The following is a 57,537-nucleotide window of genomic DNA, read 5'->3' on the forward strand; positions in this document are numbered from 1 at the left end:
AGTGGATCGTAACCATTCATATAATAAGTAGAAAAATAATTGAAGGTAATCCCTGTTTGTAAAAATAAGGCCTTCTTGAAAAAATGATTGGAGTAGTATAGTGTGTTTCTTGTTACAAACTCTGGTACATTAAACACTTCATTGTCGTCTTTTACAGTTTGATAAACTATGGTGTTATCTAGAGCAAACTTTTTATACCTAAACTCTTTTTCTAACTTGATGTTTAAATAGCTAATAGATTTATCACTTTGAAAAGGCTTGACAAAACCTGTATCTGTTTCCTTTTTAAAGTAGGCATAATCGTTTATTGTAGTCATGCCTACAGATAGATTGGCAATTTTATTAGATTTTAGTGCAAATTCTATATTTTGGGTCTTTACATTATTAAAGTCTGTTTGCCAATTGTAATTTTGATAAACACTTTGGTATAAAAGGAAGTTATAATTAGGAGTTTGGGAGTTATGCTTTATTCTTGCACTAAAGGCAATATCCTTAGTAAATTGATATGAGGCTGCTCCTTCTATAAAGTTACCAGCAAAATCTCCAGATAGATTTAAACCAAAGTCTGCTTCAATATGAAATCCCTTAATGTCTTTAGAATAAGCCCCACCAATAGCCACTACATCTCCTAAAAGTCTATTTGTTATTAATGTGTTGTTAATATAGGTTACTTTATCGTATCCGTAATTATAGTTATTATAATCAATATGAAATTCGAGATTACCCAAGATATTATTACTATAATTGGCATAAGCTTGTGCATAAAAATTCTCGAGTGTTACCCGATCTCTCAAGCCTGATGATTGAAATGCTTTTCCAAAATAATCGTTTTGCTTACTTTGATTATATTCATAATACTTATCTTCAAAAGAAAGGATATTTCCAATACTCAATTTATTTTTAGTTAAGGAATCTGTATCTTTTAAAATTTTGAAACTATGATCAAGATGAAACCTCTTCCCTTTTAACATGCTTTCTGCATCTTCAAAATTAACGGCTAAAACAGATCTATCTTTAAACTCTTCGTTTCCTGATTCAAAATATGGCACATTACTATCTTGGAGTCCTCCATTTTCTTCATTTAACAAATCTTGCATCACAACATGTGCGTTTGCTATATATCTATTATTTTTAGTTTTGTAACTAGTCGTAAACCTAAAATTTCCTGTGCTGGTTAAGGCGTGTTGATATTTTCCTAAAGAGCGCAAACCTTTATATGCAATTGAGAAGTTAAATTGCTTGGAGGTATTAACAGTAAAAAAGGCATCGACTTGCTGCCCTTGTGTAAATGCTGTTTTATAATAAAGATCTGTAAAAGGTGTAGGCACATGGTAATAGTTGACATCTTCTATTTCCATATAATTAAAATGTCTAGCTCGCGCGCCAAATAAAGGCATAAGCTTGTTATCGTCAAAATTATAAATTAATGTATTATAAGACTGACCTACGTTAGAAAAGGCCATTAAATTAAAATTGTCTTTTCGAAGATAATTAAACTTATATTCCTTTTTAACTGTTAGAGAGGTATCGACAATAGTTGTGTCTCTAGTATGCGAGATAATTAAATATTGTTCAATTTTAGCATCCTTATTTACAAGTCCCTTATTACTAGTGCTTTTTGAAGAGCCTCTATTAAAAGAATCTTCATTAGTGTTTCCTCTAATAATACTTCCTTCTTCCTTATTAATAGTAGGTGTAATTTGAGAAAACCCAATATTGACAAAAGCTAATAAAAAAAATGCTAAAAATATTCTCCTCATAATTATTTTTTAGACCTTGCAGGAGCTAAGATGTTTTTAAATTTGTACAGTTATATTGGATTCAAATAAACAGATAGTAAATAATTTTTGTCAAAAATAGAAAATATCTTTTTGGATTTTATTTATTATAGACAATATTACAATTAATAATAACGTCTTATTCTTAAGATTTATATAAATGCTAAAATTTAATTATTCAAACTTCCCCCTAGAATGTGGCACAGATGAAGCTGGTAGAGGCTGCCTATGTGGACCTGTAACAGCTGCTGCCGTGATACTACCTTCAGGTTTTAAGAGTGATATTTTAAACGATTCGAAACAACTTTCTGAAAAAAACAGAAATCTTTTAAGACCTTATATCGAAGAGCATGCCTTGGCGTTTAGTGTAGCTCACGTTTTTCCTAAGAAAATTGATAAAATAAACATTCTTAATGCGTCTATACTTGCCATGCATGAAGCAATAAAGAAGTTAAAAATAACACCCGAGTTTATTATAGTTGATGGAAATAAATTTAGGCCATACCAAGATATTCCTAGTAAAACTATTGTAAAAGGAGATAGTAAATATCTTTCTATTGCTGCCGCTTCTGTTTTAGCAAAAACGTATAGAGATGATTATATGAAAGAAATTCATCAAGAATTTCCTATGTATAATTGGCAACAAAATAAAGGCTACCCTACCAAACAGCATAGGCTTGCCATAAAAAATCATGGTATTACGGATTATCACAGAAAATCTTTTAGGCTGTTACCAGATCAATTAAAATTAGAAGTATAACTTATTATATTTGCACAAACCCTCAAGTAAATGAAAGGAATATTTTATTTCATCTTAATCGCTTTATTAATTACAAGCTGTAATACCAATAATAAATATAGTAAACCTTCAGATTTTATTGCTGAAAACACATCGGTTGTAATAAAAATTTCCGATTTAGGAAGTGTGAAAAACAATATTACCAACAATCAGTTTTTACAAAAACTATCAAACTTAGGTGCTTATTCTACAGTTTCAAACAAAATAGCTCTCTTAAATTATTTTAACACCAATAATGAACTGCTATTATCTTTCTCAAAAGATACTAAAGATAGTCTTCAGTATACCATTATAACACCATACTCAAAAAATCTGTTTTCTGTAGACTCACTTCCCAATCATAAAATAGAAACTATTAAGTCTAACACTCACGATGCTATAACCAAAACTACGGTAGATAATAATGTGATGTTTAGTATTATTAAGGATAGTATATTTATTGGATCGTCTGAATTAGAATTATTAAAAAAGTCTTTAATAAAAAAGAAAGAGCCATCAGAATTGGCAGAACTATTAAATACGGCCGATAAAGATAGTCCTCTATCTGTTTTGATTCAAGAAAACTCTAATTCTTTGAATTCGTTTTTTTTGAATGATTCTATAAGTCATATTAAATGGACTAACTCCTTATTATTAGATATCGATTTAAAACAGGACGAAATTTTGTTTAATGGAATAGTAAAAGCAACGGATTCTACAAAAAGTCTAATTAATGTATTTAAAAACACTATTCCTCAAGAAAATAAATTAGCCAAAATTACACCTGCCAATAGCGATGGTTTTCTGAGTTTTACTTTTAATAATTATGCTAATTTTAAAGCGAATCTAAAAAACTATCAAGTAAGAGATACTATAATTACAGAAACTCCCCTGTTTGATAATATTGTTGAAGTGGGTGTTATTTTTGAAGGCAAGCAAGAAGCTGTTGTATTAAACTCTTTAGACGAACTATCAACTGGAGATGCACTTTTAAACGATCAAAATTTTGTAGAAAGCTACAGACAGGTCGACATCTATAGTTTTAGCAAACCCGATTTGTTTAAAAGAAGTTTTTCTCCATTTATACAGTTTAATCAGGCTAACTTATATTGTATATTAGATAACTATTTTGTTTTTGCAAACTCTATAGAGATGCTTCAGAACATTATTGCCAGTTATCAAAATAATACAACCATAGGAGAAAGGTCTTATTTTGAAGCTGTAAAAGAAAATCTAAGCGATGAGTCTTCCTTATTATATGTCATGGCTCCAAATACTCTAAACCATAAATTAGAACAACTTCTTCGGGAAGAGTTTTCATTAAAGCTAGATAAATACAATACGTCTGCCGTTCAATATATTTACGACACTAATTTTGCTCATGTAAATGCTGTGGTTAAAAAGAGTAAAACCAAGGCGGTAGAGAATTCGGTAACCGAAGAATTCAATATAAAAATTACCAACGACTTATTAAATACGCCACATTTTGTAGTAAATCATGAAACAAACCAAAAGGAAATTGTACTTCAGGATGTAAAAAACAACTTGTATTTAATATCGAATACAGGTACACTTATCTGGAAAAAGCAACTTGATGGTGCTATTCTAGGGAAAATAGAACAGATAGACATGTACAAAAATGGAAGGCTACAACTAGCTTTTGCAACTTCAAGTAGAGTCTATGTTATAGACCGAAATGGAAAAGATGTGTCGCCATTCCCGTTAAAATTTAACGATAAAATTACTCAACCTCTTTCCGTTTTCGATTATGACAATAATAGAAATTACAGATTATTAGTTACACAGGGTAAAAATATTCTTATGTACAATCAATTAGGGAATACAGTAAAAGGTTTTAAGTATAGTAAAGCTGAAAGCGATTTGATACATCAACCTCAACATATTAGAATAGGCAGAAAAGACTATTTGCTTTTAAAAACTTCCAACAAACTTTATATTCTAGACAGAACAGGAAAAACACGAGTAAAACCTAAAAACAATTATTCCTACTCTAATCAGGCTGTTTATTTATACAACAATAAATTTATTACAACATCTAAAGACGGTAAATTAATTACTATAGACGTAAAAGGAAACACGTCTGCGCAAAGCCTTCAATTAACAGATATGCACAACATTGTTAGCACGAGTAAAACTCTTGTTGCACAGTCTGAGAATAGGTTGACTATAAAAGGTAAGACACTAGAGATGGATTATGGTAATTATACAGAGCCGGACATATTTTATATTAACGATAAGATTTATGTTTCTATAACCGATTTACAAGCTAAAAAAATATATCTGTTTGACAGCCAAGCTAAATCTATAGCGAATTTTCCAGTTTACGGTAATTCTAAAATAACTTTAGACAATATAGATAAAGATAGAAATTTAGAATTTGTAACAAAGGGTGATAATAATGCCATTATTATTTATCAAATAAACTAGTTAAATTAAGGTTTGCACTTATTACCAAAACAACAAATAGTTTAAAAATGTTAACTTTATATAATCTATTCTATTAAAAGGCACGTACATTATAATGAACCAACGTACAATCAAAAAAAATTATTAATTATGAAAAAGCACATTTTAACCTTATTTTGTTTATCGTTAATATTCGTTACTAATACCAGTTGCGATAATGATGATGAAGGCACGACACCCGAACCTGTAATAACAGCCACTAATTATATTTATGAAGGCGACTTGCGTGGGTTTTATCTAACAACAGAAATTGCACAACTTAATGCAGACATTGATATTTGGAATCAAGTTCCAGAAAATGATCCTGGTTATGAAGAAGCTCAAGAAAACATTGAAATTGCCAACCTTCAGATAGGTGAATACGAAAGTGAAATGTCTACCATTCCAACTCCAGACTCAGCTTTTTTAATTCCAAAACCAATTTTACCTCCGGTTCCTACTCCTTCTCCTTGTGTTTGTTATTATCTCTATAATTCTATAGAGAATATTGTGTTATTACCTGGAACAGACCAGATAAGTATTTCAATCTATTCTTATAATGATGAATCTAATATTGTAAACACAGATAGTAACACGCCAATAGAGGATATTCCAGGATCCAAAAACAATGGAAGATATCAACCTTTCACTTTCGAGCAACCTGGATTTGTTGGAGAAGCCTTTATTGTGGTCCAAAGCGATTCGGACAGCTATACTATTCACGTCAATTTTGAAAAATTGCCATAAATATTGGAAAAACAAGCTATTCGCTAAAATATTTGTAAATTAGTCTTCAGTTATACTGAAGACTTTTTTTATGAATTTGCCCCTATTTTTATTAGCTATATTATGGTCCGCAAACCTAGCTATTGCTCAAAACACAATAGATTCTACTTACTACAGCAACATAACAACTTTATACGGGAAAGCCTTTCAACACTTATATTCTAATCAAGATTCTGCTTTCTATTATTTTGACAAAATTAATACCGAAGCTATTAAACATGAAGATATTGAAAGTTTAATAAGTAGTCTTAGCGCTTCAAATAAAACAGCTGCCCATTTTTACAACCTTGAGAGATTAAAGCTTAATTTAAAGCAATTGGATTCTATTGTTTTAAAAAATGATGTAGAGTTACGAAAAACAGATAACTATTTAGTTTATATAAATAACATATATTTTGACAAAGGGATCTATTATTTTACATTAAACGATTATGAAAATGCAAGAAAATCTTATCAGGCCATTATCAGCTCTATCGAAGCCTTAAAAGAGAACGAACTCAATGTGTACTTAATAGATTTATTAACCAGCGCTTACAGTTATATAGCTAAAATGTATGTGAATGATGAAAAATACGAACTTGCAAAAGACTACTACACAAAAAACATTCATTATTTAGAAACTAAAAAGGCTGATGATATTATTAAAATAAACAGAAACTATAGTCTTCTTGCCGAAGTATTAAAACTTCAAAATCAGTTAGATGCTTCCAATCTCTACTTTAAAAAGTCTTTGGAATATAATTTAAATAATCAGGGCAATTCAAGTAGTATTATTACTGAAGCTAATCATTTATTAGAAAACTATTTAAGCAAATCTAAAACGGATAGCGCCTTTTATTACTTGAAAATAATTAAAGACCATCTTTCAGAGAATCACCCAATTAAAAATAGATATTACGAAGCTAAAGCCAAGATTTATAACGCTACAGGTGAATATGAGTTAGCACAGGCCGAATTACAGAAAGCCCTGGAATTTATTAAACAAAAATGGCAAAACAAACCACATAACGAAGTAGCCGAAATTTACAATACCATTGGAAAGCTACACTTCAAATTTAATCAACCCGAGAAAGCTCTTGAATCTTATAACTTAGCTATTTCGCAGTTTCCCTTAGACAAAACAAATTCTACCATAAATGAAACTACAATCTTAAAAGTTCTTAAAAACAAAGCAGATGTTTTAAATAGCAAACAACTTTATGTTGATAATATCTTAACCGTAAATCAGGCATTACAAACTTTAGATCTATTAAAACCAACATTTAAAAGCAATGAAGACAAGTTGTTTTTAATGGAAGATGCCTTTCCTATTTTCGAGTCTGGAATGGAAGCTACGTATAATTTATACAATAATACCAAGCAAGATTCTCTAATTGACAGAGCTTTTTATTATTCGGAAAAAAGTAAAAGTGTCTTATTATTAGATGCTCTTCTTAGTACCAGAGCTACAAAGTTTGCCAACATTCCTAAAGATATTATTGAAAAGGAACAGGTTTTAAAATCTCAAATCAATTATTTAGAAAAGAAACTAAACAAATCTAAAACCAATACTTTAGAAAATGAGTTATTTGAAACAAAAAGAACTTATAGAGAATTAATAAACACAATTGAGACTAATTATAAAAGTTATTACGATTTAAAATACAGTCAAGATGTAATTTCCATAAGTGATTTTCAAAAATTCTTAAAACCTAAAGAAGCCCTACTGTCTTACTTTTATGGAAATAAAGCTATATATATAATAAGTGTTTCAAAAAACTCAAAGACCATTCAACAATACAAGTTAAATCCTGCTATAAAAAATGAAATAATTTCTATATATAGTATGCTTAACAATCCAACGTCTGATCTAGAAGTGTTAAACAAAAAAACAAATGACTTATATAAAAAATTAGTCGTACCAAGTTTAGAAGGTCTTTCAGGAAAAAAACTAATTGTAGTAACCGACGGCTTATTGAATTATGTCCCTTTTTCCAGTTTATCTACAGATGGAGATTCAAATTATTTAATAGAAAAGCATGCTATTAGTTATGCTAATTCAGCTACTTTATTAAAGCAACTCTCAGAAAAAGAAAATACTAATAATAAAGTTTTGGCTTTTGCTCCTAGTTTTGAAGCTTCATCTTATAACAATCTACTTCCATTACCTCATAATCAAAATGAGGCGGAAGATATATTAAATTACTTCGACGGAAAAACATTAATAAAAGAACAAGCAACGCTTCAGAATTTCAATTTAGAAAGTAAAAATTATGGCTTATTACATTTTGCAACGCATGCCATTTTAAATGATGAAGTTCCCGAATATTCATATTTAGCCTTTGAACCCAATAATGCGGAAACTAATTTGTTATATGTAAGTGATTTGTACAATTTAAACCTCAACTCCAATTTAGTTACTTTAAGTGCTTGCGAGAGTGGCATAGGTAATTTAAAGCGTGGAGAAGGTTTTATAAGTTTAGCTAGAGGGTTTTACTTTAGTGGAGCTTCTAGTATATCCAGTACTTTATGGAAGATTAACGATGGGTCAGCTTTAAAGATTATGGATGTTTTCTATAAAAATCTATCAGAAGGAAAATCAAAAAACTTAGCCCTACAGCAGGCTCAAGTATCATATATAAAAGATAATAATCAAAACTCCTTAATACATCCTTATTACTGGTCTGGTTTTGTTATTTCTGGAAAAACTGCAGCTATTACATCTCCTACTAATTTATGGTGGTATGTATTTGGAATTGGGGCTCTTGTTATCTTAGTTATTTCTATAAGGAAATTTAAAAAGACTACTTAAGTTCTTTTAGAAGCTTTTCAGCTTTGTCCTTATTATAAGTGTAATTAGTAATTAAATCTTCTAAATAAGTTTTTGCCAGATCTTTATCTTGCGCTTTAACAGCTATCAATGCTAAATACCAAGTCGATTCTGCTTCAAAACCCTGATTTTCCTGAACCACCTGGGCAAATAAGTTTTTCGCTTCCTCAGAGTTATTAAGCCCTAAAAAAGCTTGTGCTTTATAAAAATTGATATAGTTTTCTTTTGCTTCTTTAGGAATAGCATCAAACTTCTCAATAGCAATCTGGTAGTTTTTAGTTTCGTAAGCAACAAACGCTTCTCTTTCTATAGACTTAGCATCATCGCTTCTTGTAATGGTATAAACCGTGTTTGGATAAGCACTAAAATTAGTATCGTATAAACTATTATAATTGGTGTTAAAAAGAGTGTTGTATCCAAACCATCCAATTAATAAAGCTATTGAAGCTGCAATAGCAAGGTTTCTATGGTTAAAAATGGTGGTTTTTGGTTTATCTAATTGATTTTCAAAACCTTGAAGTTTCTTTTTTAATCTATCTGTATGGGTGCTTTTAATAGCTTTTTGTAAATCTTCCTCTAACTTAAATTGAGCTTTAAAATCGGGATCTGTTTCCAGTAAATTTTGGAATAGAGCCTCTTGCTCAGCTGTTAAACTGTTAGAGAAATAATGATATAGTAAATCTTGATTGTTCATTTTTATTATTGGTTGCTATTAATTCTTTCCTTTAAGGTTTTCATACATCTGGACTTCGCACTTTTTACAACATTTTCGCTTGTGTATTCGCTAGCCTCAATAATATCCTTTATACTATATCCTCTATAATAGAATAAGGTTAACAGTTCTTGACATTTTTTTCCTAGAGTTCCAAAATATTTCTTTAATAAAACTTGCTCTGTAGTTAGCTCTCCTTGATCTAAATCTAAATTTGAATCCACAAGTTCTTCCTTTTCTCTAATAAGAGATAAATCGAAATCTGGATTTATGGTCTTATTATTCTTTTTCATCTTATCAAAAATTAAATACTTTCCTATACTAAATAAATACGTAGAGATAGAACTTGTAAACTCCTCTATTTTCCCCTGCATCACATTATTATAAAAAATTATATAGGCATCTTGATAGACATCTATAACATCTTCTTGTGGTAGATGGTATTTTCTAGCAAAATTTATAAACTTGTCCCTATTGTCTTCGTATATTCTTTTAAAGAGCAAATCGGAGCCTTGTTTTAAATCTTCAATAGTTATGTTCTCTTGAACTCTATGCATTTAATATCCTAAATTATAAAAGGTTAACATAATCCTGCTAAATTAACTTTTTTTAAGCATAAGACATTCATTTTTCTTACAGATCTAAGTATTTCATTAAAATTTATACACACCCTAGTTTTCTAATATCAAAACATGACCTAGATGATATACGTTAAAAAATTTATGCTATAAGATGTTTACCATCTATTAAAAACCACACTAATAAGTGTAAGACAAAAGTAATATCTAGTCTATTTACAAACTAGAATACTAGATTCAAACCTGAAAACAATAGTCAAATTTTACAATTTGGAACGCTCACAGATTAACATGAGTTATAACATTATAAACTATTTAAAAGCCATATATATGAGAACTTTATTGAAACAATCCTTTTTAACACTTATTATTTTACTTTCTCTTTTTAATTGTAGCACAGACGATGATGGAGAAGATATAATAACACCACCAGAAAACACTAGGTTAAAAACGTATAGTTTTAATTCTAATGAATATTTAGTAACCTATAATACGGATGGTTATGTTTCTGAATACCGTAATTCACCAGATACTCCTGGAAACATAGTTTATAATTCAGACAATAAAATAATTCAATTAGGAGTCCAGAGTTTTAACTATAATTCTCAAGGACGAATTTCTGAAATTACAATGCCAGATACTGCAACTTACAGTAATCAAAAAACAAATTTAACTTATAATAATGATGGGTTAATTGCCCATCAAACCCTGAGCTATGTTAATAACAGTGGAGAAACTAAAAATATGCAGAGATTATTTGAATATAACGCGAATAAAGAGTTAATATCTATTACCGAAAAGTATATATCTGACTCCGTATATTCGCGTAATCTTATAAGCTATGACTCCAATGGGAATGTTTCTCAGGTTATTAATTATTACAGTCATGATGACGTTTTATATTCATATCTCCAAGACTATACTTTTGTGTATGACACTAAAAAAAACCCATCAAAACTATTACTTAGCGATTGTGGTGTTACATCTAATTTCTCGTTGTATAATATGATTTCTCTTTCTACAACGAATTTTTTTGGTAATTATACACTTTTTAGATTAAGTTATTTTAGCAATAATAACGTTATCTCTAGCGAATACTCCAGCGATTTTGGGTCTTCAAATAATAGCGTCTATACCTATGTTTATAACGACAAGGACTATCCAACATCTGTTGAAATTTACAATACTTATTCAAATGGTTCTAATTCTACCCATTATAGAACCTGGACCTACGAAACCTATTAAAGATGTAATAAGCCTTTTTTAAGACCAACATTTGTCTTTAGGTTATGTTGTTATCAACTTTTAATCATTCAAATTAATCATCAATAATTAAGAAACACATTTTCATGAAACATTCAATAAATAAAAAATGTATGAGCATCCAGAGAATTGATAGTATTCAAACCATTAAAATTGTTTTTCTTTATTTTCTAACGGAACAATATCTTGCAAAGTGAAGACAATTTATTATAAATAACTTTTCTTTATCTTAGACACAAAACGTCTTCAATAAAAACCTCATTTTTCAAGTTACACTCAAGTCTTACCTATTGGAGAGCATGAAGCTTAAGTGTTTTCTACTAAAAATACGAGTCAAACTAAAAGTTAGTTCTCCATAAAAATATGCTCTAAGAGATGTTTATTGGGGTATAAATTAGGTACTGGATTTTAGACATAAAATTCCTTTGAAGGTAGTACAACAGAAATTAAAGCAAATAAGCCTCCAGAGCACGTTTTTATAGAACCATAGTTATTAATAGGGAATAAGGTTTAAGCAACTTAACAAGAATTAAAAATTCTATAAAAACAATACTCTTTTAAAGGCACTTTTAATCAAGCTAATACAATTCTTATCTACTCTGGGTTATATTGAACATCATGCGCTCTCAGATAACAAGCAACACCTCTTTAATCTCGTATTTCACAAAAATAATACAAGTTGGAAACCTCTATTTATGTCCTTTCTTTTAACCAGATGTTAACCTTCCATTTAAAATTTTATTAAAAGAAAACATGAATAACTTTAAAATAATTAAAAACATGACATTACCAAACTACAATTCAATTAAAAACAAGATTGCATTTTTAACCTGCGCCACCATGCTCTTATTTGGTCTTCAAGCCCATGCCCAAATCTCTATTGGTGGTGGTATTGGATACAACGGGGAAATTTCTGGTCCAGGGATAACAGGTAAAGCTGAATTTGGCATTACTGAAGAGATTGCCATTTCTCCAGGAATAACTTACTTCTTTGGCAGCAAATTATATGGATATAATAGAAATTTATTAGCTGTAGATGTAAATGCACTCTATTTCTTTGAAATTATAGAAAGCAAATTACAAATTTACCCGCTGTTAGGTGTAAATTATTCTAATTACAAAACAGGTGTCTCTTCTTATTATGGATACTACTATGGATCGAGCAAAGTGAGCGATAATGCATTTGGCGCAAATATTGGAGCTGGTGCAAAATATTCGTTTTCAGAAAAATTAAGTGTCTATTTAGAACCTAAATATGTGGCAAGCGAATTTGACCAGGTAGTCGTTAATGCTGGTATTTTGTTTCAGTTATAAGCTTATATCCCATATCGTAATTAAACTACTTATTTTATTTGAATTAGTCTTCAAAACAGAAAAATCAAACTTAAAGTTTGGTTTTTCTGTTTTTTGTTAACCTTTTATAATTAAAAACATAAAAGTTATAAATCAATAAAAATTTAAAATCATGAAAACAATTTTAAAAGCAAAGTATTTAGTATTAGCCTTATTTGTAGCTTTTAGTTTTGCATGCTCGCCAGAAGATGGCGAACCAGGACCTCAAGGTCCAGCTGGAATCGATGGCGTAGATGGTGCCGATGGTACGGATGGTACGGATGGTACGGATGGTAATGCAAACGTAATTTACTCAAGTTGGTTTGGCCCAGATGGTCAAACATTTATTTCTAATGGTTATATATCCTATGCTGAGTTTGAGGTTAATGTTCCAGAACTAACAAACGATATCATTAACAATGGTGTTGTTTTAGTCTATGCAAAACTTAGCAATTATGTTCCCGAGGTTTGGCCTGAAGGACATATTGCTCAATTGCCAATTACGATAGGCGGTGGTACCACAGATCATTTTTACACCTATTATGTTGAGGAGTCTAATATTAATATTCGTTATCGTCGAGACGGACCTCAACCTGAGTGGATATTTTCATCAACAAATCGTTTTAGATATGTACTAATTCCAGGAAATACTGGTGCAAGAGTACAACAAATAGACTACTCAAAAATGACTTATGAAGAAGTTATAAATCATTTTAATTTAGAGTTATAAAACAACTTTTATTAAAGTCTGAAATTAACCCTTCAGACTTTTTTCTACTTTTTGTTAACCTTCTAAATAAACTAACATTAAACCTATAAATCAATAAAAACTTAAAAAAATTATGAAAACAATCCAAACAACAATGTCAAAATCCAAGTATGTATTATTGGCTCTTTTAGTCGCTTTTAGTTTCTCTTGCTCTCCAGAAGATGGCAACGATGGTGCACAAGGTCCAGCTGGAATGGATGGAACTGACGGGGCAGATGGTAATGCGAATGTGCAAACTTTTATTTTTAATTCACCTTCCTGGAGAGCGAGTGGTTCTGGAATGAAACTAAACTTGACAGATGTACTGACAGACTATGTAATAGAAAACGATGTGATACTTACTTATGTAAAATTTCCAGATTCTGAAGAACCTAGTATTGTTCCTGGGAAAGTATTTATAGGAGGGGGTTTTAAGGACATGTTAGTGTCTTATGGTACTTCTACTAACACAGGATTTCCAACTCCTCAACATTTAGGTCTCGTTTGTTTCGAGGAAAACGGAAACCACACTCCAAATGCTAATTTGCCTGCTGTTGAATGGGTTAAAGTTATTATTATAGAGTCTACTAACACCACTACCACAGAGGGCAATGGTCGCGTTATGAGTGGTAAAGAAGCCGTAATGCATGAATTACAAAGTGCTGGTATTGATATAAATAATTACGACGTTGTTTGTAGCTATTACGGCATTGCAAATTAAAAATCCTTTTTGCCTCATTAAATCCGAAGTTAAACGCTTCGGATTTTTTTTATAAACAACATTCAACTTTTTCTCTTGAAATGATTAGTATTGCATACTCAATTATCAGACCATGATTTCTAGAAAAAATGCTTCCATATCCAAATGTATCATCCATAAAGTGGGTAACAAACACAACAATACCAAAAATGCTTTTTCTGAAAAAGAAGTCCATTTTGACGAAGCCAGTTACGAACTGATGCTACCGTTTTTATTAAGACCTTTTGGTTCTGTGGTGCAATCTTACAGATTTAATCATCATGCTGATATCTCTTTAAATGAAATTAACACCTACAGCGCTCAAATGTTTAATGAAGATGACACCTTTATTGAAACCTCAAAACACATTGTCAAACACTTGTTCGAACAATCTAATTCGGCACAAATAAAAACCGGCGATGTTTTGGTAGTGATGTTTGAAGGCATTGAATTCAATGAAATAACCACCAATGCCTTAGGAATTTTTAAAATTGAAAGCAAAGTCAATTTCTTTCAAACTTATTTAGAGAACAATAGTTATGACGTCTTGGTTCAAAAAGGAATCAGTTCTAAAAGAGTAGATAAGGGTTGCTTAATATTAAACCAAACAGATACAGAAGGTCCCATTATTTTAAGTGCAGACAATAACAATTACGATGCACAATATTGGACCAACCACTTCTTAAATATTAAATATGCTGATGATGCCAATAGCCATACCCAACAGTATATTGAGTTATGCAAAGATTTTTCTGAAGAGGTTTTAAAGATATCTTACGGCAACCAAGAACAGAATACCTTTTTAGCTAAAACCATCGATTTTTTTAAAGAAAATGAAACCGTAAATGTGGAGCGCTTTAAAGATGAGATTTTTGAAGAAGACAAACACAAAACTTTATTCGAGGATTATAAAAAAACCTTCGAAGGAGAACAAGACCTCGTTATAAGGAATCAATTTGATGTAGCTGAAGCAGTTGTTAAAAAAGAAAAGAAAAAGATTAAAACCGATATTAAACTAGACACCAATATTCAAATCAAATTAGATATTGATGCTCCGGAAGCTTCGAGCGAATATTTAGAACGTGGTTACGACGATGAGAAAAAAATGCACTATTATAAAGTGTTTTTTAATACTGAAGGTTAATAATGAAAATAAAGGTCGATAAGTTTGTTATTGCCATTGCCCTTACTGTTTTTATAGCTTATATTTTTCCAAGCTTTGGCAGTAAACAAAGTGCTATTCCTTTCGATTTAATTGGAACTATTGGGATTTCGCTAATTTTCTTCTTTTACGGTTTAAAATTAAGCCCTAATAAAATTAAAAGTGGTTTAAAGAATTGGAAATTACATTTGCTAGTCCAATTAACTACCTTTTTAATATTTCCGCTTATTATAATTCTTTGTAAACCTCTAATATATAACGAAGAAACAGAGCTACTATGGCTTTCGTTTTTATTTTTGGCAGCTTTACCTTCCACAGTATCTTCTTCGGTTGTTATGGTCTCTATAGCAAAAGGTAATATTCCTGCCGCTATATTTAACGCTAGTATTTCAGGTCTTATAGGGATTGTAGTTACACCTCTTTGGATGGGTTTATTTTTAGATCAAACTACAGCAAATTATAATATAACATCCATATATTCATCACTCATCATCCAAATTTTAATTCCAGTAATTTTAGGAATACTCTTGCAGAAATATTGGGGTGAATTTGCCATTAAATACAGAACCCAATTAACACTATTCGACAAGTCGATTATTTTACTTATTGTTTATAAAAGTTTTGCCGAAGCTTTTTACGAAGATATTTTTAACTCGATACGTATTCGCGATTTACTCTTGCTTTTTACATTAGTAATTATACTATTTTATGTAGTGTACTTTATCACTGGTTTTATCTCTAAAAAACTCCACTTTTCTACTGAAGACCGCATTACAGCCCAATTTTGTGGAACAAAAAAATCGCTTGTACACGGTACTGTGTTTGCCGAAATTCTTTTTCCAAGTACCATGTCCGTTGGTTTTATGTTGCTTCCCTTAATGATTTTTCATGCCGCACAAATATTTATAGTTAGCGTGATTGCAACAGGTTTGGCTAAGAGAGACCATTAGATTACAAAATCTATGTGACTTAATAAATTTTGATTTCGAAATCAAAATTGTAATTTAGACTTCGTATTAAAAGTTTTGTATGAGAAAAGCACTTCAAGTTAGTAATATCATTGCCTTAGTTTTAACTATTGTTCTTAATTATTTATCTAATACAGGAAAAATAAACAACACGACTATTGGTGAAGTATCAAAGCAATTAAACTCTTTATTCACCCCTGCAGGTTACACGTTTTCAATTTGGGGATTTATCTATTTATTACTTATTGGTTTTGTCATATATCAAAGTAGAAGCCTATTTATTAAGATAAAGTCTAATAATGATTTTATTCTAAAAACAGGATGGTGGTTTGTTATTTCATGTATAGCAAATAGTGCTTGGATTGTTAGCTGGTTGTATGGATATACAGGTCTTTCTTGCCTATTTATATTCTTACTGCTTTTTTCATTGCTTAAAATAGTTATCAATAATTCCATGGAACTTTGGGATGCTCCAATAACAGTTATTGTTTTTGTCTGGTGGCCTTTTACCATTTATAGTGGATGGGTAACGGTTGCGAGTATAGCAAATGTTTCGTCTTACTTAGTTAAAATAAATTGGGATGGTTTTGGAATTTCAGAAACCCACTGGACTATTATAATGATTCTAATTGCCACCGCAATTAACCTTGTTATCACATGGAAACGAAACATGCGAGAATTTGCTCTGGTGGGAGCTTGGGCCTTAATTGGTATAGCTATGGCTAATAAAACCGACTACAACTTGGTTTTTTATACAGCTATAATTGCAGCTTTAATTTTAATAATAAGTAGTTCTATACACGGTTTTAAGAATAGAGAAACTAATCCGTTTATTAAATTCAAGCAATATATTACCAGAAATACTTAATCCACAGACTTAAAAAACCAGATATTATTCAACAATAAATCTTTTCGCTTTTAATAAGCTATCTTTTTTGATTACTAGTATATATTGACCAGTAGACAAGTCAGAAACATTTAGTTCCACCTCATTATTTATGAGTTCATGATGAGATTGTAAAACTTGTTGCCCATGTATATTATATACTTTTATATCAATTTCAGAATTAGCAAATTGATTATCTCCTGGAAATTGTAAGTATATCATATCTGTTGTAGGGTTTGGGTATATAGAGAACAATTTGGTATTTAAACTTATTGCATCTACATTAAGCACTTCTACGTCTAGATAATCGGGAATATTGTTTCCATTTAAGTCGTCGTCAGTTACATCTCCATTACCATTATAATCTTCATCCATCGTAATTACGCCATCTCCATCATCGTCCATGTCTAAATGATTTGGTATTCCATCATTGTCTGTGTCTAAAAATGCTGGGGGATTTGTCATATTTCCACTTCTGCCACCAAAAACAATTTCATATTCAGAAATTACTGTATCACCATCGTCGTCGTCATCCAAATAGTTTGGAATTCCATCTCCATCTGTATCGTCGTCTGCTAGATTCCCATTTCCATTGACATCTTCCATGCCATTTGGAATTCCATCATCTTCCTGATCATTATTACAATCAATAAAGGAAACCGTTAGATCAAAGACGGCATTATCCGTTTCTGGGTTTACAATTACGGTAAACGCATTATTTCCGGCGCCTATTGAAACTTCACCTGATATTGGCAAATTGGTTGAATCCAAAATATTAACCGTATTTATTGAAGGATCTAAATTAAATAAACTTAAGATTTCATTTTTATAATCATCAATATTAAAAAGTTCAGATTGATTGTTATCAACATCGCAAACAACAACGTTAAAAGCTGAAGAAGGTTTAAAACGCCAAGCCTCATTTGTAGCTTCCCATTGCCCATTATTTCTTTCTGGAGGAGCAATACCTAACGAGCTAAATGTATTTACCCATTGTATTCCAACAATTGCTCTCCCACCATTCCAATTTTCGCAAATTGGTTTGTTTTTTATAGAAATATCAATAATTCCAGATGTTTCATGCAGAACAACTTGAGATGTGGCAAGTAAACTATTGCATGCAAATAGAGGAATGTCTTCATAAAAAATATAGAAACGTCTGTTTGGAGCTTCACCAGAAACCCCATAATAAACGCCTCCCTCAGAAGAGGCTACACTGTTATCCATATCATGATAAACTCCAAAAATAGCTGGACTTGGTAAATTTAATGAAGGAATTAAACTGGTTTCATTTATATTCCAATTATTAATAGTATTAGCTAATGAAGCATCAAAAACAATAACACCATTAGAACCTATCACTACTTCATGTAAATAAGTTGTAGTATAAAACTCAAAGCCAAAAGGAAGCGTAATTGTTGGGGAATAAACATCATCTTCACTAAAAAAAACAACATTTTGTTCTTGAAATTCTTGATACGGAATAGATTCCACCGTGTAATAATACGATTGAGAAAAAACTATTGTAGAAAATAATAGACTAAAAATTGAAATGTAAAATTGTTTCATAGTAGTAGGTTAGAAGTTATTATTGGCTGTAAATTCTACATCTCTAATAACATGTTGTTAGTATTTATCTTTTAAATCTACAAAAAAAACATAAAACAGAATAAAACAACTTGTTATTTTGGTTTTCCAACTACTATTTTCAAATTAATAAAACCAAGGACGGTTTAAAAACCACTACTCACTGAACTCTGTATTTCTGCTTCAAACAATTGCAAAAAGTGTTTCAGTAATTTTTCTTTAACTTCAGCTTCATTCACTTCTTTTTTACCAAGCTCCACATTTAAAGAGGTCACTGCTTTTCCACGAATTCCACAAGGAATCATATTATCAAAATAACCCAGATTGGCATTTACATTTAAAGCAAAACCGTGCATGGTTACCCAGCGTGAAGCACGAACACCCATAGCACAAATTTTTCTAGCAAAAGGCGTATCTACATCTAGCCACACTCCTGTTTCTCCTTTGCTGCGTTCGGCTTTTAAACCGTATTCTGCTAAAGTAAGAATAATCATTTCTTCCAATAAGCGAAGGTATTTATGGATGTCTGTAAAAAAATTTTCTAAATCTAATATCGGGTAGCCTACAATTTGTCCGGGACCATGATACGTAATATCTCCTCCTCTATTTACTTTATAAAAACTAGCACCTTTAGCTTTAAGTTGTTCCTCATTAATAAGCAGATTACTCATATCGCCACTCTTCCCTAAAGTGTAAACATGTGGGTGTTCTACAAAAAGAAAATAATTAGAAGTTTCTATACACGTATTCTCACGTCTATTGCTAAACTTGATGTCTATAATTCTTTTAAATAAAGATTCTTGGTAATCCCAGGTATCTTTATAGTCTCTACTTCCTAAATCCTGTAGTTCAATTTGCTTATTCATCGACGACAAAATTACACTTTTTTGAAGAAAAAAATCAGGATTTAAAAATCAAAATTCGTCATCAATAACATATTTTTCATCTTTGGTATTAAGATGACGACTCTTTACTGTGGCTGAAACAAAAAACTAATTTTTCGGATTATTCAAAATCACCAAAGCTGCTATTACTCCGGGAACCCAGCCACAAAGCCATAATAAGAAAACAATAAGAATAGAACCACATCCTTTACCTATAACGGCTAAAGGAGGACAAATAATAGCAAGAATAACACGCCAAAAACTCATTTAATTTAATTTTTACTCTTCTAAGGTTTTTAATTTTTAAGAAGAATTGATTGATGATTTATACCTATTAGTACAGAAATCAACTAATTTGTTACAAGAATATTTTCCAATATAATAAATTGATATCCTAACTAATAGTAATTATCTTTGTTGCTTCAAAAATATTACAATTTCAATATATATGTCGCAATTATCAGAACAAGAGTTAGTACGTAGAGAGAAGCTCTCAAAATTACGCGAATTAGGCATCAATCCTTATCCAGCAGATTTATTTCCTTATAACCACACTTCCAAACAGGTGAAACAGGATTTTTCTGAAGGTAAAAAGGTAATTATTGCCGGTCGTTTAATGTCTCGTAGAATTCAAGGAAATGCTAGTTTTGCTGAACTTCAAGATAGCGAAGGTAGAATACAGGTCTACTTTAACAGAGATGAGATTTGTTCTGGAGACGACAAAACAAAATACAATACCATTTATAAAAAGCTTTTAGATATAGGAGATTTTATAGGTGTAGAAGGAGAATTGTTTACTACCAAAGTAGGAGAAAAAACAGTGAAGGTAAAAGATTTTACTATTTTAAGTAAGGCCCTTAGACCATTGCCGCTTCCAAGGACTGATGCAGACGGAAAAGTGCATGATGCATTTACAGATCCTGAGTTACGTTACAGACAACGTTATGCTGATTTAGTGGTGAATTCGCACGTAAAAGAGGTGTTTATTAAAAGAACCAAGCTTTTCAATGCCATGCGTGATTTCTTTAATGACGCAGGTTATTTTGAAGTAGAAACCCCTATTTTACAGCCAATACCTGGAGGTGCAGCCGCAAGACCATTTGTAACGCACCACAATAGTTTGGACATTCCTTTATACATGAGAATTGCCAACGAGTTATATTTAAAGCGTCTTATTGTTGGTGGTTTTGAAGGTGTTTATGAGTTTTCTAAAAACTTCAGAAATGAAGGTATGGACAAAACCCATAATCCAGAATTTACAGCTATGGAAATCTACGTGGCTTATAAAGATTATAACTGGATGATGGATTTCTGTGAACAATTATTGGAACATTGTGCTACAGCTGTAAACGGAACAACCAAAGCCATTTTCGGCGAGCACGAAATAGACTTTAAAGCACCTTATGCCAGAGTAACTATGGCAGATTCTATCAAGCATTTTACAGGGTTTGATATTACTGGTAAAACCGAGGATGACATTAGACAAGCTGCGAAAGACTTAGATGTTGAAGTTGACAATACCATGGGAAAAGGCAAGCTGATTGATGAAATTTTTGGAGAAAAATGTGAAGGTAATTACATCCAACCAACTTTTATAACAGATTATCCAAAAGAGATGAGTCCGTTATGTAAAGAACATAGAGACAATCCAGAATTAACCGAGCGTTTTGAGCTTATGGTTTGTGGGAAAGAAATAGCCAATGCGTATTCAGAGCTTAACGATCCTATTGATCAACGGGAGCGTTTTGAGCATCAATTAAAATTGGCAGCAAAAGGAGACGATGAAGCAACCGAGTTTATTGATCACGATTTTCTTCGTGCCTTAGAGTACGGGATGCCTCCAACATCTGGAATGGGAATTGGAATGGACAGATTAATTATGTTTTTAACTAATAATCAATCTATTCAAGAGGTGCTGTTTTTCCCTCAAATGAGACCAGAGAAAAAGCCCTTAGCAATTAGTGAAGATGCCAAAGCTGTTTTAGAAATATTAAATAAAGTTGAAAAAATAGATTTAAACGACTTGAAAGGACAATCTGGTTTATCTAACAAAAAATGGGATAAGGCTATTAAAGACTTAACCAAAAACAAAGTTGCCAAAGTTGAAAAAACGGATGATGGTTTGTTTGTGGAACTAATCTAAGAATATCATTTAATTATATATTTAAGGAACTGCAGAGATGTAGTTCCTTTTTTTTTAATGTATTTTATGGAGTTGCTTTTTCTAAAAATTTTACTAGCTAACCAAAAATATGTACTTTAGAGACAACTAAGTCTCGGTGCATTTTATTAATTTACAGATAAATAACTACTAGAATCATATCGTTACTTTTTTATAATATTAACTGTTTGAAAAACTTAATCTTTATATTTCTAATCATACTTTGGGCTTGTAATAAAGAAAACGAACCCAATAACAACGTAGAAACTTCTCATATTAGTTATTTTGGTTTTACTTTAATAGATACTTATTGGGATGATCCAACAGACTCGAACACAAAAACAAACTACTTAAATGAGGTTTCTGATTTCTCAAATATAGCCGATATACTTGTTCTTGGTCCTTCAGATAATATTATTGAAAGTCTAAATCAAATGAATGCTGTAGATGTTAAAAGTATTTTACATCTGTCCGATCTGTTTTTTGAAGTAACCGGTACCAATAGTCCTTCTGGCTTGAAGTACAGTTTGCGTTTGGACTTTGAGTCCAGATGGGACAAATTTGTACAAACTAATAATCTTCAAGACAACAAAAATTTAGTCCAAGCTTTTTATATAGGCGAAGAACCTACATGGAATGGCATAAGTTTTAACGAGTTACAAATGGCTTCAAGCCTTATAAAGTCAAGTATTCCTGATATTCCTATTCTTATAATTGAAGCCTACCCAGTTATTGAACAATTAGAAGTTCCTGGTTCTATAGATTGGGTTGGGTTTGATCATTATGCTGTAAAAGACCCAGAAAACAATCCGCAGTTTTTAAATGAATTCCATCTTTTAAAATCTAAACTTTCCAACGAGCAACAAAAAATTGTGCTTGTAATGGATACACATTATATACCTTCTTTGCACGGAACTTATGGACATATAGCTCTGGAGGACATGGCGGATGTGGCAAACAGTTATTATAATTTAGCTAAGAAAGAACCCAAAGTTATAGCTATTTTAGGGTATTTTTGGCCTAGTGGATTTGATAATCTTGAGGCTATTGGCGCAAGAAATATGCCTTTGTTTATAAAAGAAAACTACATACGGATTGGCAAAGAAATTACTCTAAAAAAATGAGATACAAGCTAAACATATTTATAAAAGTAGCTCAGCATTTAAGCTTTACTTTGGCCTCTAAAGATTTAAACTTATCTCAACCAGCAGTCTCTAAAACCATTGCTAAATTAGAGGAAGATTATAATACCACTTTTTTTAACAGATCTAGAAATTCTATTTCTTTAACAAACGATGGGAAGATTTTTCTTGATTATGCCTATAAAATCACCAAGTTATTTGAAGAACTTGAACACAGTTTTTTGTTTCATGAAGATCATGAAAATTTAGAATTTCATTTAGGTTTAAGCACTACTATTGCCACTTATGTTATGCCAAGGGTTTTAGCTAAAATTCAACAAAACGCACCTAATATCACATTTCATATAACTAGCAGCAATACGAAAGAAATTGAACAAAAAATTCTTGATCAGAAATTAGAATACGGTATTGTTGAAGGAAAATCTTCCAATCAGCTTTTAAAATATACTAAGTTTATAAATGATGAAGTTGTTCTAGTTACAAGCGCACATAACCCGAATAGTAAAAATTCTGTAACTAAAAAAGAATTATCCCAACTTCCATTTGTAAGTCGGGAATTAGGTTCTGGAACTCGGGATATTATAGAGGATATTCTAAAGAAACATCAGGTTGAAAAATTAAATCATGTTATAACTCTAAATAGCACAGAAGCTATTGAACAATATTTAGAATATTCTAATACTTATGCCCTGCTTTCTGTACATGCTATTACTGAAAAACTGATTCAAAATAAACTAAAAATTGTTGATATTAAAAACATCAGTTTTGAACGCGATTTCTATTTTGTTTGTAGAACTGGTTATCAATCGCAAAAAATGGATTTACTCAACAAACTGATTAAAACCAATTATAACTTTTAGTTATACCACATCACTATAAATATTGCTTTAGAGTTATAACTTATTTCTAATTTTGCTCCATAATAAAATCAAGAATCATGAAGCGCAATATTCAAATAGCTGTATTTTCTCTAATTATAATTTTAGCAGCCTTAAATATTATCAATAGTCCTGTTGCTCTTATCTTAGGATTTCTTTTCACCTTAACTTTAGGACATCCATTTCCTATTAAGTCTAAAAAAGCCATTAGTTTTCTATTAAAAGCTTCGGTAATTGGTTTAGGTTTTGGAATGTCTCTAACCGAAACTATAAAGACCAGTAAGGATGGTTTCGTTATTACAGCCCTATCCATTTTTTTAACAGTAAGTATTGGATTATTACTTATTAAAGTACTAAAAATAGACAAAAAATTAGGCTTTTTAATGACTTCAGGAACGGCCATTTGTGGGGGAAGCGCTATTGCAGCAATTTCTCCAGTTATTAAAGCGGACAGCAAAACTATAAGTGTAGCTATAGGAGTGGTCTTTTTATTAAACTCTATTGCCTTATTAATATTCCCTTCTCTCGGACATGTTTTTAATCTGTCTCAAACACAGTTTGGAACCTGGTGTGCTATTGCTATTCACGATACAAGCTCTGTAGTTGGCGCAGCTTTAGAATTTGGAGATAAAGCATTACAAATTGCTACCACAGTAAAATTAGCAAGAACCTTATGGATTATTCCTTTATCCTTTTTTGCTATGGCCTTATTTAAAAGTAAAGACCAAAATATTAAGATTCCGTATTTTATTTTAGGTTTTATAGCTGCTATGTTAATTAATAGCTATGGATTAATACCTGAGATAGTTTCTGTAAATATTGTTGACATATCAAAAAGACTTTTAGTTATTACTTTATTCTTGGTGGGTGCTAGTTTAACATTTAAAGATTTAAAAGAAACAGGTTTTAAACCTGTGTTATTCTCCACCATACTTTGGGTATTTATCAGTATTTTTTCTTTAGTTTTTATAATTAACTTTTAACATCGGTAAAACGAAAAATTTGGATAATAATTAAGATTAAGGCAGATAACTCTATAAGTAGTAAAGTCTTAAATATATTTTTATTATCTTAATAACACTTTAATATATTGATGTAGAAGTTCCTTTTAAAAAATTATCAAAAACAATAATCATGAAACTATCTGGAGTATTTATAGTATTATTTCTTAGTTTAAATTCTTTTTTTGTATCGGCGCAAACTATAGATTCTAATAAATCTGTAGTAAACTTTAAAATTACTGGAGGAGCTATATTTAATGTTAAAGGGACATTCACAGGCATGCAAGGCGATTTTAACTTTAACGAAACAGATCTTAATAACTCTAGTTTTAATATCTGTATAGATGCACAATCTATCGATACAGATAACTCTAAACGAGATGCAGATTTACGCTCTGCCGATTTTTTCGATGTTGAAACTTATTCAACTATTTGTTATAAATCGGATAGCGTTACCAAAACAAGTAACGGTTATAGTACAACAGGAAGTTTAACTATTCGAGGGGTAACCAATACTGTAACTATTCCATTTACTTTTAAAGACAATAGGTTTGAAGGCGATATTGAAATTGAACGACTTGATTATAATATTGGGGAGGATTATGGAAGTTTTAGAGTTGGTAAAACAGCATCCGTAACTATTATCTGTGTAGTAAAACCTTAATATATATTTTTGATATAGTAGAACGTAGAGTAAAAAACAGATTCTAATATTCGAAATTCGATTTCTAACAAACTAAAAAAGGTCTTCAAATGAAGACCCTTTTTAAAATTTATTATCTAAAACCATAGTTTTAATCTCTAATTAAAGGTAAGGTAGAACAACGTAATAAACCTTCTTGTTTAGCTATTTCAGCGTAAGGAACTTCTTCTACGGTTATTCCATTCTCTCTTAACCATGTATTTAATCTGGTGAAATTCTTTTCAGAAATAACAACATCTTCAGCTATAGAAAACACGTTGCTATTCATATGATACATTTCATCTCTTGTAATGTGAAATAGATTCTCTTTTCCAATTAAATCTACTAAATACATATAGTCACTTTCTTCTCTAAAACCACTTTTATAGATAATGGCTTTATTTTTTCCTACAGGTTGAAAACAACAATCTAAATGTAGGGCATTATCTCTGGGTTCAATTTTAGATTTTACCAAATCAAACTCTTTAACAATTTTATTTGGGAATAAGTCCTTAATATATTCCACACCTTTCATATTTGTTCTAGCAGTTATATAATTTTTATAATCACTGCCTTTATAGGTTCCAATAAAAATATGATCGTTGTAAAGCATAACATCTCCACCTTCGATATGAACTTCTTCTGGGGGTCTCACTACTTTTTCTGGATCTATTTTATCAATAATATATTGAATTGCGTCTAACTCCTCTTCTCTATTTGGAAGAATATTGGCCTTAACAAACACATCGTCAATTACAAAAGCAATATCTCGAGTAAAAATCTGATTACAGTCTTTAATTAGCTCTGGTCTATACACTTTTATGTTATATTTCTCAAACACCTTTTCTACGGCCTCCATTTCTTTAACCATATCTTCTTCTACAGGATAAGTTCCTGCTTTAATATGCTCTAAAGATTTTGGGTCGTAAGCTTCATCTTCTGTTGGCGTTGGACCATTACTTTTAGCTGTTCCTAGTACAACAGCTCTTAATCTTGATGTTTCGTTATTTACTTTAAGTTTTATCATAATCTTGCAAACTTAATTAATTTATTATTACGTAACTCCTATTATCTTATATGAATAAAAAAAAGCTTCATTAATTAAAAATGAAGCTTTTATATAATTCAAAAGTGTATTATCTTTTATCGATGTCTTTAAAACTTCTTAAAGTTTCTCCAACATAAATTTGACGTGGACGACCAATAGGTTCATTATTCAAACGCATTTCTCTCCATTGAGAAATCCAACCTGGTAAACGGCCTAAAGCAAACATTACTGTAAACATGTCTGTTGGTATTCCCATAGCTCTATATATAATTCCTGAATAGAAGTCTACATTAGGGTATAATTTTCTTTCCACAAAGTACGGGTCTTGTAAAGCTTCTTGTTCTAAAGCTTTAGCAATATTTAAAATAGGATCTTCCACACCAAGATCGTTTAGTATTTCGTCTGCAGCTTTCTTAATGATTTTAGCTCTAGGATCGAAATTTTTATAAACTCTGTGTCCAAAGCCCATTAATCTAAATGGATCTTCTCTATCTTTTGCTTTAGCCATGTATTTAGCTGTATCTCCACCATCTTCGTTAATAGCTTCTAGCATTTCTAAAACTGCTTGGTTTGCACCACCGTGAAGTGGTCCCCAAAGTGCAGAAATTCCAGTAGAAAGAGATGCAAATAACCCCACATGAGAAGAACCAGCAATTCTTACTGTAGAAGTAGAACAGTTTTGCTCATGATCTGCATGAAGAATTAATAATTTATCCAAAGCATTAATAACAATTGGATTAAATTTATACTCTTCATTTGGTTGCTTAAACATCATTTTTAAGATGTTTTCTACATATCCTAAATTTTTATCACCGTAATCTAATGGTAAACCATTCTTTTTTCTAAAAGTCCATGCCACTAATACTGGGAATTTACCAAGTATTTTAACAATGGCTTTATACATATCGTCTTCAGATTTTACATTTACTGAAGATGGATTAAACGCTGTTAATGCACTTGTAAGAGATGCAATAACTCCCATTGGGTGTGCCGATTTTGGAAAGGCATCAACAATTTTTCGCACGTCTTCATCTACTACAGATTGTGCTTTGATATCTGAATGAAATTTTTCTAATTGTTCTTTTGTCGGTAATTCTCCAAAAATTAAAAGAAAAGCCACCTCTAGGAAATCAGCTTTTTCAGCAAGTTCTTCAATAGAATATCCTCTATACCTTAAAACTCCTTTTTCACCATCTAAAAACGTAATGGCACTTTGACAAGACCCCGTATTTTTATATCCTGGATCTAAAGTTATAACACCTTCTGTGGTGCCTCTTAAGTCTTTAATATCTATGGCAACCTCATTTTCAGTTCCCACAATTATTGGGAATTCGTATGTTTTACCTTTAACTTCTATTGTAGCTTTATCTGACATATATTGTAAAAATATTATTATAAATTATTGTACTTTTTAACTTCACGAATTTACGAAATATATCACGATTTATAAAGCACTTAACAAAGGTTTTAACAATAAAAACATTGGTAAAATTGATAGTAAAAAAGAAAGCGATTATCAAATATTCGATAATCGCTAAAAAAACTCTTTTTTTTATACTCTAATTAAAGACTATTATTAAAGCTTGAAAGCCTTTTTTCCAGGATAATAAGCTATCCCATCCAATTCCTCTTCAATTCTTAATAATTGATTGTATTTTGACATTCTATCACTTCGTGAAGCCGAACCTGTTTTTATTTGTCCACAATTTAATGCCACAGCTAAATCTGCAATGGTATTATCTTCGGTTTCCCCAGAGCGATGAGACATTACAGAGGTATAACCGGCATTATGTGCCATATTTACTGCTGCAATAGTTTCGCTTAAAGTACCAATTTGGTTCACTTTAATTAAAATAGAATTTGCAATATTGTTTTCTATACCTTTAGACAACCTTTTTACATTAGTTACAAATAAATCGTCTCCAACTAACTGAGTTTTATCGCCAACCTTTTCTGTTAAATACTTCCAACCATCCCAGTCGTCCTCATCCATACCGTCTTCAATAGAGATAATTGGATATTTAGAAACAAGTTGAGCCAAATAGTCGGCCTGTTCTTTACTTGTTCTAATTTTCCCATTTTCGCCTTCAAAAATAGAATAATCGTATTTACCATCTTTATAAAACTCTGCTGCAGCGCAATCTAAAGCTATTAAAATATCTTCGCCCAATTTATAGCCTGCATTTTCTACAGCCTTATCAATAGTCTCTAAAGCATCCTCTGTTCCACCAGCTAAATTAGGTGCAAATCCACCTTCATCTCCAACAGATGTGCTTAAACCTCTATCGTGAAGAACTTTTTTAAGGTGATGAAAAATTTCTGTCCCCATTCTCATCGCTTCCGTAAAGTTTGCGGCACTTACAGGCATAATCATAAATTCCTGAAAAGCAATGGGTGCATCACTATGAGAACCTCCATTAATAATATTCATCATGGGTACCGGAAGTGTATTTGCACTAACTCCACCAATATATCTGTATAATGGCATTCCAAGCTCATTAGCTGCTGCTTTAGCTGCTGCCAGCGACACCCCTAAAATAGCATTAGCTCCCAGATTCGACTTATTTGGAGTTCCATCCAAATCGATCATCGTTTTATCTATAAGGTTTTGCTCGAAAACTGACGCTCCAAGTAACTCCTGGGCAATAATAGAGTTTACATTTTCAACAGCTTTTAATACACCTTTTCCCATATATGGTTTTCCACCATCTCTCAACTCTACTGCTTCATGCTCGCCGGTTGAAGCTCCTGAAGGTACTGCTGCCCTTCCCATATAACCATTCTCGGTATACACATCTACTTCAATAGTTGGATTACCTCTTGAATCTAAAATTTGTCTGGCGTGAATATTAATAATAATGCTCATTTCTACGGTTTTAATAATTAATTAAATTATAAATTTTAAGCTACCTATCCTCTTAATTACTAAGACTTCTCTAGGTAAAGATAAAGCCCCAAAGAAGTTGGTCTTCTTTGAGGCTTTGAGATTATTTGTTTTTTATATTTTCTATAAACTGATCAAACAGATAAGAAGAATCATGTGGACCAGGACTAGCTTCAGGGTGGTATTGTACCGAAAAGCAATTTTTATTTTTAATACGAATACCCGCAACAGTATGGTCGTTTAAATGAACATGGGTAATATCTATATCCGGATGATTCTCAGTTTCTTCTTTATTAATAGCAAATCCATGATTTTGAGAAGTAATTTCTCCTTTACCAGTAAGCAGATTTTTTACCGGATGATTAATCCCTCTATGTCCATGGTGCATTTTATAAGTAGAAATTCCATGTGTTAACGCAATAATTTGATGTCCTAAACAGATACCAAATAAAGGCAGATTTCTATCTAAAATTTCTTTAGCTAAAGTTTGTGCTGTTTTTAATGGTTCCGGATCTCCTGGCCCATTTGATAAAAAGTAGCCATCTGGATTAAAAGCACTCATCTCTTCAAACGTAGCATTGTATGGAAACACTTTAATATAGGCATCTCTTTTTGCTAAATTTCTAAGAATATTTGTTTTAATTCCTACGTCTAAAGCTGCTACTTTATAAGTTGCATTTTCGTCTCCATAATAGTATGGCTCTTTAGTTGAAACCTGAGAAGCCAACTCTAAACCATCCATCTTTGGTACCTCTGCTAATTGCCTTTTTAAGCCCTCCAAATTATCAATTTCCGTAGAAATTACGGCATTCATTGCTCCATGTTCTCTAAGATAACTAACTAGAGCTCGTGTATCTACATCGGAAATGGCAAATAGGTTGTTTTCTTTTAGAAACTCTTCAAGTGAAGCATCTGCTGCATCTCGCGAATAGTTATAACTAAAGTTTTTACAAATTAAACCAGAAATCTTAATGGAATCTGACTCTACTTCATCCTTCTGGGTTCCATAATTACCAATATGTGCATTGGTAGCAACCATTAACTGTCCATAATACGAGGGATCAGTAAAAATTTCTTGATACCCAGTCATGCCTGTATTAAAGCAGACTTCACCAAAAGCTGTTCCGGAATTTCCAATGGCTTTCCCGTGAAAAATAGTACCGTCGGATAAAAGAATTATCGCTTTTTGTCTTTTATTATATTTCATTGCCTTTTAATGAGATTCCCACCAACAAATTTCAGGCCGACAGGAATAAAGTTTTGCAAAATTGCATAAAAAAAAGGATAAACTAAAATGTTTATCCTTTTTTATATTTTCTTTAATGAACACCTTTTAAAATTAAAGCGTATTATAGTATCCAAATATTTTTTTAAGGTCGGTTATATCCTTAAAACTTAAATCATTATCCTTAGCGTATTGTTTTAGAATATTCTTTTTATCAGCTTCAACCATTTTTAAAATAGACGATCTCTTAAGTTTTATTAGCTTAAGGTTTTCGTTATCTGTAGTATAAAAATATTTTTCCTTAATAATCATTGAATCGTCAGTTGTTTTCTGTTGCGTCAATGGATTAAACATACCTTCTTTAATTCCTATTTCATGTTTTCTTAAAATAGTAGTGGACTTTGTAACTACTAATTCTTCGAAGTAAGAGTTTCTTTGGAATTCAGCATCTAGATAACGTTTAAATGTTCTACCATCAATAACCACTTTTTCGATATTACCTGGATTAAAGGCTAAAATAGAATCTTCGGAGAACTTAGCTTCAAAACGTTCCATTTGAACATTGTAATTAACGCTTCTAAATTTGTATGCCTTATTGTTCTTTGCATAAATTAAGGCAGTTGTATTATTCCATGAATCAAATAAATATGGAGAGCCTTTTAATTTGGAGTTTCCCTTAACATTTTTAATCCAAACTCCAGTACTGGTAAAGTTAGCACTAGAATTATTAAAATCGTTCCCACTAGAGACAGCTACAGATTGAGCAAATGTAAAGTTTACCGTTAAGGCAAGTAAAAAAATAAGAAATTTATTCATTTTGTTTAAAATTTAGAAGTGCAAATATAAAAAAAGGATAGACTTTATTAGGCCTATCCTTTTTATTTTCTGTTAATTAACAAAAACTTAACTACTATTCTTCTTCGTTAGAAGCTTTAGTTTCTGTTGCAGGAGCTGTAGTTTCTGCTGGTTTAGAACCACCTCTTCTACTTCTTCTTGTTGTTTTCTTAGCCGGTTTATTAGCGTTATAGATTTCGTTGTAATCAACAAGTTCTATCAATGCCATATCTGCATTATCACCTAAACGGTTACCAAGTTTAATAATTCTAGTATATCCACCTGGTCTATCTGCTACTTTAGGAGCTACATCTCTAAACAATTCTACAACAGCTTCTTTTTGTCTTAAACGAGACATTACAATACGTCTGTTGTGAGTTGTATCTTCTTTAGATTTTGTAATCAATGGCTCTACAAATTGTCTTAAAGCTTTTGCTTTAGCTACTGTAGTATTAATACGTTTGTGCTCGATTAAAGAACAAGCCATATTAGCTAACATTGATTTTCTATGAGCAGTTTTTCTACTTAAGTGATTTACTTTTTTTCCGTGTCTCATGACATTTGTTATTGGACATCATCTTGCTACCATATCCATTTAAAGGAGAGCAAATTATGTGTCGTTAATACTATTTGTTTTGAAAAAAATAGATACTCTTAAAATTGTAAAGTTACAATCCTAATTTTTCTAGTCTTTATCTAATTTATATTTTGAAAGATCCATTCCAAAGTTTAAACCTTTTACACTTACTAGTTCTTCTAGCTCAGTTAAAGATTTTTTACCGAAGTTACGGAACTTCATTAAATCATTTTTATTAAATGAAACCAAGTCTCCTAATGTATCAACTTCTGCTGCTTTTAAACAGTTAAGAGCACGTACTGAAAGATCCATATCAACTAATTTAGTTTTCAATAGTTGTCTCATATGAAGAGATTCTTCATCATAAGTTTCTGTTTGTGCAATCTCATCAGCTTCAAGAGTTATTCTCTCATCTGAGAATAACATAAAGTGATGGATTAATGTTTTAGCTGCTTCCGTTAAGGCGTCTTGTGGCGTAATAGAACCATCAGTAATAATTTCGAAAACTAATTTTTCATAATCAGTTTTTTGTTCTACACGATAGTTTTCTATACTGTACTTAACGTTTTTAATTGGAGTATAAATAGAATCTGTAAAGATAGTTCCAATTGGTGCAGAAGCTTTTTTATTTTCTTCTGCTGGTACATATCCTCTACCTTTTTCGATAGTAATCTCCATGTTAATATTTACTTTAGGATCTAAATTACAGATTACTAATTCCGAATTTAATACTTGGAATCCCGAGATAAATTTTTGAAAATCACCAGCTGTTATTTGATTTTGTCCTGAGATAGAGATAGAGATAGACTCGCTATCTACATCTTCTATCTGTCTTTTAAAACGAACTTGTTTTAAATTCAAGATCATTTCAGTAACATCTTCAACAACACCTGCAATGGTAGAAAATTCATGATCTACACCTTCCATTCTAACTGAAGTGATTGCAAATCCTTCTAAAGAAGAGAGTAAAACTCTTCTTAAAGCATTTCCAATTGTTAATCCGTAACCAGGTTCTAAAGGACGAAATTCGAATTTCCCTTCAAAATCGGTTGAATCAATCATGATTACTTTGTCGGGTTTCTGAAAATTAAATACTGCCATATTTGCGATTTGTATCAGTTATTATTTAGAGTATAATTCAACGATGAATTGTTCGTTAATATTCACTGGAATTTGAATTCTAGCTGGTATAGCAACGTAAGTTCCTTGCTTTAATTCATTATTCCATGTAATCCATTCGTAAACCTGACTTGAATTAGCTAAAGATTTTTCGATAGCTTCAAGAGATTTAGATTTTTCTCTTACAGCAACAACGTCTCCAGGTTTTAACTGGTAAGATGGTACATTTACTATACCTCCGTTTACTGTAATATGTCTATGTGATACTAATTGTCTTGCGCCATTTCTAGAAGGAGAAATTCCCATTCTGTAAACCACGTTGTCTAATCTAGACTCACAAAGTTGTAACAACGTTTCTCCTGTAAGTCCAGGAGCTGCAGTTGCTCTTTTAAACATGTTTCTGAATTGTTTTTCTAAAACACCATAGGTGTATTTAGCTTTTTGCTTTTCCATTAATTGGATTGCATATTCAGATTTTTTTCCACGACGTTTGTTTGCACCGTGTTGACCTGGAGGATAATTTCTTTTTTCAAAAGACTTATCTTCTCCGTAAATAGCTTCACCGAATTTTCGGGCTATTTTTGTTTTAGGACCAGTATATCTTGCCATTGTTTGATTTGTTTAGAGAGTGGTTATGAATTAAGGTCTTAATCTTATCCTTCGATACCCGTTAGTCTCTCATTAATACTTGTTAATATTTTTTCAGTTTGCAAATTTACGTATAAAAAACTAATATCAACTATATAAAACAGTTGATATTAATTATTTACAAATATAAATTATACTCTTCTTCTTTTAGGAGGGCGACATCCGTTATGTGGTAATGGCGTAACATCGATAATTTCTGTTACTTCTATACCTGCATTATGGATAGATCTAATAGCAGATTCTCTACCATTTCCTGGGCCTTTAACGTAAACTTTAACTTTCTTTAATCCAGCTTCAGATGCAACTCCTGCTGCATTTTCTGCTGCTAGTTGAGCTGCGTAAGGGGTATTCTTTTTAGAACCTCTAAATCCCATTTTCCCTGCTGAAGACCAAGAAATTACGTCTCCTTTTTTATTTGTAAGCGAGATAATAATGTTGTTAAAAGAAGCTGTTATATGTGCTTCTCCTACAGATTCAACAATTACTTTACGCTTTTTTGTACTTGACTTTGCCATAGTATTCTAGTTTGTAGTTGTTAGTTTTTAGTTGTTAGAATCCTAAACATTGCAATTTCAAACAGATTCATCTAACGCTAAATTCTAATGACTAATGTCTATTAATTATTTAGTTGCCATTTTTTTGTTAGCAACAGTTTTTCTTCTACCTTTTCTAGTTCTAGAATTGTTCTTAGTACGTTGTCCACGTAATGGAAGTCCAACTCTATGACGGATACCTCTGTAACATCCAATATCCATTAATCGCTTAATGTTTAATTGGGTTTCAGAACGTAGTTCTCCTTCAATAGTGAAAGAACCAACAGCTTCACGAATACCATTGATATCCTCATCTGTCCAATCTTGAACTTTTGTACTTTCTTCTACTTTAGCTTGTGCTAAAATATCTTTTGCTCTACTTCTACCTATTCCATAGATATAAGTTAGGGAGATAACTCCTCTTTTGTTTTTTGGTATGTCTACACCTGCAATTCTTGCCATAACTACCCTTGTCTTTGTTTGAATCTAGGATTCTTTTTGTTAATCACGTAAAGTCTTCCTTTTCTGCGCACGATTTTACAATCTGCACTTCTCTTTTTAACTGATGCTCTTACTTTCATCTGTTCTTGTTATTAGTTTAAAATTTTAAGACTTGCTTAAAACCTTATCTTATTAATATCTATAAGTTATTCTAGCCTTAGTCAAATCGTAAGGACTCATTTCTAATTTCACCTTATCTCCAGGTAACAATTTAATGTAATGCATACGCATTTTTCCAGAGATATGTGCTGTCACAATGTGACCGTTTTCTAGTTCAACACGGAACATAGCATTAGATAATGCTTCTATAATTGTTCCATCTTGTTCTATTGCTGCTTGTTTTGCCATAGTATTATAAATTAAGCGACTGCTTTTCTATTTTTACCTGTTTTCATCAAGCCATCATAGTGTCTATTTAACAAGTAAGAATTTACTTGCTGCATAGTATCTATTGCAACTCCAACCATAATTAGTAACGACGTTCCTCCGAAAAACAAAGCCCATCCTGATTGCACACTCATTAACTTTACTATAATTGCTGGGAACACAGCTATTAAAGCTAAGAATATAGAACCTGGTAAGGTTATTTGAGACATAATTTTATCTAAATATTCTGAAGTTTCAGAACCTGGACGAATACCAGGAATAAAACCGCCACTACGTTTCAAATCGTCTGCCATTTTGTTTGTTGGAACCGTAATTGCTGTATAAAAGTATGTAAATACTATAATTAATAAAGCAAAAACAAGGTTATACCAAAATCCAAAGATATCAGCAAAGTTTGTTTGCATCCATTGACCTGCACCAGTATCTTTTAAGAAGGATGTTCCACCTATTAAACTTGGTACAAACATAATAGCTTGTGCAAAGATAATCGGCATTACTCCAGATGCATTTAACTTTAATGGTAAAAATTGTCTTGATCCAAACACATTTTTCTCATAGCCTCCAGAAGCTGTTCTTCTTGCGTATTGTACAGCAACTTTTCTAACAGCCATTACTAACATAACCGAAGCTAAAATAATAACTAACCAAATTACTAATTCAAAAAGAATTAACATCACGTTATTTCCTTCTAATCTAGAAGAAGCGTTTTGTAAAAATGCTTTTGGTAAGGTTGCTATAATACCAACCATAATTAATAAAGAGATTCCGTTTCCAATACCTTTATCGGTAATTTTTTCTCCTAACCACATTGCAAAAATACAACCTGTAACTAAAATTACAATCGAAGAAAAATAGAATACACCACCAGTTCCTAATAAAAAGGCACTTTGTGGAATACCAAATGCAGTTGGTAAACTTGCTAAATATCCTGGTGCTTGCACCAAACAGATAGCTATAGTTAGCCAGCGCGTTATTTGCGTTATTTTCTTTTGACCACTAGCTCCTTCTTTTTGTAGTTTCTGTAAATAAGGAATAGCAATTCCCATTAACTGAACAACAATAGAAGCAGAGATATAAGGCATAATTCCCAATGCAAAAACAGAAGCGTTAGCAAAAGCTCCTCCTGTAAATGCATTTAATAAACCTAATAAACCAGATTCTGTATTGCTTTGTAAATTCTCTAATTGAGCAGCATCAATACCTGGTAAAACTATCTGAGCGCCAAAACGGTAAACTAATAACAGACCAAGTGTTACAATGATTCTGTTTCTTAATTCCTCTATTTTCCAAACATTCTTAAGTGTCTCTATAAATTTCATGCGCTTGTTTGTGATTATAAAGTTACAGTTTCTCCTCCTGCAGCTTCAATCGCAGCTTTTGCTGAAGCGGTAAACTTATGAGCAGATACTTTTAATTTAGCTTTTAATTCTCCTCTTCCTAAAATTTTAACTAGTTCGTTTTTACCAGCTAAACCTAAAGTTACAAGTGTTTCAAAATCTATAGTATCTTTAATTTTCTTTTCGTCAACTAAATGTTGTAAGGTATCAAGGTTAATTCCTTGATATACCACACGGTTCATATTTGTAAATCCAAATTTAGGAACTCGTCTTTGAAGTGGCATTTGCCCTCCTTCGAAACCTAATTTTTTAGAATATCCAGAACGAGATTTCGCTCCTTTATGACCTCTTGTTGCAGTGCCTCCTTTACCAGTTCCTTGACCACGTCCAATACGTTTTCCCTGGTTTTTTACTGAACCTTCTGCAGGTTTTAAATTACTTAAATCCATTTTTCAGTGTTATATTATTCTGTTTCCTCTACCGAAACTAAATGTGAAACTTTAGCAACCATACCAAGGATATTTGGTGTGGCGTCGTGCTCTACGACTTGCCCAATCTTCTTAAGACCTAAGGCCTCTAAAGTGCGCTTTTGTCTTAATGTGCGTTTGATTGCGCTTCTAACTTTTTTTACTTTTATTTTTGCCATCGTTTTCCTGTATTAACCTTTAAAAACTTTTTCTAATGATATACCTCTCTCACGTGCAATAGTTTGTGCACTTCTTAACTGTAGTAATGCATCGAATGTTGCTTTTACAACGTTATGTGGGTTCGAAGAACCTTGTGATTTAGATAATACATCATGTACACCAACAGCCTCCAATACGGTTCTAACAGCTCCACCAGCAATAACTCCAGTACCTGGAGCTGCAGGAATGATATTTACTCTTGCACCACCGTATTTTCCTTTTTGTTCGTGTGGAATGGTTCTCTTAGCTAAAGGAATGCGAACTAAATTTTTCTTAGCATCTTCAACAGCTTTTGCTATTGCACTAGCTACGTCTTTAGATTTTCCTAAACCTTGTCCTACAACACCTGCTTCATCTCCAACCACTACAATTGCTGAAAAACCAAATGCTCTACCTCCTTTAGTTACTTTTGTAACTCTTTGTACACCAATTAAACGATCTTTAAGATCTAATCCACTTGGTTTTACTAACTCTGCGCTTTTGTATTTCTGATACATAATTTCTTAGAATTTAAGTCCTGCTTCTCTAGCTCCGTCGGCTAATGATTTTACTCTCCCGTGATATAAATATCCACCTCTATCAAAAGAGATAGTGTCTACACCCGCCTTTAACGTTTTCTCAGCAACTGCTTTACCTACTAAGGCTGCAATTTCCGATTTTGTACCTTTTGCAGAACTAATGTCTTTATCTCTAGAAGATGCTGCACTGATAGTTTTACCAGATTCGTCATCTATAACTTGAGCATATATTTCTTTATTACTTCTAAAAACAGCTAATCTTGGTCTAGTTTCAGTTCCTGAAACTGCTTTTCGAACTCTGTTTTTAATTCTTAATCGTCTTTCGTTCTTTGTCAATGCCATAACTTACTTATTAAGCTGATTTACCTGCTTTTCTTCTTAATACTTCACCTACAAACTTAATTCCTTTACCTTTATAAGGCTCTGGTGGTCTGAAGCCACGTATTTTGGCAGCAACTTGACCAACTAATTGTTTGTCCGAAGATGTTAATTTTATAATTGGATTTTTTCCTTTTTCAGAGATGGTTTCAACCGTCACTTCTTTTGCAACTTCTACAACTATGTTGTGAGAAAATCCTAAGGCTAAATCTAATTTCTGTCCTTGGTTAGATGCTCTATAACCTACACCTATCAATTCTAATTGTTTTGTCCATCCTTCTCTAACACCGTCTATCATATTACTGATAAGAGATCTGTATAATCCGTGTTTAGATTTAAATGTTTTTAAATCTGAAGGGCGTTCTACAACTACCTTTCCTTCTTCAATTTTTATTGATACATCAGAAAATTCTTGAGTTAATTCCCCTAATTTTCCTTTTACTGTAACAATATTATCGTTTATATCAACCGTAACTCCTTCCGGAATTGTTATTGGGCTATTACCTATTCTTGACATGTCTTATTCGATTTTTTATTAGTGAACGTAACAAAGTACTTCTCCACCTACATTAGCACTTTGAGCTTGCTTACCTGTCATAACTCCGTGAGAAGTAGAAACAATGGCAATACCAAGACCGTTTAAGATTCTAGGTAGTTCTTTAGAACTTGAGTACTTACGTAAACCTGGTTTAGAAATTCTGTGTATCTTTTTAATTACAGGCTCTTTGGTTTCCTTATTATACTTAAGAGCTATTTTAATAGTTCCTTGTACAGTATTGTCCTCAAACTTGTAGCTTAAAATATATCCTTGTTCGAATAATATTTTAGTAATTTCCTTTTTTAGATTAGATGCAGGAATCTCAACCACTCTGTGGTTAGCTCGGACAGCATTTCTAATTCTAGTTAAATAATCCGATATTGGATCTGTATTCATAGTTATTAAATTTCGGAAATGGTTTTCAACAGTATTGTTAAACCTAAATCCAGTTTATAATTGGTTTTATTACCAGCTTGCTTTTTTAACCCCAGGTATTAACCCTTGGTTAGCCATTTCTCTAAATGTTACACGAGAAATTCCAAATGTTCTCATATAACCTCTAGGTCTACCTGTTAGTTTACAACGATTGTGCATACGTACAGGAGATGCATTTTTTGGTAACTTTTGTAATGCTTCGTAATCTCCAGCTTCTTTTAAAGCTTTACGTTTCTCAGCATATTTTGCTACTGTTTTTGCTCTTTTTACCTCGCGGGCTTTCATTGATTCTTTAGCCATATCTTAATTCTTTTGAAAAGGTAATCCTAATTCTGTTAATAATGATTTCGCTTCTTTATCTGTTGCAGCCGAGGTTACAAATGTAATATCCATTCCTGAAATTTTATTTACCTTATCGATATCAATTTCTGGAAAAATAATTTGTTCTGTAATTCCTAAATTGTAATTTCCTCTACCATCAAATCCTGAAGCTTTAATTCCATTAAAGTCTCTAACTCTTGGTAATGCCGAAGTAATTAAACGATCTAAAAATTCGTACATTCTCTCTCCACGTAAAGTAACTTTTGCGCCAATTGGCATTCCTTTACGTAATTTGAATGATGCAACGTCTTTCTTAGAAATAGTTGCAACGGTCTTTTGTCCGGTTATAGTTGTTAACTCGTCAACTGCGTGATCTATTAACTTTTTATCAGCTACTGCTGCTCCCACTCCTCTAGATAATACTATCTTTTGAAGTTTAGGCACCATCATGATATTTTTATAACCAAATTCTTCTGTAAGAGCTGCAGTTATTCTGCTTTTATACTCTTCTTTAAGTCTAGGTGTATATGCCATAACTAAATTACTTCATTAGATTTTTTTGAAAATCTTACTTTTTTATCGCCTTCCATTCTGTATCCAACTCTTGTTGTTTCTCCTTTTGAAGTTAACAACGATAAGTTAGAAATTTGAATAGCTGCTTCTTTTTCTACGATTCCACCTTGAGGACTTTGTGCACTTGGTTTAGTATGTTTCTTAACCATGTTAATTCCCTCAACAATCGCCTTGTTCTTATCTGTTAATACTTTAAGTACTTTTCCTTCTGAACCTTTATGGTCTCCAGCAATTACTTTAACGGTATCTCCTGATTTTATTTTAAACTTTGTCATTTTGTTTTGCATTAAAGCACTTCAGGTGCTAATGATACAATTTTCATGAATTGTTTATCACGAAGTTCTCTTGCAACAGGACCAAATACACGTGTTCCTCTCATTTCGCCCGTTGGGTTTAATAAAACACATGCGTTATCATCAAATCTAATATAAGATCCATCTGGTCTTCTTACTTCTTTCTTTGTACGTACTACAACTGCAGTTGAAACGGCACCTTTTTTAATGTTTCCATTAGGTGTAGCGTCTTTAACTGAAACAACAATTTTGTCTCCAACAGATGCGTATCTTCTTTTAGTACCTCCTAGAACACGTATTGTTAATACTTCTTTTGCTCCAGTGTTATCGGCTACTTTTAATCTTGATTCTGTTTGTACCATAATTATTTAGCTCTTTCAATTATTTCAACTAGTCTCCAACATTTAGATTTACTCATAGGTTTAGTTTCCATGATTTTAACTGTATCTCCAATATTGCAATCGTTTGTTTCGTCGTGTGCTACGTATTTCTTCGTTTTCAACACGAACTTTCCATACATAGGGTGTTTTACTTTTTTAACTTCAGCAACCACAATTGATTTCTGCATTTTGTTACTAGTAACTATCCCTATACGTTCTTTTCTTAAATTTCTTGTTTCCATCTTTTCGGCAGAATTATTGTACATCTCTTTTAGTTAATTCAGTCGCAATTCTCGCTACGTCTCTTCTTGCAGAACGCAATTGAATTGGGTTCTCTAAAGGAGAAATTGTATGAGCCATTTTTAAATCTACATAGCTCTTTTTAGTCTCACTAAGTTTCTCTTGTAACTCAGCTACAGATAATTCTTTAATTTCTGATTGTTTCATAATATCAAATAAATTATGCTTCGTAATCACGAGCGATTATAAACTTAGTTTTAACTGGTAGTTTTTGTGCTGCTAAACGTAAAGCTTCTTTAGCTACGTCTAATGGCACGCCACCGATTTCAAATAATATTCTACCTGGCTTAACGGTTGCTACCCAGTATTCAACGGCACCTTTACCTTTACCCATACGTACTTCAAGAGGTTTCTTTGTAATTGGCTTATCCGGGAAAATTTTAATCCAGATAGATCCTTCTCTTTTCATGAAACGTGTAGCGGCAATACGAGCTGCTTCTATTTGACGAGCTGTAACAAAGCTTGTGTCTAATGATTTTATCCCAAAAGTTCCACTTGATAAACGGTGTCCTCTTCCAGAGTTCCCCTTCATTTTTCCCTTTTGTTGCTTACGAAATTTTGTTTTTTTAGGCTGTAACATTTTTCTTGTTCTTTAAAAAATTACTTTCTACGACGAGGTTTGTTAGTATTACTTCCAGATCCTCGTCCACCTTTTCCTTGCTTCTTAGATAACCCAACAAGAGGAGAAAGTTCTCTTTTACCATAAACTTCACCTTTCATGATCCATACTTTAACCCCTAATCTACCATAAGTAGTGTGGGCCTCAACTAAAGCATAATCAATATCGGCTCTGAATGTTGATAATGGAATACGTCCTTCTTTATAATGTTCGCTACGTGCCATTTCAGCTCCGTTTAAACGTCCACTAATTTGAATTTTTATTCCTTCTGCATTCATACGCATAGTTGCAGCGATAGCCATTTTGATTGCGCGTCTGTAAGAAATTCTATTTTCTATTTGACGTGCAATACTTGAAGCTACTAAATGCGCATCTAGTTCTGGTCTTTTAATTTCAAATATGTTTATTTGAACTTCTTTACCAGTAATTTTCTTAAGCTCTTCTTTTAACTTGTCTACCTCTTGACCTCCTTTACCAATAATGATACCTGGACGTGCAGTGGTGATAGTAACGGTTACAAGTTTAAGAGTTCTCTCGATAATTACTCTTGAAACACTAGCTTTCGATAGACGTGCGTGAACGTACTTTCTGATCTTATCGTCTTCGGCAAGTTTGTCACCATAATCGTTTCCTCCGTACCAGTTAGATTCCCATCCTCTGATAATTCCTAAGCGATTTCCGATTGGATTTGTTTTTTGTCCCATATCTCTATCTTAACTTTGTGTGTTATTGTTAGCTCCAACCACAATTGTTACGTGGTTAGAACGTTTTCTAATTCTGTGTGCGCGACCTTGAGGTGCTGGACGTAATCTTTTTAACATAGATCCTCCGTCAACTCTAATCTCTTTTACAAATAATTCAGCTTCCTCAATACTTGCATCTTCATTTTTAGCTTGCCAGTTTGCAATTGCAGACAATAGCAATGTCTCTAAACGATTTGATGCTTCTTTTTGACTGAACTTCAATATATTAAGCGCTTTTTCTACTTTTTCGCCTCTTACTAAATCGGCTACTAAACGCATTTTTCTTGGTGATGTAGGACAGTTATTAAGTTTAGCGAAAGCAATATGCTTTTTCTCTTCCTTAATCGCGTCTGCCATTTGTTTTTTACGACTTCCCATAGCTTACTACTTTTTACCTTTGTTTTTAGCACCTGCATGACCTCTAAAAGATCTTGTTGGTGAAAATTCTCCTAATTTATGTCCTACCATATTCTCAGTTACATATACTGGAACAAATTGACGTCCGTTATGTACTGCAATAGTTTGTCCAACAAAATCTGGAGTTATCATCGAGGCTCTTGACCAAGTTTTGATAACTGATTTCTTTCCAGATTCTACATTGGTTAGAACTTTTCTCTCTAGTTTATAATGAACGTAAGGTCCTTTTTTTAATGATCTTGACATGACTTATTATTTCTTTCTACGTTCTACAATATATTTATTACTCGCCTTTGTTTTAGAACGGGTTCTATAACCTTTAGCAGGTACACCATTTCTAGAACGTGGATGACCACCAGATGACTTACCTTCTCCACCACCCATTGGATGATCTACCGGGTTCATAACTACTGGTCTTACTCTTGGTCTTCTTCCTAACCATCTTGTTCTACCTGCTTTACCAGATACTAACAATTGATGATCTGAGTTAGACACAACTCCTATTGTAGCCATACATGTTGTTAACACTAAACGTGTCTCACCCGATGGTAATTTGATAGAAGCAAATTTTCCATCTCTTGCCATTAATTGAGCAAAGGTTCCAGCACTACGAGCCATAACAGCTCCTTGACCTGGACGCAACTCTACACAAGAGATAATAGTTCCTAAAGGGATTTTACCTAATGGCATAGCGTTACCAATTTCAGTAGCAACATCGTCTCCAGAGACAACTGTTTGACCTACTTGTAAACCGTTTGGTGCAATAATGTATGCTTTTTCGCCATCTTGATAATTCAATAAAGCAATAAAAGCTGTTCTGTTTGGATCGTATTCGATAGATTTAACTTCCGCTGGAATTCCAGTTTTGTTACGTTTAAAATCGATAATACGATACTTTTTCTTATGACCTCCACCAATATAGCGCATGGTCATTTTTCCTTGACTGTTTCTACCACCAGATCTTTTATTCGGAACGAGTAAACTCTTTTCCGGCTTATCAGTAGTTATAGCGTCATACCTATTAACTACTCTAAATCGCTGTCCTGGTGTGGTTGGTTTTAATTTTCTTACTGACATTTGTCTTTAATTACATGTTAGTGTATAAATCAATCATTTCACCTTCCGCCAGTTGTACAATTGCTTTTTTAACTGCATTTGTTTTACCATGTTGAACCCCAGTTTTTGTAAACTTGGTTTTTCTATCTGGACGGACATTTATAGTACGAACTTTTTCAACAGAAACTCCATAAGCAGCTTCTACTGCTTTTTTAATTTCTACCTTGTTCGCCTTGGTATTCACCGCGAAAGTATAGCAGTTTCTTAACTCGCTATCTGCAGTCGCTTTTTCTGTGATAATAGGTTTAATTAAGATATTCATCTGTTTCTTATTTACTTAAATTCGATTCAATTCCTTCTAAAGAGCTCTCTAAAAGCACAATTTGATTTGCATTTAAAATCTTGTAAGTGCTTAATTCTGAACTATTTATAACTTCAGAGCCTTTTAAATTGCGTGAGGACAAATATACATTATTATTTGACCCACCCAACACAAAGAGAGATTTTTTATTGTCTAGCTTTAAAGCAGTTAAAACTGCCATAAAGTTTTTAGTCTTTGGAGATTCAAAATTGAAATCTTCTAAAACTACTATTGACTTCTCATTTGCTTTAATACTCAAGGCCGATTTTCTAGCTAAACGCTTTAAGTTTTTATTTAATTTAAAGCTATAGTTTCTTGGTCTAGGACCAAAAATACGTCCACCACCTTTAAAAACACCAGACTTAATAGATCCAGCTCTTGCTGTACCTGTACCCTTTTGTTTTTTAATTTTACGCGTACTACCAGAAATCTCAGCTCTTTCTTTCGATTTGTGAGTTCCTTGTCTTTGGTTAGCTAAATATTGTTTAACATCCAAATATACAGCGTGGTTATTAGGCTCAATAGCAAAAACAGCATCCGAAAGGTCTGCCTTTCTTCCTGTTTCTTTTCCGTTTATATCTAAAACTGCTACTTTCATTATTTCTGAATAATTACATAAGAATTTTTATGACCAGGTACACAACCTTTAACCACAAGTAAGTTCTTTTCTGGAACTACCTTTAAAACTCTTAAATTTTCAACTTTTACTTTATCGGTTCCCATGCGGCCACCCATCTTCATTCCTTTAAATACTCTTGCAGGATATGAAGCAGCACCAACAGAACCTGGAGCTCTCCCCATACTTTGTTGACCGTGTGTTCTTTCAGAACCAGCGAATCCGTGACGTTTTACAACCCCTTGGAACCCTTTTCCTTTAGAAACCCCAGACACATCTACAAATTCTCCTTCACTAAAGAAGTCTACAGAGATGGCATCACCTAATTTGTACTCCTCATCAAAACCTTTGAATTCAGCGATTTTGCGTTTAACAGAAGTTCCTGCTTTTTTAGCGTGACCTAGGTCTGCCTTAGTAGCACTTTTTTCTGTCGCGTCATCGAAACCAAGTTGAACAGCTTTATAGCCATCAACCTCTTCAGTTCTGACTTGGGTAACGATACATGGTCCAGCTTCGATTACTGTACATGGAACATTTTTTCCATTCTCATCGAAAATGCTGGTCATACCGATTTTTTTTCCTATTAACCCAGACATAATTGTTATTTATTATATTATGGACAACTCGCGATTTGTCCTGCTTATTTTTTTATGGATGATTCGCGACTCATCTCAAAAATATTCAAGGCCGAAAATACTTTCAGCCTTGAAATGTATTTATCCGTTTTTCCTTAACCAATCGTTAAGGACATGTTTATACTCGCGAAATCAGCGATCTCTTTATCGAAGGAAATTCAATTTGAGATATCTTCCCGATAGCTATCGAGACTCGCAGGTAGCTACTTAAACCTTGATCTCTACCTCTACACCACTTGGCAACTCTAATTTCATTAGAGCGTCAATTGTTTTAGAAGAAGACGAGTAGATATCTAATAATCTCTTGTAAGAGCTTAATTGAAATTGTTCTCTCGCTTTCTTGTTAACGTGCGGTGAACGTAATACAGTGAAAATTTTCTTGTGAGTTGGTAAAGGGATTGGTCCAGTTACAACAGCTCCAGTACTTTTTACTGTTTTTACAATCTTATCAGCAGACTTGTCCACTAGGTTGTGATCGTAAGACTTTAATTTTATTCTGATTTTTTGACTCATTTTCTTAAATTTTAAGCTTCTACGCCTTTAGCTGCTTTAATTACTTCTTCAGAAATACTTGAAGGAGTTTCAGCATAGTGTGAAAATTCCATTGTTGATGTTGCACGTCCTGAAGACAATGTTCTTAATGTTGTTACATATCCAAACATTTCAGATAATGGCACAGTTGCTTTTACAGTTTTTGCTCCAGCTCTATCTCCCATATCGTTTACTTGTCCTCTACGACGGTTTAAATCTCCTACTATATCACCCATATTTTCTTCTGGAGTAATTACCTCTAGTTTCATGATAGGTTCCATAATTACAGCCTTAGCAGCTTTTGCCGAATTCTTAAATCCAAGCTTAGCAGCCAATTCGAATGATAGTTGATCTGAATCGACATCATGATAAGAACCATCTTTCAATGTTACTTTCATAGAGTCTACTTCGTAACCTGCTAATGGACCGTTTACCATTGCCATTTTGAATCCTTTTTCAATTGAAGGGATAAATTCTTTAGGAACGTTACCACCTTTAATTATAGATTCAAACTGAAGTCCAGTTACACCTTCATCAGCTGGTTCAATTGTAAATACAATATCAGCAAACTTACCACGACCACCAGATTGTTTCTTATAAACTTCTCTATGATCTGCAGCTTGTGTAATAGCTTCTTTGTATTCTACTTGTGGTTGACCTTGGTTTACTTCTACTTTAAATTCGCGACGTAAACGGTCAACAATAATATCTAAGTGAAGCTCACCCATTCCAGAAATAATAGTCTGTCCTGAAGCTTCGTCTGTTCTTGCAGTAAAGGTTGGATCTTCTTCAGATAATTTAGATAAAGCCATTCCTAACTTATCCACATCTGCCTTAGTTTTTGGCTCCACAGCAATACCAATTACTGGATCTGGGAAGTCCATAGATTCTAAAACAATAGGATGTTTCTCGTCAGACATGGTATCTCCAGTCTTAATATCTTTAAATCCAACTGCTGCTCCAATATCTCCTGCTTCAATAAAATCTAAAGCAATTTGTTTATTAGAGTGCATTTGATAGATACGAGAAATACGTTCTTTTTTACCTGAACGGTTATTAAGGATGTATGATCCTGCATCTAAACGTCCTGAATAAGCACGGAAAAATGCTAAACGCCCCACAAAAGGATCTGTAGCAATTTTAAATGCTAAGGCAGCAAAAGGCTCCTTTACACTTGGCTTACGTCTCTCTTCTGCACCTGTGTCTGGGTTTGTACCCACAACACTTTCTCTATCCATTGGAGAAGGTAAGTAACGACATACAGCATCTAATAAGAATTGTACCCCTTTATTTTTGAACGATGATCCACATACCATAGGAATGATAGCCATATCCATTACAGCAGCTCTAAGTGCATTATGCACTTCTTCTTCTGTAATAGAATTTTCATCTTCCATGAATTTTTCTAGTAAGTCTTCATCATAACCAGCAACTTCCTCGATTAATAAAGCACGGTACTTACGTACTTCGTCTTTCATATCTTCAGGAATATCTACCACATCAAATGTAGAACCGTAGTTCTCATCGTGCCATACAATTGCTCTGTTTTTTACTAAATCTACAATACCTTTAAAATCGTCTTCTTCACCAATATTTAAAACAATTGGTACAGCGTTAGATTTCAACATATCTTTTACTTGTTGACAAACACCTAAAAAGTCAGATCCTTGACGGTCCATTTTATTAACGAAACCAATTCTTGGAACTTTATAGTTATCTGCTAGTCTCCAGTTAGTTTCAGATTGTGGCTCTACACCATCTACTGCACTAAATAAGAAAACCAAACCATCAAGTACACGTAACGAACGGTTTACCTCTACGGTAAAATCTACGTGACCTGGGGTGTCAATAATATTAAAGTGATAATCTTGAGCATCTGCTGTTGGCTTCGCGTTTTCCATTGGAAACGTCCAGTCGCAAGTTGTTGCAGCCGAAGTAATGGTAATACCTCTTTCTGCTTCTTGCTCCATCCAGTCCATTGTAGATGAACCCTGGTGGGTTTCACCCATTTTATGATTTACTCCTGTATAAAAAAGAATTCGCTCAGTTGTAGTTGTTTTACCAGCATCAATATGAGCTGCAATTCCAATATTTCTTGTTAATTTTAAATCTCTTGCCATCTGTTAAAATCTAAAGTGTGAGAATGCTTTGTTAGCTTCTGCCATTTTATGAGTATCTACGCGTTTCTTAACTGCTGCTCCTTCTTCTTTAGCTGCTGCTAAAATTTCAGAGGCCAAACGTTGAGCCATAGATTTTTCGTTTCTTTTACGCGCATAACCAATAAGCCATTTCATGGCTGTTGATACTTTTCTATCTGGACGAATCTGCATTGGAATCTGGAAGGTAGCACCTCCAACACGACGGCTACGTACTTCTACGTGAGGCATCACATTAGATAAAGCATCTTTCCATAATTCTAAAGCTGTCTTCTCTTCGTCTGTTTTCTTTTCTTCTACAATATCAATAGCATCGTAGAATACTTTAAAAGCTACTGACTTCTTACCGTCCCACATCATCATGTTCACAAAACGTGTAACTAATTGATCATTAAATCGTGGATCTGGTAAAAGCGGTCTCTTTTTTGCTGCTTTTTTTCTCATGTCTTCTTCTTAAGTTTTCTTAAATTAACTCTTAGGGCGTTTAGCTCCGTATTTAGATCTACGTTGTGTTCTACCTGCAACACCTGCTGTGTCTAAGGCACCACGAACGATGTGATATCTAACTCCCGGTAAATCTTTTACCCTTCCACCTCTAACCAATACTATCGAGTGCTCTTGTAGATTGTGTCCTTCTCCTGGAATGTAAGCGTTTACTTCTTTACCATTTGTTAACCTTACTCTCGCTACTTTACGCATTGCTGAGTTAGGTTTTTTTGGTGTTGTAGTGTAAACACGAGTACAAACTCCACGTCTTTGAGGACAAGAATCTAAAGCAACCGATTTACTCTTCTTGGTTATTTTGGTTCTTCCTTTTCTTACTAATTGTGAAATTGTTGGCATATATTTTCTATAATATTTTACAAATACCTCTTATTAGAGGGGTGCAAAGGTAGAATTTTATTTTAATTTTTCAAATCTTAAGAGATTAATTTTCAATTATTATGCTATTTTTTTTTCATAGTTCCTCCTTCATTTTTATAAAGTTAGAAACTAACACCATATATACTGGTGTTAAAAACCCAATAAAAACAAGGATAACTCGTTATAATTTTCAAAAATAAGTCGTAAAAATTAATACCCTATCGAAATTCTATATATGCTAAAAAATATTTCTTTAGAAGATATGTCAAAATTACTTTTTAGCTTAGTTTTACAAATCTAACAGTTTTAAACACGGTGTTAAAAAAACCATTCCTTTTCTTTACCATATTAAACATCTTATTTGTCCTTTTTTCTAAACAGGCATATGGGCAAGAATTGTACTTAAAATTACAAGGGAAAGATAGTATAGAAACCCAAGTTATAGATTCTATTAAATACAAAAAACGGTTTAAGGATTTCAACTCTTTAAACACAGAACTCGCTTCTTTTAAAAATAAGTTAGACCAACTGGGTTATATAGAACACAAACTAGAAAATACAGAGAAAACAGATTCTTTAATAACAGCGACCTTTTATTTATACAAAAAATACCACAGCCTAAAAATATTTTATGATGCGAAACTGGTTTCAAAAAATATACTTACAAAAATTTCCAAGCAGGTCTATGATGATTATTTTATAATTCCTTTGAAGGATACTGAAAAAAGTCTGACTTATATAAATTTAAAACTATCAGAACTTGGAGACCCATTCCATCAACTCAAGCTATCTAATATTATTTTAAATAAAACTTCAAATGACATCCAGGCCAAACTGATGACTTCAGAAAAAGTAGAAAAAAGACATATTGATAAGATTATAATTAAAGGTTATGAAAAATTCCCGAAATCTTATTTAAAATATTTTCTAAAAATAAAAGAGAACCAGCTTTTCAATTTAACAGAAATTAAAAAACAAGTCACTAATTTAAACCAACTCCCATTTGCCAGTCAATTAAAAGATCCAGAAGTTTTATTTACAAAAGACTCTACAAACTTGTATTTATTTTTAGAAAAAGTAAAAAGCAATAATTTTGATGGTTTTATAGGTTTTGGTACAAATGAAGAAACCAGCAAATTAGAATTTAGTGGGTATCTTAATTTAGAATTAAACAATAACCTTAATTATGGAGAGTCGCTTAGTTTGGTTTATAAAAGTGATGAAAACGAACAAAAGACCTTTCATGTCCAGTTAAACTTACCTTACCTTTTTGGAACTCCAATTGGTGCAGAATTAGAATTACGGCTTTTAAAAAGAGACTCCTCTTATTCTACGGCCGATCAAAATGCTAAAATTTTCTATCAATTAAATCCTAAAAATAAGTTATTTGCGGGTATCAGATCCATTCAGTCGAACAATTTATTGGACTCTATTAACAGAAATCCTAATATTCAGGATTATAAAACTGTATTTTACAATTTGAGGTACCAATATTTAAAAAGGCAAAAAAACCAACTTCTTTTTAACGTAAAAACCCTATTCGACCTCCAATTAGAAACGGGAAAAAGAGACTTTAACAAAACCAGCACCAAACAGTATCAATTTAATTTAGACGCCTTTAACATCTTTAGTCTCAACCAAAAGAACCATATTTATTTAAGAGTTCAAGGTTATAGTCTTTTTTCGGACACTTATTTTGAAAACGAATTGGCTCGATTTGGTGGCATTAACTCCATAAGAGGATTTGAAGAAAACAGCCTTTCCGCCACGTTATTCGGGGTTTTTAACACGGAATACAGATATGTATTTAACAACAGTTTATACGCACATACCATTATAGATTTTGCCTACTTAGAAAATAAGCTAGTAGAACAGAAGGAAAAGCTCTATAGTTTTGGCTTCGGATTTGGCCTAACTACCAAAGCTGGCCTACTAAAATTTAATTTTGCAAATGGCAAAACGGAGGCTCAAAGCTTTAAATTCTCAAATTCTCAAGTACACCTGAGCTTAACAGCCTATTTTTAGGATGATTTTAACGTAAAATGCCGTCATTTTTAAAAAAAATCAAAATTTTAACCCTTAAATATTGTTTAATTAACTTTTTATTATGATTTTTGGCGTAGACTAATTCAAATAAAATATAAAATGAAAACAAAGTTTAGTGGAATTTTAACGCTATTCCTAGCGTTTGTTGTGCAATTTACGTTTGCACAGGAAAAAACAATTTCAGGAACTGTGTCCGATGAAAACGGGTTACCTCTTCCTGGAGTTAATATTATTGTAAAAGGTACGACAAATGGTACTCAGACAGATTTTGATGGTAATTACTCCATCGTTGCTAGTACTGGAGATGTCTTATCTTACTCATTCGTTGGGTACACATCTAAAGAGATGACTGTTGGCGCTGCTAGCAGAATTAGCTTTAGTATGACACCGGATGTTACTGCAATTGATGAAGTTGTTGTTACAGCTCTTGGTATTAAAAAGGAAGAAAGAAGTATTGGGTATTCTGCTCAAAACCTGAAATCTGACGATTTAAACGAAGTTCCTGTAACAAACGTCGTTGACGCTTTATCAGGTAAAGTAGCTGGTGTAAACATTAGTAAATCTTCTGGAGATGTTGGTGCATCTACACGTATTACTATTAGAGGGGTTTCTACTATTTTCGGAAACTCACAACCTCTTATTGTAGTAGATGGTGTAGTAATGAACAACTCTACTTTTGGTGCAAACACTGGTACAGATGTACCTAACGGTCTTGCAGACATTAACCCTGAAGATATTGAGACCTTAAACGTTCTTAAAGGTGGTGCTGCTACATCTCTTTACGGGATGAGAGGTACTAACGGGGTAATTGTAATTACAACTAAGACTGGAAAACAAGGTGAAGCTTTAGGTATTACTCTATCGAGTAATGTAAGTTTCTCTAACCCTTATATCTTCCCTAACTATCAAAACTCTTATGGTCAAGGTTTAAACCAATCATACTTTGAGTTTAAAGATGGTTTTGGATATGACGGTGGTGCTGCTTCTGGAGATGGTGGAACAGACGAGAGTTGGGGACCTGCTTTAGATGCTGGTTTTAACTTTGTTCAATTCCAATCTTTAATTGACAATCCAGACAATCCACAAGCATTACCATGGGTATCTAACCCAGATAGTGTTAAGAACGATTTCTACAACACGGGATTATCAACAAGTAACACCTTATCCTTAAACGGTTCTACAGATAAAGCTTCTTATAGAGTATCTATGGGATTAACTGATGCTGAAGGGATTGTTTACAATACAGATTTAAAGAAATACAATATTTCTGGTAACGTAAACTTCGATTTAGGAGAAAGATGGTCTGCAGGAGTTTCTGCTATGTATGTTAAGAGTTCTTCTGAAAACAGAAACGCTGTTGGATATGGAGATCCAGATAACCAAATTGGACAATTAGTATGGGGTGCAAGACAAGTTGATTGGAGTGCCTTAAGAGATTGGAAAAACCTTCCAATGATCGAAACTAACGTACCTGGTATCTATACACCATTAAACTGGAACTTAAGTTTTAACAATAACCCTTTCTGGGCATTAGATAATAACTTACACCCATGGGAAAGAAACAGATGGGTAGGATCTATTAACTTAGGTTATGAAATCTCTGATAAATTAAGCATCTCTGGTTCTACAGGTATTGACTACTTTGATGACCAAAGAGAAACTCAACGTTCTTTTGGAACAGCTGATAACCGTAATGGATTCTATCAAGTTGTTAACAGAAACAACTACGAGGTAAACACACAGGCTATCTTAGCGTATAACACAAAACTAGGATCTAGTGAAGACTTTGGTTTAAACTTAAGTTTTGGTGGTAACGTAATGAGACAAAACTATAGATTGATGGCAGGTACTGCAGAACAATTGGTTTTAGACAAATTATTTAATTTATCTAACTCTGCTGGAGCTCCAATTATTCAACAGTCGTCGTCTAAAAGAGCCATTAACAGTTTATTTGGAACTGGACAATTAAGCTATAAGAACTACGTATATTTAGACTTTAGTGGACGTAATGACTGGGCGTCGGTACTTCCAAAAGACAACAATAGTTTCTTTTACCCAGCTGTATCTTTAAGTTTAGTTGTAAGTGATATGTTTAATTTAGACAAAAACACAGTTTCTTTCTTAAAATTAAGAGGTGCATGGGCACAAACAGGTAGTGCAGGTCCATTAGGTCCATACAACGTATCTCCAACTTATTCTTTAAGTAACTCTCCATTAAATGGTGCAGATCCAACAGCTTTATTAGGTGCAGTTTTATGGAATGCTGACATTAAGCCACAACAAGAAACTGAATTTGAGATTGGTATTGATGCCAGATTTTTCCAAAACAGATTACGTTTAGACTTTTCTTACTACGACAAAGAAGCAACAGATGTAATTTTACCTGTTGATGTTTCCGCAGCGTCCGGATATACTAACGTATGGGATAACGCAGCAACCATTTCTAACAAGGGTATTGAGTTAGTATTAGGTGCTGATATTATTAGAAGTGCAGAAGCTGATGGCTTTAACTTTGGATTAGATATTAACTTTGGTAAAAACGATAACATGGTTAGCAATATTGCTGGAGACGCTGTTAATTTATCTGATGGAGGTTTATGGAACGTAAACACTCAAGCTAGAAATGGTTATCCAATTGGTGCTATCTACGGACCAGCTTTTGCACGTTCTGAGAGTGGCGCAATTATCTACGACAACGGTTTACCTGTTATTGCTAGTGAATATAAAGTACTTGGAAACTCTCAAGCCGACTGGGTTGGAGGTTTAGCTCTTAATGCGTCTTACAAAGGATTTAGATTTAGAACTTTATTTGATGTTAAGAGTGGAGGAGAAGTTTATTCTCAAACAAACACTTGGGGTATGTTAGCTGGGGTTTTAGAAGAAACTATACCTGGAAGAGAAACTGGTGTTATTGGAAATGGTGTTATGTCTGACGGAAACGGTGGATATGTACAAAACAACGTTGTTCAAACAGCACAAGCTTATTACTCTTCAGCATTTAGCCAAAACGTAGCTGAGTCTTCTGTATTCGATGCGTCTTTTGTTAAATGGAGAGAACTTTCTATCGGGTATACAATTCCATCTAAACTATTCAATAACATAGCAATCGAATCAATTGATTTAGGTGTGAACGTAAGAAACTTAGCTGTTCTATATAAAAATGCACCTCATATCGATCCTGAAACAGGTTTTGGTACAGGTACAGGGCAACAAGGTTTAGAGTACGCTCAAACGCCTTCAGCAAGAAATATAGGTTTCAGCGTAAATGTTAAATTTTAATAAAAAGAAAAAGATGAAAAAATATAATAAAATTTCTTTGTTGTTATCTTTATTCTTAGTTCTCGGACTAACAAGTTGTGATAAAGATTTCGATGAAATTAATAAAGACCCGAACAATCCAACACAAATTAATGTGGATTTGGAATTGGGGTATATACAAAGAACATTGGTTAATACCCTCAATGATTACTTTTTAGCTGGAGAAGCTTCAGATGCTTGGGTACAACATTTATCTAAGCCTGTTTATAACGATGCAGACAGATATTTCCCTAGAATTGGTGTAATAGACCGTACTTGGGTAAATTTATATGCCAGTGTAATTAACGAAGCACAAGACATGTATGACTTAGCTGGAGAAGCAGATAATCAAGTTGTACAAGGAGTTTCTTTAACTTTGCAAGCAATTGCATTCCAAACCTTAGCTGATTTTTATGGAGATATTCCAGTATCTGAAGCTAACCAAGGTGGTGCAAATCCATTCCCTGCTTACGATACTCAAGCTTCAGCTTATACGCAGATTTTGGGCATGTTAACTAATGCGAATACTTTATTAAGTGGTAATGGTTCTATTTCTGCGAGTCAAGATTTAATCTATGGTGGTAATGTTGCTAAATGGAAAAAATTAGCTGCTTCAGTTAAGTTTAGAGCTATGATGAGAATTTCTGATACGCCTCAGTTTGATGCAAGTGTATTACAAACTTTAGCTAATTCAGGAAACTTAATTACAAACCAAGCAGACGACGCGTTTATCTCTTACCAAACTGAAAACTCTCCTAACACAAACCCTTTTTACAATATTGTACTAACGGGAAGACAAGGAGAATGGTGTATGGGAGAAGCACTAGTTGATTTTATGGTTGCAGAAGGTGACCCAAGATTAGCAGTTTATGCTAACCCATTGGATGATGGTACGTATCGTGGTAAGCCAGCCGGTTATATTAACCCAGGACAGGCTGGATTTGCTCCAGGAACTGTTTCTGAAGTTGGTGACGCTTATTTAGCGGCAGATGCACCACAGTATATTTTATCTGCAGCACAAATAAACCTATTATTAGCTGAAGCAGCTTTTGAAGGTTATATTGGAGGAAGTCCAGCAGCATATTTCCAAGCTGGTGTTGATGCTTCTTTAGCAATTAACGGTTTACCAGCTGGTTCATATACTCCCGCATACCTAGGCTACCAATCAATTGCTGAGCAGTTATGGGTATCTACATTTATGCAAGGTTCTGAGGCGTGGAACGAATGGAGAAGAACAGATATTCCTGTGTTAACTCCTGCCGTAGATCCTCAACCAGGTGTAAATAGTGTACCAACTAGATATACTTACCCTACTAGTGAGCAGTCTTTAAATTCTGCTAACCTTAATGCTGCAATAGCAAACCAAGGTGCGGATGCATTGACTACAAAACTTGATTGGGACAGAAATTAATAAAAAAAAATAAAAAAAATGAAAACTAAATATTTTACAAAAATCATGATTCTGGCTTTGATGGTATCCATATTTTCTTGTGACACCGATGATCAGGCAGAAGTTTTAAATGATGCAAATACAGCAGGTGCCTTAGTATCAGTTAGTGCAACCCCTAATAGTTCTATATTGGGACAGCCTGAGCCAGGAGTAGATTTAGATGACGCTCTTGTGGAAATAACAAATGCCTATTTAAATATGACTGTTAGTTCGGTTAACGGAAGTATGGATAATATTTCTAAAATTCAAATTGTAAAGTCATACAACGGAGGAGAAGAAGCTGTTGCTGGAGAAAGCACCACTTTACCTTTTAACCTAGAAATAGATAACTTAACAGATTTATTATCTGGAACAGGTGTTGTTGAAGATGATTTAAGAATTGGTGGAGTACTATTATTAAGAACAAAGGTGTTTACAACCGATGGAAACGTATACTACTATAGTACAGGTATGGGTAATTACAGTATGGTTGTAAACTGCTCATCTAATTTAGCAGGACTTTATTACAACCCTGCTGTTCCTGCTGCTTGTAATGCAGATAACCTGGCTACCGTAACAGAAGTATCCCCAGGTAGATATTTTGTATCTAGTATGTCTGATTATAATTTTGTACCAGACATATGTATCGGTTTTTATATGATTGACGTATGTGGTGTATTAACTTATGACGGTGGTGACTTAGAGGACAATGGATACTCAGGTGCTCCTGGGCATGGAATTGTTAATGCTGATGGAAGTTTTACCTTTACAGCTTATCTTGATGCAGCCTCATACGAAGGAACAAGTACTTATGTACCAGTACCATAATTTTAATTTAAAAAAACAGATAAAATGAAAAACATATTTAAAACGCTAAGTATAATTCTTACAACCACTGTATTGTTCTACTCTTGTAGCGAAGATGATGTTACAGGTGCGAGTATGATAAACTATACGAGTCCAACCGTGACATTAACCACTGCAAGTACAAATGTGGTTGTTGATGAGAGCGCGATAGACCCAGACACAGGACATGTGATAGCCGTTTCGGCTTCAATTCCTGAACCAGTGATGGCAAATCTATATATTTACCTTGAACAAACTGGAGGAACAGCAGGTTCTGGCGACTATAGCATCAATGGTCCTATTGAAATTAAAGCAGGAACTACAACAGGATCTACTTCGGTAACAATCTATCAAGATTGTGAAAGTGGTGTAGAAGGAGACGAAACATTAACTATTGCTAATGTTAGTCCTACTACTAATGCGAATGTAACTCCATTTTCTATGGATATTTCAATTGAAAATGACTATGTAAATGACGTTATTGAATTTGAATTTGATTGGTCTGGAGAGTACACTTACACTTCTGATGTGCCATCTGAGGTAACTATCGATTTCTGTGAGTCAGATTTAGATTTCGTACTAGCGGATGCTAATGGAAATGCTTTAGGATACATTGCAGGAACTGCATCTTGTCCGGAAGCAGGAGGATTTGGAGGATTACCTGATGGTGATTATATTATCCTTGCTGAAGTTTACAGCAGTCCATTTAGTGCAGAAGGTTTAAATGTACCAATGCCTATCTCAGTTAGCTACGATCAATGTGGTTTCTCTGGAGGAAGCTTCGTTAATGAAGTCTTAAATACTGATACACTTGCTGGAGACGTTATTCCAATTGCAACTGTAACCGTATCTGGAGGATATAACTACACAGTTACTCCTTGGGAATAGATAACATGTTATAATAATAACTAAAAACCACCTCTTCCGAGGTGGTTTTTTTTTATACCTTTGACACATGGAAAAGAGCACACAAATATTTGGATTACGAGCCATAATTGAAGCAATAAATTCTGGGGAAACTATAGAGAAAGTTTTTCTTCAAAAAGGCTTACATGGCGATTTATAC

65 protein-coding genes (1 of these 65 only partly in view) are annotated in these 57,537 nt (G+C 32.9%); 22 read left to right on the plus strand and 43 right to left on the minus strand.

Annotated elements, in window-relative coordinates:
• Nucleotides 1-1,760: putative porin (locus OS188_RS07600; protein WP_267148234.1), on the minus strand; the 1,760-nt coding region annotated here is incomplete at its 3' end.
• A 178-nt stretch (nt 1,761-1,938) separates the two neighbouring features.
• On the opposite strand from OS188_RS07600, the gene rnhB reads away from it, so the two are divergent.
• The 4 genes from rnhB to OS188_RS07620 all read left to right on the plus strand — a co-directional run bounded on the left by rnhB (nt 1,939) and on the right by OS188_RS07620 (nt 8,599).
• Nucleotides 1,939-2,538, plus strand: coding sequence for a ribonuclease HII (gene rnhB, locus OS188_RS07605; protein ID WP_267148235.1), 600 nt, complete (start codon nt 1,939-1,941; stop codon nt 2,536-2,538).
• A gap of 30 nt (nt 2,539-2,568) precedes the next feature.
• Nucleotides 2,569-5,004, plus strand: a complete 2,436-nt coding sequence (locus OS188_RS07610) for a ribonuclease HII (RefSeq protein WP_267148236.1) — start codon at nt 2,569-2,571, stop codon at nt 5,002-5,004.
• Between the two features lie 129 nt (nt 5,005-5,133).
• Nucleotides 5,134-5,769 (plus strand): hypothetical protein, encoded by a 636-nt coding sequence (locus tag OS188_RS07615; RefSeq protein ID WP_267148237.1) that lies wholly within the window; start codon nt 5,134-5,136, stop codon nt 5,767-5,769.
• A gap of 70 nt (nt 5,770-5,839) precedes the next feature.
• Entirely contained in the window at nt 5,840-8,599 is a 2,760-nt protein-coding gene (locus tag OS188_RS07620) for a CHAT domain-containing protein (protein WP_267148238.1), read from the plus strand.
• On the opposite strand, the gene OS188_RS07625 is transcribed toward OS188_RS07620, so the two are convergent.
• Both OS188_RS07625 and OS188_RS07630 read right to left on the minus strand, forming a co-directional pair.
• Nucleotides 8,592-9,311: a tetratricopeptide repeat protein gene (locus OS188_RS07625; RefSeq protein ID WP_267148239.1), complete on the minus strand. Its 720-nt coding sequence runs from the start codon at nt 9,309-9,311 to the stop codon at nt 8,592-8,594. The two genes, OS188_RS07620 and OS188_RS07625, sit on opposite strands and share 8 nt — an antisense overlap.
• 5 nt (nt 9,312-9,316) lie before the next feature.
• Nucleotides 9,317-9,886, minus strand: a complete 570-nt coding sequence (locus OS188_RS07630) for an RNA polymerase sigma factor (protein WP_267148240.1) — start codon at nt 9,884-9,886, stop codon at nt 9,317-9,319.
• A gap of 351 nt (nt 9,887-10,237) precedes the next feature.
• Here OS188_RS07630 and OS188_RS07635 point away from each other — a divergent pair, with 351 nt between their 5' ends.
• The 7 genes from OS188_RS07635 (at nt 10,238) to OS188_RS07665 (ending at nt 16,987) form a co-directional block, all read left to right on the plus strand.
• Nucleotides 10,238-11,152: a hypothetical protein gene (locus tag OS188_RS07635; RefSeq protein ID WP_267148241.1), complete on the plus strand. Its 915-nt coding sequence runs from the start codon at nt 10,238-10,240 to the stop codon at nt 11,150-11,152.
• 771 nt (nt 11,153-11,923) lie between these two features.
• Nucleotides 11,924-12,484: an outer membrane beta-barrel protein gene (locus OS188_RS07640; RefSeq protein WP_267148242.1), complete on the plus strand. Its 561-nt coding sequence runs from the start codon at nt 11,924-11,926 to the stop codon at nt 12,482-12,484.
• Nucleotides 12,485-12,635: 151 nt separating this feature from the next.
• Nucleotides 12,636-13,232, plus strand: coding sequence for a hypothetical protein (locus OS188_RS07645; protein ID WP_267148243.1), 597 nt, complete (start codon nt 12,636-12,638; stop codon nt 13,230-13,232).
• Nucleotides 13,233-13,344: 112 nt separating this feature from the next.
• Nucleotides 13,345-13,971, plus strand: a complete 627-nt coding sequence (locus OS188_RS07650) for a hypothetical protein (protein ID WP_267148244.1) — start codon at nt 13,345-13,347, stop codon at nt 13,969-13,971.
• Between the two features lie 112 nt (nt 13,972-14,083).
• Nucleotides 14,084-15,133: a nucleoid-associated protein gene (locus OS188_RS07655; protein ID WP_267148245.1), complete on the plus strand. Its 1,050-nt coding sequence runs from the start codon at nt 14,084-14,086 to the stop codon at nt 15,131-15,133.
• Between the two features lie 2 nt (nt 15,134-15,135).
• Nucleotides 15,136-16,101: a bile acid:sodium symporter family protein gene (locus OS188_RS07660; protein ID WP_267148246.1), complete on the plus strand. Its 966-nt coding sequence runs from the start codon at nt 15,136-15,138 to the stop codon at nt 16,099-16,101.
• A gap of 79 nt (nt 16,102-16,180) precedes the next feature.
• A complete protein-coding gene (locus OS188_RS07665; RefSeq protein WP_267148247.1) occupies nt 16,181-16,987 on the plus strand; it encodes a TspO-related membrane protein in 807 nt (268 codons plus the stop codon).
• Nucleotides 16,988-17,011: 24 nt separating this feature from the next.
• On the opposite strand, the gene OS188_RS07670 is transcribed toward OS188_RS07665, so the two are convergent.
• The 3 genes from OS188_RS07670 to OS188_RS07680 all read right to left on the minus strand — a co-directional run bounded on the left by OS188_RS07670 (nt 17,012) and on the right by OS188_RS07680 (nt 19,743).
• On the minus strand, nt 17,012-18,574 hold the full coding sequence (locus OS188_RS07670; RefSeq protein WP_267148248.1) for a T9SS type A sorting domain-containing protein: 1,563 nt from the start codon (nt 18,572-18,574) through the stop codon (nt 17,012-17,014).
• A 164-nt stretch (nt 18,575-18,738) separates the two neighbouring features.
• On the minus strand, nt 18,739-19,458 hold the full coding sequence (lipB, locus tag OS188_RS07675; protein ID WP_267148249.1) for a lipoyl(octanoyl) transferase LipB: 720 nt from the start codon (nt 19,456-19,458) through the stop codon (nt 18,739-18,741).
• A 126-nt stretch (nt 19,459-19,584) separates the two neighbouring features.
• Complete coding sequence (locus tag OS188_RS07680; protein ID WP_267148250.1) at nt 19,585-19,743, minus strand: YqaE/Pmp3 family membrane protein; 159 nt, start codon at nt 19,741-19,743, stop codon at nt 19,585-19,587.
• A 181-nt stretch (nt 19,744-19,924) separates the two neighbouring features.
• On the opposite strand from OS188_RS07680, the gene lysS reads away from it, so the two are divergent.
• The 5 genes from lysS to OS188_RS07705 all read left to right on the plus strand — a co-directional run bounded on the left by lysS (nt 19,925) and on the right by OS188_RS07705 (nt 25,322).
• Complete coding sequence (gene lysS / locus OS188_RS07685) at nt 19,925-21,619, plus strand: lysine--tRNA ligase (RefSeq protein ID WP_267148251.1); 1,695 nt, start codon at nt 19,925-19,927, stop codon at nt 21,617-21,619.
• 206 nt (nt 21,620-21,825) lie between these two features.
• Entirely contained in the window at nt 21,826-22,761 is a 936-nt protein-coding gene (locus OS188_RS07690) for a hypothetical protein (protein ID WP_267148252.1), read from the plus strand.
• Nucleotides 22,758-23,639 (plus strand): LysR family transcriptional regulator, encoded by an 882-nt coding sequence (locus tag OS188_RS07695; protein WP_267148253.1) that lies wholly within the window; start codon nt 22,758-22,760, stop codon nt 23,637-23,639. Before OS188_RS07690 ends, OS188_RS07695 begins: the two co-directional genes overlap by 4 nt.
• A 77-nt stretch (nt 23,640-23,716) precedes the next feature.
• Nucleotides 23,717-24,640 carry a YeiH family protein gene (locus tag OS188_RS07700; protein WP_267148254.1) on the plus strand — a complete coding sequence of 308 codons (924 nt, stop codon included), beginning with the start codon at nt 23,717-23,719 and terminating at the stop codon, nt 24,638-24,640.
• A gap of 151 nt (nt 24,641-24,791) precedes the next feature.
• On the plus strand, nt 24,792-25,322 hold the full coding sequence (locus OS188_RS07705; protein ID WP_267148255.1) for a YceI family protein: 531 nt from the start codon (nt 24,792-24,794) through the stop codon (nt 25,320-25,322).
• A 130-nt stretch (nt 25,323-25,452) separates the two neighbouring features.
• Here the strand turns inward: OS188_RS07705 and OS188_RS07710 are convergent, their stop codons facing one another.
• The 37 genes from OS188_RS07710 to rpsL all read right to left on the minus strand — a co-directional run bounded on the left by OS188_RS07710 (nt 25,453) and on the right by rpsL (nt 48,832).
• A complete protein-coding gene (locus OS188_RS07710) occupies nt 25,453-26,367 on the minus strand; it encodes a dimethylarginine dimethylaminohydrolase family protein (protein WP_267148256.1) in 915 nt (304 codons plus the stop codon).
• Between the two features lie 109 nt (nt 26,368-26,476).
• Nucleotides 26,477-27,763 (minus strand): citrate synthase, encoded by a 1,287-nt coding sequence (locus OS188_RS07715; protein ID WP_267148257.1) that lies wholly within the window; start codon nt 27,761-27,763, stop codon nt 26,477-26,479.
• 201 nt (nt 27,764-27,964) lie between these two features.
• Nucleotides 27,965-29,254, minus strand: a complete 1,290-nt coding sequence (gene eno / locus OS188_RS07720; protein WP_267148258.1) for a phosphopyruvate hydratase — start codon at nt 29,252-29,254, stop codon at nt 27,965-27,967.
• A gap of 121 nt (nt 29,255-29,375) precedes the next feature.
• A complete protein-coding gene (gene carA, locus OS188_RS07725; protein WP_267148259.1) occupies nt 29,376-30,479 on the minus strand; it encodes a glutamine-hydrolyzing carbamoyl-phosphate synthase small subunit in 1,104 nt (367 codons plus the stop codon).
• Between the two features lie 132 nt (nt 30,480-30,611).
• Nucleotides 30,612-31,313, minus strand: coding sequence for a hypothetical protein (locus OS188_RS07730; protein WP_267148260.1), 702 nt, complete (start codon nt 31,311-31,313; stop codon nt 30,612-30,614).
• A 94-nt stretch (nt 31,314-31,407) separates the two neighbouring features.
• Nucleotides 31,408-31,887, minus strand: a complete 480-nt coding sequence (rplQ, locus tag OS188_RS07735; protein ID WP_267148261.1) for a 50S ribosomal protein L17 — start codon at nt 31,885-31,887, stop codon at nt 31,408-31,410.
• Nucleotides 31,888-32,016: 129 nt separating this feature from the next.
• A complete protein-coding gene (locus tag OS188_RS07740) occupies nt 32,017-33,009 on the minus strand; it encodes a DNA-directed RNA polymerase subunit alpha (RefSeq protein WP_267148262.1) in 993 nt (330 codons plus the stop codon).
• A gap of 21 nt (nt 33,010-33,030) precedes the next feature.
• Complete coding sequence (gene rpsD / locus OS188_RS07745; protein WP_267148263.1) at nt 33,031-33,636, minus strand: 30S ribosomal protein S4; 606 nt, start codon at nt 33,634-33,636, stop codon at nt 33,031-33,033.
• Between the two features lie 170 nt (nt 33,637-33,806).
• Nucleotides 33,807-34,190 (minus strand): 30S ribosomal protein S11, encoded by a 384-nt coding sequence (rpsK, locus tag OS188_RS07750; RefSeq protein ID WP_267148264.1) that lies wholly within the window; start codon nt 34,188-34,190, stop codon nt 33,807-33,809.
• Between the two features lie 105 nt (nt 34,191-34,295).
• Nucleotides 34,296-34,670 carry a 30S ribosomal protein S13 gene (rpsM, locus tag OS188_RS07755; RefSeq protein WP_267148265.1) on the minus strand — a complete coding sequence of 125 codons (375 nt, stop codon included), beginning with the start codon at nt 34,668-34,670 and terminating at the stop codon, nt 34,296-34,298.
• Nucleotides 34,671-34,672: 2 nt separating this feature from the next.
• Nucleotides 34,673-34,789: a type B 50S ribosomal protein L36 gene (gene ykgO / locus OS188_RS07760; protein ID WP_013305171.1), complete on the minus strand. Its 117-nt coding sequence runs from the start codon at nt 34,787-34,789 to the stop codon at nt 34,673-34,675.
• A 52-nt stretch (nt 34,790-34,841) separates the two neighbouring features.
• A complete protein-coding gene (infA, locus tag OS188_RS07765; protein ID WP_007094967.1) occupies nt 34,842-35,057 on the minus strand; it encodes a translation initiation factor IF-1 in 216 nt (71 codons plus the stop codon).
• Nucleotides 35,058-35,068: 11 nt separating this feature from the next.
• Nucleotides 35,069-36,415 (minus strand): preprotein translocase subunit SecY, encoded by a 1,347-nt coding sequence (gene secY, locus OS188_RS07770; protein WP_267148266.1) that lies wholly within the window; start codon nt 36,413-36,415, stop codon nt 35,069-35,071.
• A gap of 14 nt (nt 36,416-36,429) precedes the next feature.
• Nucleotides 36,430-36,882 (minus strand): 50S ribosomal protein L15, encoded by a 453-nt coding sequence (rplO, locus tag OS188_RS07775; RefSeq protein ID WP_267148267.1) that lies wholly within the window; start codon nt 36,880-36,882, stop codon nt 36,430-36,432.
• Nucleotides 36,883-36,896: 14 nt separating this feature from the next.
• Nucleotides 36,897-37,079: a 50S ribosomal protein L30 gene (rpmD, locus tag OS188_RS07780; protein ID WP_267148268.1), complete on the minus strand. Its 183-nt coding sequence runs from the start codon at nt 37,077-37,079 to the stop codon at nt 36,897-36,899.
• Between the two features lie 12 nt (nt 37,080-37,091).
• Nucleotides 37,092-37,616 (minus strand): 30S ribosomal protein S5, encoded by a 525-nt coding sequence (gene rpsE / locus OS188_RS07785; protein ID WP_267148269.1) that lies wholly within the window; start codon nt 37,614-37,616, stop codon nt 37,092-37,094.
• A gap of 6 nt (nt 37,617-37,622) precedes the next feature.
• Complete coding sequence (rplR, locus tag OS188_RS07790) at nt 37,623-37,979, minus strand: 50S ribosomal protein L18 (protein WP_267148270.1); 357 nt, start codon at nt 37,977-37,979, stop codon at nt 37,623-37,625.
• Between the two features lie 10 nt (nt 37,980-37,989).
• Entirely contained in the window at nt 37,990-38,532 is a 543-nt protein-coding gene (rplF, locus tag OS188_RS07795; RefSeq protein ID WP_267148271.1) for a 50S ribosomal protein L6, read from the minus strand.
• Between the two features lie 18 nt (nt 38,533-38,550).
• Complete coding sequence (rpsH, locus tag OS188_RS07800; RefSeq protein ID WP_267148272.1) at nt 38,551-38,949, minus strand: 30S ribosomal protein S8; 399 nt, start codon at nt 38,947-38,949, stop codon at nt 38,551-38,553.
• Between the two features lie 69 nt (nt 38,950-39,018).
• Complete coding sequence (gene rpsN, locus OS188_RS07805) at nt 39,019-39,288, minus strand: 30S ribosomal protein S14 (RefSeq protein ID WP_040492186.1); 270 nt, start codon at nt 39,286-39,288, stop codon at nt 39,019-39,021.
• Nucleotides 39,289-39,291: 3 nt separating this feature from the next.
• Entirely contained in the window at nt 39,292-39,843 is a 552-nt protein-coding gene (rplE, locus tag OS188_RS07810; protein ID WP_267148273.1) for a 50S ribosomal protein L5, read from the minus strand.
• A gap of 2 nt (nt 39,844-39,845) precedes the next feature.
• Nucleotides 39,846-40,157 carry a 50S ribosomal protein L24 gene (gene rplX, locus OS188_RS07815; RefSeq protein ID WP_267148274.1) on the minus strand — a complete coding sequence of 104 codons (312 nt, stop codon included), beginning with the start codon at nt 40,155-40,157 and terminating at the stop codon, nt 39,846-39,848.
• Nucleotides 40,158-40,168: 11 nt separating this feature from the next.
• Nucleotides 40,169-40,537 (minus strand): 50S ribosomal protein L14, encoded by a 369-nt coding sequence (rplN, locus tag OS188_RS07820; protein WP_267148275.1) that lies wholly within the window; start codon nt 40,535-40,537, stop codon nt 40,169-40,171.
• Between the two features lie 2 nt (nt 40,538-40,539).
• Nucleotides 40,540-40,797 (minus strand): 30S ribosomal protein S17, encoded by a 258-nt coding sequence (gene rpsQ, locus OS188_RS07825; protein ID WP_267148276.1) that lies wholly within the window; start codon nt 40,795-40,797, stop codon nt 40,540-40,542.
• Nucleotides 40,798-40,810: 13 nt separating this feature from the next.
• A complete protein-coding gene (gene rpmC, locus OS188_RS07830) occupies nt 40,811-41,002 on the minus strand; it encodes a 50S ribosomal protein L29 (protein ID WP_267148277.1) in 192 nt (63 codons plus the stop codon).
• A gap of 13 nt (nt 41,003-41,015) precedes the next feature.
• Complete coding sequence (gene rplP / locus OS188_RS07835) at nt 41,016-41,435, minus strand: 50S ribosomal protein L16 (RefSeq protein ID WP_267148278.1); 420 nt, start codon at nt 41,433-41,435, stop codon at nt 41,016-41,018.
• 20 nt (nt 41,436-41,455) lie between these two features.
• Nucleotides 41,456-42,178, minus strand: a complete 723-nt coding sequence (gene rpsC, locus OS188_RS07840) for a 30S ribosomal protein S3 (protein ID WP_267148279.1) — start codon at nt 42,176-42,178, stop codon at nt 41,456-41,458.
• A 9-nt stretch (nt 42,179-42,187) separates the two neighbouring features.
• Complete coding sequence (gene rplV, locus OS188_RS07845) at nt 42,188-42,595, minus strand: 50S ribosomal protein L22 (RefSeq protein ID WP_267148280.1); 408 nt, start codon at nt 42,593-42,595, stop codon at nt 42,188-42,190.
• A gap of 6 nt (nt 42,596-42,601) precedes the next feature.
• Nucleotides 42,602-42,880: a 30S ribosomal protein S19 gene (rpsS, locus tag OS188_RS07850; RefSeq protein ID WP_267148281.1), complete on the minus strand. Its 279-nt coding sequence runs from the start codon at nt 42,878-42,880 to the stop codon at nt 42,602-42,604.
• 6 nt (nt 42,881-42,886) lie between these two features.
• Entirely contained in the window at nt 42,887-43,711 is an 825-nt protein-coding gene (gene rplB, locus OS188_RS07855; protein WP_267148282.1) for a 50S ribosomal protein L2, read from the minus strand.
• A gap of 10 nt (nt 43,712-43,721) precedes the next feature.
• Nucleotides 43,722-44,012 (minus strand): 50S ribosomal protein L23, encoded by a 291-nt coding sequence (gene rplW / locus OS188_RS07860; RefSeq protein WP_267148283.1) that lies wholly within the window; start codon nt 44,010-44,012, stop codon nt 43,722-43,724.
• A gap of 7 nt (nt 44,013-44,019) precedes the next feature.
• Entirely contained in the window at nt 44,020-44,649 is a 630-nt protein-coding gene (gene rplD, locus OS188_RS07865) for a 50S ribosomal protein L4 (protein WP_267148284.1), read from the minus strand.
• Nucleotides 44,649-45,263 carry a 50S ribosomal protein L3 gene (rplC, locus tag OS188_RS07870; RefSeq protein ID WP_267148285.1) on the minus strand — a complete coding sequence of 205 codons (615 nt, stop codon included), beginning with the start codon at nt 45,261-45,263 and terminating at the stop codon, nt 44,649-44,651. Before rplC ends, rplD begins: the two co-directional genes overlap by 1 nt.
• A gap of 246 nt (nt 45,264-45,509) precedes the next feature.
• On the minus strand, nt 45,510-45,815 hold the full coding sequence (gene rpsJ / locus OS188_RS07875; protein WP_100610637.1) for a 30S ribosomal protein S10: 306 nt from the start codon (nt 45,813-45,815) through the stop codon (nt 45,510-45,512).
• A gap of 11 nt (nt 45,816-45,826) precedes the next feature.
• Nucleotides 45,827-47,953 (minus strand): elongation factor G, encoded by a 2,127-nt coding sequence (gene fusA, locus OS188_RS07880; protein WP_267148286.1) that lies wholly within the window; start codon nt 47,951-47,953, stop codon nt 45,827-45,829.
• 3 nt (nt 47,954-47,956) lie between these two features.
• Complete coding sequence (gene rpsG, locus OS188_RS07885; RefSeq protein WP_267148287.1) at nt 47,957-48,433, minus strand: 30S ribosomal protein S7; 477 nt, start codon at nt 48,431-48,433, stop codon at nt 47,957-47,959.
• A 24-nt stretch (nt 48,434-48,457) separates the two neighbouring features.
• On the minus strand, nt 48,458-48,832 hold the full coding sequence (gene rpsL, locus OS188_RS07890; protein WP_109308662.1) for a 30S ribosomal protein S12: 375 nt from the start codon (nt 48,830-48,832) through the stop codon (nt 48,458-48,460).
• Between the two features lie 417 nt (nt 48,833-49,249).
• Between rpsL and OS188_RS07895 the strand changes: the two genes are divergently transcribed.
• The 6 genes from OS188_RS07895 to rlmB all read left to right on the plus strand — a co-directional run.
• Nucleotides 49,250-50,878, plus strand: a complete 1,629-nt coding sequence (locus tag OS188_RS07895) for a POTRA domain-containing protein (RefSeq protein ID WP_267148288.1) — start codon at nt 49,250-49,252, stop codon at nt 50,876-50,878.
• 120 nt (nt 50,879-50,998) lie between these two features.
• Entirely contained in the window at nt 50,999-54,178 is a 3,180-nt protein-coding gene (locus tag OS188_RS07900) for a SusC/RagA family TonB-linked outer membrane protein (protein WP_267148289.1), read from the plus strand.
• Nucleotides 54,179-54,191: 13 nt separating this feature from the next.
• On the plus strand, nt 54,192-55,607 hold the full coding sequence (locus OS188_RS07905; protein WP_267148290.1) for a SusD/RagB family nutrient-binding outer membrane lipoprotein: 1,416 nt from the start codon (nt 54,192-54,194) through the stop codon (nt 55,605-55,607).
• Between the two features lie 18 nt (nt 55,608-55,625).
• Complete coding sequence (locus OS188_RS07910; RefSeq protein ID WP_267148291.1) at nt 55,626-56,453, plus strand: hypothetical protein; 828 nt, start codon at nt 55,626-55,628, stop codon at nt 56,451-56,453.
• A 24-nt stretch (nt 56,454-56,477) separates the two neighbouring features.
• Nucleotides 56,478-57,359 (plus strand): hypothetical protein, encoded by an 882-nt coding sequence (locus OS188_RS07915; RefSeq protein ID WP_267148292.1) that lies wholly within the window; start codon nt 56,478-56,480, stop codon nt 57,357-57,359.
• Between the two features lie 67 nt (nt 57,360-57,426).
• Nucleotides 57,427-57,537 carry the beginning of a 23S rRNA (guanosine(2251)-2'-O)-methyltransferase RlmB gene (gene rlmB / locus OS188_RS07920; RefSeq protein WP_267148293.1) on the plus strand. Its footprint extends 624 nt past the window's final position, so the window shows 111 of its 735 coding nt (coding positions 1-111); it begins with the start codon at nt 57,427-57,429; its stop codon lies beyond the right edge, outside the window.

The sequence above is a fragment of the Xanthomarina sp. F1114 genome (assembly GCF_026410255.1).
GTDB lineage: Bacteria > Bacteroidota > Bacteroidia > Flavobacteriales > Flavobacteriaceae > Xanthomarina.

Excerpts from the sequence above, each read along its gene's own strand:
- rplP (WP_267148278.1), bottom strand. The coding sequence starts at position 41,435 with ATGTTACAGCCTAAAAAAACAAAATTTCGTAAGCAACAAAAGGGAAAA.
- ykgO (WP_013305171.1), bottom strand. The coding sequence starts at position 34,789 with ATGAAAGTAAGAGCATCAGTTAAAAAGAGAAGTGCAGATTGTAAAATC.
- lysS (WP_267148251.1), top strand. The coding sequence starts at position 19,925 with ATGTCGCAATTATCAGAACAAGAGTTAGTACGTAGAGAGAAGCTCTCA.
- OS188_RS07635 (WP_267148241.1), top strand. The coding sequence starts at position 10,238 with ATGAGAACTTTATTGAAACAATCCTTTTTAACACTTATTATTTTACTT.
- OS188_RS07660 (WP_267148246.1), top strand. The coding sequence starts at position 15,136 with ATGAAAATAAAGGTCGATAAGTTTGTTATTGCCATTGCCCTTACTGTT.
- OS188_RS07620 (WP_267148238.1), top strand. The coding sequence starts at position 5,840 with ATGAATTTGCCCCTATTTTTATTAGCTATATTATGGTCCGCAAACCTA.
- rpsS (WP_267148281.1), bottom strand. The coding sequence starts at position 42,880 with ATGTCAAGATCATTAAAAAAAGGACCTTACGTTCATTATAAACTAGAG.
- rplD (WP_267148284.1), bottom strand. The coding sequence starts at position 44,649 with ATGAAAGTAGCAGTTTTAGATATAAACGGAAAAGAAACAGGAAGAAAG.
- lipB (WP_267148249.1), bottom strand. The coding sequence starts at position 19,458 with ATGAATAAGCAAATTGAACTACAGGATTTAGGAAGTAGAGACTATAAA.
- OS188_RS07915 (WP_267148292.1), top strand. The coding sequence starts at position 56,478 with ATGAAAAACATATTTAAAACGCTAAGTATAATTCTTACAACCACTGTA.
- rpsM (WP_267148265.1), bottom strand. The coding sequence starts at position 34,670 with ATGGCAAGAATTGCAGGTGTAGACATACCAAAAAACAAAAGAGGAGTT.
- rpsC (WP_267148279.1), bottom strand. The coding sequence starts at position 42,178 with ATGGGACAAAAAACAAATCCAATCGGAAATCGCTTAGGAATTATCAGA.
- OS188_RS07715 (WP_267148257.1), bottom strand. The coding sequence starts at position 27,763 with ATGTCAGATAAAGCTACAATAGAAGTTAAAGGTAAAACATACGAATTC.
- OS188_RS07900 (WP_267148289.1), top strand. The coding sequence starts at position 50,999 with ATGAAAACAAAGTTTAGTGGAATTTTAACGCTATTCCTAGCGTTTGTT.
- carA (WP_267148259.1), bottom strand. The coding sequence starts at position 30,479 with ATGAAATATAATAAAAGACAAAAAGCGATAATTCTTTTATCCGACGGT.
- rplE (WP_267148273.1), bottom strand. The coding sequence starts at position 39,843 with ATGGCATATACACCTAGACTTAAAGAAGAGTATAAAAGCAGAATAACT.
- OS188_RS07740 (WP_267148262.1), bottom strand. The coding sequence starts at position 33,009 with ATGGCAGTATTTAATTTTCAGAAACCCGACAAAGTAATCATGATTGAT.
- rpsE (WP_267148269.1), bottom strand. The coding sequence starts at position 37,616 with ATGTATCAGAAATACAAAAGCGCAGAGTTAGTAAAACCAAGTGGATTA.
- rpmD (WP_267148268.1), bottom strand. The coding sequence starts at position 37,079 with ATGGCAAAAATAAAAGTAAAAAAAGTTAGAAGCGCAATCAAACGCACA.
- OS188_RS07650 (WP_267148244.1), top strand. The coding sequence starts at position 13,345 with ATGAAAACAATCCAAACAACAATGTCAAAATCCAAGTATGTATTATTG.
- OS188_RS07670 (WP_267148248.1), bottom strand. The coding sequence starts at position 18,574 with ATGAAACAATTTTACATTTCAATTTTTAGTCTATTATTTTCTACAATA.
- rplR (WP_267148270.1), bottom strand. The coding sequence starts at position 37,979 with ATGGCATTGACAAAGAACGAAAGACGATTAAGAATTAAAAACAGAGTT.
- rplN (WP_267148275.1), bottom strand. The coding sequence starts at position 40,537 with ATGGTACAAACAGAATCAAGATTAAAAGTAGCCGATAACACTGGAGCA.
- rplV (WP_267148280.1), bottom strand. The coding sequence starts at position 42,595 with ATGGGAAGTCGTAAAAAACAAATGGCAGACGCGATTAAGGAAGAGAAA.
- OS188_RS07655 (WP_267148245.1), top strand. The coding sequence starts at position 14,084 with ATGATTTCTAGAAAAAATGCTTCCATATCCAAATGTATCATCCATAAA.
- OS188_RS07705 (WP_267148255.1), top strand. The coding sequence starts at position 24,792 with ATGAAACTATCTGGAGTATTTATAGTATTATTTCTTAGTTTAAATTCT.
- OS188_RS07625 (WP_267148239.1), bottom strand. The coding sequence starts at position 9,311 with ATGAACAATCAAGATTTACTATATCATTATTTCTCTAACAGTTTAACA.
- rpsJ (WP_100610637.1), bottom strand. The coding sequence starts at position 45,815 with ATGAGTCAAAAAATCAGAATAAAATTAAAGTCTTACGATCACAACCTA.
- rnhB (WP_267148235.1), top strand. The coding sequence starts at position 1,939 with ATGCTAAAATTTAATTATTCAAACTTCCCCCTAGAATGTGGCACAGAT.
- OS188_RS07710 (WP_267148256.1), bottom strand. The coding sequence starts at position 26,367 with ATGATAAAACTTAAAGTAAATAACGAAACATCAAGATTAAGAGCTGTT.
- rpsQ (WP_267148276.1), bottom strand. The coding sequence starts at position 40,797 with ATGGAAACAAGAAATTTAAGAAAAGAACGTATAGGGATAGTTACTAGT.
- fusA (WP_267148286.1), bottom strand. The coding sequence starts at position 47,953 with ATGGCAAGAGATTTAAAATTAACAAGAAATATTGGAATTGCAGCTCAT.
- rpmC (WP_267148277.1), bottom strand. The coding sequence starts at position 41,002 with ATGAAACAATCAGAAATTAAAGAATTATCTGTAGCTGAGTTACAAGAG.
- OS188_RS07610 (WP_267148236.1), top strand. The coding sequence starts at position 2,569 with ATGAAAGGAATATTTTATTTCATCTTAATCGCTTTATTAATTACAAGC.
- OS188_RS07615 (WP_267148237.1), top strand. The coding sequence starts at position 5,134 with ATGAAAAAGCACATTTTAACCTTATTTTGTTTATCGTTAATATTCGTT.
- rpsN (WP_040492186.1), bottom strand. The coding sequence starts at position 39,288 with ATGGCTAAAGAATCAATGAAAGCCCGCGAGGTAAAAAGAGCAAAAACA.
- OS188_RS07695 (WP_267148253.1), top strand. The coding sequence starts at position 22,758 with ATGAGATACAAGCTAAACATATTTATAAAAGTAGCTCAGCATTTAAGC.
- rpsD (WP_267148263.1), bottom strand. The coding sequence starts at position 33,636 with ATGGCAAGATATACTGGTCCTAAAACAAAAATAGCCCGAAAATTCGGT.
- rplQ (WP_267148261.1), bottom strand. The coding sequence starts at position 31,887 with ATGAGACACGGAAAAAAAGTAAATCACTTAAGTAGAAAAACTGCTCAT.
- OS188_RS07630 (WP_267148240.1), bottom strand. The coding sequence starts at position 9,886 with ATGCATAGAGTTCAAGAGAACATAACTATTGAAGATTTAAAACAAGGC.
- rpsL (WP_109308662.1), bottom strand. The coding sequence starts at position 48,832 with ATGCCAACAATTTCACAATTAGTAAGAAAAGGAAGAACCAAAATAACC.
- OS188_RS07730 (WP_267148260.1), bottom strand. The coding sequence starts at position 31,313 with ATGAATAAATTTCTTATTTTTTTACTTGCCTTAACGGTAAACTTTACA.
- OS188_RS07645 (WP_267148243.1), top strand. The coding sequence starts at position 12,636 with ATGAAAACAATTTTAAAAGCAAAGTATTTAGTATTAGCCTTATTTGTA.
- infA (WP_007094967.1), bottom strand. The coding sequence starts at position 35,057 with ATGGCAAAACAAGCAGCAATAGAACAAGATGGAACAATTATAGAAGCA.
- rpsK (WP_267148264.1), bottom strand. The coding sequence starts at position 34,190 with ATGGCAAAGTCAAGTACAAAAAAGCGTAAAGTAATTGTTGAATCTGTA.
- rpsH (WP_267148272.1), bottom strand. The coding sequence starts at position 38,949 with ATGAATACAGATCCAATATCGGATTATTTAACTAGAATTAGAAATGCT.
- OS188_RS07700 (WP_267148254.1), top strand. The coding sequence starts at position 23,717 with ATGAAGCGCAATATTCAAATAGCTGTATTTTCTCTAATTATAATTTTA.
- rplB (WP_267148282.1), bottom strand. The coding sequence starts at position 43,711 with ATGTCAGTAAGAAAATTAAAACCAACCACACCAGGACAGCGATTTAGA.
- OS188_RS07680 (WP_267148250.1), bottom strand. The coding sequence starts at position 19,743 with ATGAGTTTTTGGCGTGTTATTCTTGCTATTATTTGTCCTCCTTTAGCC.
- rplO (WP_267148267.1), bottom strand. The coding sequence starts at position 36,882 with ATGGATTTAAGTAATTTAAAACCTGCAGAAGGTTCAGTAAAAAACCAG.
- rpsG (WP_267148287.1), bottom strand. The coding sequence starts at position 48,433 with ATGAGAAAAAAAGCAGCAAAAAAGAGACCGCTTTTACCAGATCCACGA.
- OS188_RS07910 (WP_267148291.1), top strand. The coding sequence starts at position 55,626 with ATGAAAACTAAATATTTTACAAAAATCATGATTCTGGCTTTGATGGTA.
- OS188_RS07640 (WP_267148242.1), top strand. The coding sequence starts at position 11,924 with ATGAATAACTTTAAAATAATTAAAAACATGACATTACCAAACTACAAT.
- OS188_RS07665 (WP_267148247.1), top strand. The coding sequence starts at position 16,181 with ATGAGAAAAGCACTTCAAGTTAGTAATATCATTGCCTTAGTTTTAACT.
- rplC (WP_267148285.1), bottom strand. The coding sequence starts at position 45,263 with ATGTCTGGGTTAATAGGAAAAAAAATCGGTATGACCAGCATTTTCGAT.
- rplW (WP_267148283.1), bottom strand. The coding sequence starts at position 44,012 with ATGAATATCTTAATTAAACCTATTATCACAGAAAAAGCGACTGCAGAT.
- rplF (WP_267148271.1), bottom strand. The coding sequence starts at position 38,532 with ATGTCAAGAATAGGTAATAGCCCAATAACAATTCCGGAAGGAGTTACG.
- secY (WP_267148266.1), bottom strand. The coding sequence starts at position 36,415 with ATGAAATTTATAGAGACACTTAAGAATGTTTGGAAAATAGAGGAATTA.
- rplX (WP_267148274.1), bottom strand. The coding sequence starts at position 40,157 with ATGACAAAGTTTAAAATAAAATCAGGAGATACCGTTAAAGTAATTGCT.
- eno (WP_267148258.1), bottom strand. The coding sequence starts at position 29,254 with ATGAGCATTATTATTAATATTCACGCCAGACAAATTTTAGATTCAAGA.
- OS188_RS07905 (WP_267148290.1), top strand. The coding sequence starts at position 54,192 with ATGAAAAAATATAATAAAATTTCTTTGTTGTTATCTTTATTCTTAGTT.